Annotated in this window: 54 protein-coding genes, 1 tRNA gene and 2 pseudogenes (1 of these 57 running past the window's edge); 19 read left to right on the forward strand and 38 right to left on the reverse strand. The window is 69.9% G+C overall.

Annotated elements, in window-relative coordinates:
• The first annotated feature begins 78 nt into the window (after positions 1-78).
• Positions 79-2,043 (forward strand): acetate--CoA ligase, encoded by a 1,965-nt coding sequence (acs, locus tag KGS77_RS15430; protein WP_242581790.1) that lies wholly within the window; start codon positions 79-81, stop codon positions 2,041-2,043.
• Here the strand turns inward: acs and KGS77_RS15435 are convergent.
• A complete protein-coding gene (locus tag KGS77_RS15435; RefSeq protein ID WP_242581793.1) occupies positions 2,040-2,993 on the reverse strand; it encodes an IS481 family transposase in 954 nt (317 codons plus the stop codon). The two genes, acs and KGS77_RS15435, sit on opposite strands and share 4 nt — an antisense overlap.
• A gap of 469 nt (positions 2,994-3,462) precedes the next feature.
• Here KGS77_RS15435 and nhaA point away from each other — a divergent pair, with 469 nt between their 5' ends.
• The 4 genes and pseudogenes from nhaA to KGS77_RS15455 all read left to right on the forward strand — a co-directional run bounded on the left by nhaA (position 3,463) and on the right by KGS77_RS15455 (position 6,777).
• The gene (gene nhaA, locus KGS77_RS15440) at positions 3,463-4,815 is read left to right on the forward strand and encodes a Na+/H+ antiporter NhaA (protein WP_242587490.1); all 1,353 of its coding nucleotides are present in this window, start codon (positions 3,463-3,465) and stop codon (positions 4,813-4,815) included.
• 44 nt (positions 4,816-4,859) lie between these two features.
• Positions 4,860-5,317, forward strand: a pseudogene (locus KGS77_RS15445) (phage holin family protein).
• Entirely contained in the window at positions 5,314-6,240 is a 927-nt protein-coding gene (locus tag KGS77_RS15450) for an alpha/beta hydrolase (protein WP_242581799.1), read from the forward strand. The pseudogene KGS77_RS15445 and the gene KGS77_RS15450 overlap by 4 nt, the downstream one beginning before the upstream one ends.
• Positions 6,241-6,579: 339 nt before the next feature.
• The gene (locus KGS77_RS15455) at positions 6,580-6,777 is read left to right on the forward strand and encodes a hypothetical protein (protein WP_242581801.1); all 198 of its coding nucleotides are present in this window, start codon (positions 6,580-6,582) and stop codon (positions 6,775-6,777) included.
• 66 nt (positions 6,778-6,843) lie between these two features.
• Here the strand turns inward: KGS77_RS15455 and KGS77_RS15460 are convergent, their stop codons facing one another.
• The 3 genes from KGS77_RS15460 to nth form a co-directional block, all read right to left on the reverse strand.
• Positions 6,844-8,043: a MarP family serine protease gene (locus KGS77_RS15460; protein WP_242581803.1), complete on the reverse strand. Its 1,200-nt coding sequence runs from the start codon at positions 8,041-8,043 to the stop codon at positions 6,844-6,846.
• Between the two features lie 13 nt (positions 8,044-8,056).
• Positions 8,057-8,938, reverse strand: coding sequence for a CoA pyrophosphatase (locus KGS77_RS15465; protein ID WP_347404494.1), 882 nt, complete (start codon positions 8,936-8,938; stop codon positions 8,057-8,059).
• 301 nt (positions 8,939-9,239) lie between these two features.
• The gene (gene nth, locus KGS77_RS15470; RefSeq protein WP_242581805.1) at positions 9,240-10,271 is read right to left on the reverse strand and encodes an endonuclease III; all 1,032 of its coding nucleotides are present in this window, start codon (positions 10,269-10,271) and stop codon (positions 9,240-9,242) included.
• A gap of 437 nt (positions 10,272-10,708) precedes the next feature.
• On the opposite strand from nth, the gene KGS77_RS15475 reads away from it, so the two are divergent.
• Together KGS77_RS15475 and KGS77_RS15480 are read left to right on the forward strand one after the other, a co-directional pair.
• Entirely contained in the window at positions 10,709-11,383 is a 675-nt protein-coding gene (locus tag KGS77_RS15475) for a Crp/Fnr family transcriptional regulator (RefSeq protein WP_242581806.1), read from the forward strand.
• A 163-nt stretch (positions 11,384-11,546) separates the two neighbouring features.
• The gene (locus KGS77_RS15480) at positions 11,547-12,356 is read left to right on the forward strand and encodes a nucleotidyltransferase domain-containing protein (RefSeq protein ID WP_242581807.1); all 810 of its coding nucleotides are present in this window, start codon (positions 11,547-11,549) and stop codon (positions 12,354-12,356) included.
• Between the two features lie 80 nt (positions 12,357-12,436).
• Here the strand turns inward: KGS77_RS15480 and KGS77_RS15485 are convergent, their stop codons facing one another.
• Positions 12,437-12,979, reverse strand: a complete 543-nt coding sequence (locus tag KGS77_RS15485) for an agmatine deiminase family protein (RefSeq protein WP_242581808.1) — start codon at positions 12,977-12,979, stop codon at positions 12,437-12,439.
• A 164-nt stretch (positions 12,980-13,143) separates the two neighbouring features.
• On the opposite strand from KGS77_RS15485, the gene KGS77_RS15490 reads away from it, so the two are divergent.
• Complete coding sequence (locus KGS77_RS15490) at positions 13,144-13,683, forward strand: TetR family transcriptional regulator C-terminal domain-containing protein (RefSeq protein WP_242581811.1); 540 nt, start codon at positions 13,144-13,146, stop codon at positions 13,681-13,683.
• A gap of 111 nt (positions 13,684-13,794) precedes the next feature.
• Here the strand turns inward: KGS77_RS15490 and KGS77_RS15495 are convergent, their stop codons facing one another.
• The 5 genes from KGS77_RS15495 to KGS77_RS15515 all read right to left on the reverse strand — a co-directional run bounded on the left by KGS77_RS15495 (position 13,795) and on the right by KGS77_RS15515 (position 17,046).
• Complete coding sequence (locus KGS77_RS15495; RefSeq protein WP_242581821.1) at positions 13,795-14,151, reverse strand: hypothetical protein; 357 nt, start codon at positions 14,149-14,151, stop codon at positions 13,795-13,797.
• A 214-nt stretch (positions 14,152-14,365) separates the two neighbouring features.
• Positions 14,366-15,196 (reverse strand): MBL fold metallo-hydrolase, encoded by an 831-nt coding sequence (locus tag KGS77_RS15500; protein ID WP_242581824.1) that lies wholly within the window; start codon positions 15,194-15,196, stop codon positions 14,366-14,368.
• The gene (locus KGS77_RS15505) at positions 15,193-16,284 is read right to left on the reverse strand and encodes an NUDIX hydrolase (RefSeq protein WP_242581826.1); all 1,092 of its coding nucleotides are present in this window, start codon (positions 16,282-16,284) and stop codon (positions 15,193-15,195) included. The genes KGS77_RS15500 and KGS77_RS15505 overlap by 4 nt, the downstream gene beginning before the upstream one ends.
• Positions 16,285-16,423: 139 nt before the next feature.
• Positions 16,424-16,888: a RidA family protein gene (locus KGS77_RS15510; RefSeq protein WP_242581828.1), complete on the reverse strand. Its 465-nt coding sequence runs from the start codon at positions 16,886-16,888 to the stop codon at positions 16,424-16,426.
• The gene (locus KGS77_RS15515) at positions 16,885-17,046 is read right to left on the reverse strand and encodes a DUF4177 domain-containing protein (RefSeq protein ID WP_003981536.1); all 162 of its coding nucleotides are present in this window, start codon (positions 17,044-17,046) and stop codon (positions 16,885-16,887) included. The genes KGS77_RS15510 and KGS77_RS15515 overlap by 4 nt, the downstream gene beginning before the upstream one ends.
• A gap of 276 nt (positions 17,047-17,322) precedes the next feature.
• Here KGS77_RS15515 and KGS77_RS15520 point away from each other — a divergent pair, with 276 nt between their 5' ends.
• Both KGS77_RS15520 and KGS77_RS15525 read left to right on the forward strand, forming a co-directional pair.
• Positions 17,323-18,300, forward strand: coding sequence for an ArsA-related P-loop ATPase (locus KGS77_RS15520; protein WP_242581830.1), 978 nt, complete (start codon positions 17,323-17,325; stop codon positions 18,298-18,300).
• A complete protein-coding gene (locus tag KGS77_RS15525; protein WP_242581832.1) occupies positions 18,297-19,892 on the forward strand; it encodes an ArsA family ATPase in 1,596 nt (531 codons plus the stop codon). Before KGS77_RS15520 ends, KGS77_RS15525 begins: the two co-directional genes overlap by 4 nt.
• Positions 19,893-20,164: 272 nt before the next feature.
• Here KGS77_RS15525 and KGS77_RS15530 read toward each other — a convergent pair whose 3' ends face one another.
• Entirely contained in the window at positions 20,165-20,509 is a 345-nt protein-coding gene (locus tag KGS77_RS15530; protein ID WP_242581834.1) for a WhiB family transcriptional regulator, read from the reverse strand.
• A gap of 384 nt (positions 20,510-20,893) precedes the next feature.
• Between KGS77_RS15530 and KGS77_RS15535 the strand changes: the two genes are divergently transcribed.
• Positions 20,894-23,206, forward strand: coding sequence for a transglycosylase domain-containing protein (locus tag KGS77_RS15535; RefSeq protein WP_242581836.1), 2,313 nt, complete (start codon positions 20,894-20,896; stop codon positions 23,204-23,206).
• 119 nt (positions 23,207-23,325) lie between these two features.
• Here KGS77_RS15535 and KGS77_RS15540 read toward each other — a convergent pair whose 3' ends face one another.
• Complete coding sequence (locus tag KGS77_RS15540) at positions 23,326-23,790, reverse strand: GatB/YqeY domain-containing protein (protein ID WP_242581839.1); 465 nt, start codon at positions 23,788-23,790, stop codon at positions 23,326-23,328.
• A 90-nt stretch (positions 23,791-23,880) separates the two neighbouring features.
• Between KGS77_RS15540 and KGS77_RS15545 the strand changes: the two genes are divergently transcribed.
• From KGS77_RS15545 to KGS77_RS15555, 4 genes and pseudogenes are all read left to right on the forward strand, one after another.
• Positions 23,881-24,819, forward strand: coding sequence for a metallophosphoesterase (locus KGS77_RS15545; RefSeq protein ID WP_242581841.1), 939 nt, complete (start codon positions 23,881-23,883; stop codon positions 24,817-24,819).
• 72 nt (positions 24,820-24,891) lie between these two features.
• Complete coding sequence (locus tag KGS77_RS34630) at positions 24,892-25,023, forward strand: hypothetical protein (RefSeq protein ID WP_277994229.1); 132 nt, start codon at positions 24,892-24,894, stop codon at positions 25,021-25,023.
• A gap of 23 nt (positions 25,024-25,046) precedes the next feature.
• Positions 25,047-25,669 (forward strand): annotated as a pseudogene (locus KGS77_RS15550) (Pr6Pr family membrane protein).
• A gap of 12 nt (positions 25,670-25,681) precedes the next feature.
• Positions 25,682-25,755 (forward strand) — tRNA-Pro (locus tag KGS77_RS15555).
• A gap of 77 nt (positions 25,756-25,832) precedes the next feature.
• Here KGS77_RS15555 and KGS77_RS15560 read toward each other — a convergent pair.
• The 17 genes from KGS77_RS15560 to KGS77_RS15640 form a co-directional block, all read right to left on the reverse strand.
• The gene (locus KGS77_RS15560) at positions 25,833-26,999 is read right to left on the reverse strand and encodes a site-specific integrase (RefSeq protein ID WP_242581843.1); all 1,167 of its coding nucleotides are present in this window, start codon (positions 26,997-26,999) and stop codon (positions 25,833-25,835) included.
• Entirely contained in the window at positions 26,996-27,190 is a 195-nt protein-coding gene (locus KGS77_RS15565) for a helix-turn-helix domain-containing protein (protein ID WP_242581846.1), read from the reverse strand. The genes KGS77_RS15560 and KGS77_RS15565 overlap by 4 nt, the downstream gene beginning before the upstream one ends.
• A 23-nt stretch (positions 27,191-27,213) precedes the next feature.
• Positions 27,214-28,380, reverse strand: coding sequence for an AAA family ATPase (locus tag KGS77_RS15570; RefSeq protein ID WP_242581854.1), 1,167 nt, complete (start codon positions 28,378-28,380; stop codon positions 27,214-27,216).
• Positions 28,377-29,276, reverse strand: coding sequence for a bifunctional DNA primase/polymerase (locus KGS77_RS15575; RefSeq protein WP_242581857.1), 900 nt, complete (start codon positions 29,274-29,276; stop codon positions 28,377-28,379). Before KGS77_RS15575 ends, KGS77_RS15570 begins: the two co-directional genes overlap by 4 nt.
• 86 nt (positions 29,277-29,362) lie before the next feature.
• Entirely contained in the window at positions 29,363-29,842 is a 480-nt protein-coding gene (gene ssb / locus KGS77_RS15580) for a single-stranded DNA-binding protein (RefSeq protein WP_242581860.1), read from the reverse strand.
• A gap of 5 nt (positions 29,843-29,847) precedes the next feature.
• Positions 29,848-30,033, reverse strand: a complete 186-nt coding sequence (locus KGS77_RS15585) for a hypothetical protein (protein ID WP_242581863.1) — start codon at positions 30,031-30,033, stop codon at positions 29,848-29,850.
• A 3-nt stretch (positions 30,034-30,036) separates the two neighbouring features.
• Positions 30,037-30,645 (reverse strand): hypothetical protein, encoded by a 609-nt coding sequence (locus KGS77_RS15590; protein WP_242581867.1) that lies wholly within the window; start codon positions 30,643-30,645, stop codon positions 30,037-30,039.
• 11 nt (positions 30,646-30,656) lie between these two features.
• The gene (locus KGS77_RS15595) at positions 30,657-30,845 is read right to left on the reverse strand and encodes a hypothetical protein (protein ID WP_242581870.1); all 189 of its coding nucleotides are present in this window, start codon (positions 30,843-30,845) and stop codon (positions 30,657-30,659) included.
• A gap of 34 nt (positions 30,846-30,879) precedes the next feature.
• The gene (locus KGS77_RS15600) at positions 30,880-31,131 is read right to left on the reverse strand and encodes a hypothetical protein (RefSeq protein ID WP_242581874.1); all 252 of its coding nucleotides are present in this window, start codon (positions 31,129-31,131) and stop codon (positions 30,880-30,882) included.
• Positions 31,132-31,273: 142 nt separating this feature from the next.
• Entirely contained in the window at positions 31,274-33,481 is a 2,208-nt protein-coding gene (locus KGS77_RS15605) for a cell division protein FtsK (protein ID WP_242581878.1), read from the reverse strand.
• 72 nt (positions 33,482-33,553) lie between these two features.
• Complete coding sequence (locus tag KGS77_RS15610; RefSeq protein ID WP_242581888.1) at positions 33,554-33,889, reverse strand: hypothetical protein; 336 nt, start codon at positions 33,887-33,889, stop codon at positions 33,554-33,556.
• Positions 33,886-35,109 (reverse strand): DNA cytosine methyltransferase, encoded by a 1,224-nt coding sequence (locus tag KGS77_RS15615; protein ID WP_242581891.1) that lies wholly within the window; start codon positions 35,107-35,109, stop codon positions 33,886-33,888. Before KGS77_RS15615 ends, KGS77_RS15610 begins: the two co-directional genes overlap by 4 nt.
• A complete protein-coding gene (locus KGS77_RS15620) occupies positions 35,106-35,756 on the reverse strand; it encodes a GGDEF domain-containing protein (RefSeq protein WP_242581894.1) in 651 nt (216 codons plus the stop codon). The genes KGS77_RS15615 and KGS77_RS15620 overlap by 4 nt, the downstream gene beginning before the upstream one ends.
• Positions 35,753-36,757, reverse strand: a complete 1,005-nt coding sequence (locus KGS77_RS15625) for a DUF2637 domain-containing protein (RefSeq protein WP_242581897.1) — start codon at positions 36,755-36,757, stop codon at positions 35,753-35,755. The genes KGS77_RS15620 and KGS77_RS15625 overlap by 4 nt, the downstream gene beginning before the upstream one ends.
• Positions 36,738-37,076, reverse strand: a complete 339-nt coding sequence (locus KGS77_RS15630; protein WP_242581900.1) for a hypothetical protein — start codon at positions 37,074-37,076, stop codon at positions 36,738-36,740. Before KGS77_RS15630 ends, KGS77_RS15625 begins: the two co-directional genes overlap by 20 nt.
• On the reverse strand, positions 37,073-37,366 hold the full coding sequence (locus tag KGS77_RS15635; RefSeq protein WP_242581903.1) for a hypothetical protein: 294 nt from the start codon (positions 37,364-37,366) through the stop codon (positions 37,073-37,075). The genes KGS77_RS15630 and KGS77_RS15635 overlap by 4 nt, the downstream gene beginning before the upstream one ends.
• A 169-nt stretch (positions 37,367-37,535) precedes the next feature.
• Positions 37,536-37,961, reverse strand: a complete 426-nt coding sequence (locus KGS77_RS15640) for an NUDIX hydrolase (protein ID WP_242581906.1) — start codon at positions 37,959-37,961, stop codon at positions 37,536-37,538.
• 396 nt (positions 37,962-38,357) lie between these two features.
• On the opposite strand from KGS77_RS15640, the gene KGS77_RS15645 reads away from it, so the two are divergent.
• Positions 38,358-38,753, forward strand: a complete 396-nt coding sequence (locus KGS77_RS15645) for a winged helix-turn-helix domain-containing protein (protein ID WP_242581909.1) — start codon at positions 38,358-38,360, stop codon at positions 38,751-38,753.
• Positions 38,754-38,969: 216 nt separating this feature from the next.
• Here the strand turns inward: KGS77_RS15645 and KGS77_RS15650 are convergent, their stop codons facing one another.
• On the reverse strand, positions 38,970-39,533 hold the full coding sequence (locus KGS77_RS15650; protein WP_242581911.1) for a flavoprotein: 564 nt from the start codon (positions 39,531-39,533) through the stop codon (positions 38,970-38,972).
• Entirely contained in the window at positions 39,530-40,765 is a 1,236-nt protein-coding gene (locus KGS77_RS15655; protein ID WP_242581913.1) for a helix-turn-helix transcriptional regulator, read from the reverse strand. The genes KGS77_RS15650 and KGS77_RS15655 overlap by 4 nt, the downstream gene beginning before the upstream one ends.
• Before the next feature lie 1,521 nt (positions 40,766-42,286).
• Here KGS77_RS15655 and KGS77_RS15660 point away from each other — a divergent pair.
• Positions 42,287-43,999, forward strand: a complete 1,713-nt coding sequence (locus tag KGS77_RS15660) for a restriction endonuclease (RefSeq protein WP_242581915.1) — start codon at positions 42,287-42,289, stop codon at positions 43,997-43,999.
• 105 nt (positions 44,000-44,104) lie between these two features.
• Here KGS77_RS15660 and KGS77_RS15665 read toward each other — a convergent pair whose 3' ends face one another.
• A complete protein-coding gene (locus KGS77_RS15665; RefSeq protein WP_242581918.1) occupies positions 44,105-44,254 on the reverse strand; it encodes a hypothetical protein in 150 nt (49 codons plus the stop codon).
• Positions 44,255-44,462: 208 nt separating this feature from the next.
• Between KGS77_RS15665 and KGS77_RS15670 the strand changes: the two genes are divergently transcribed.
• Together KGS77_RS15670 and KGS77_RS15675 are read left to right on the forward strand one after the other, a co-directional pair.
• The gene (locus KGS77_RS15670) at positions 44,463-46,136 is read left to right on the forward strand and encodes an ATP-binding protein (RefSeq protein WP_242581920.1); all 1,674 of its coding nucleotides are present in this window, start codon (positions 44,463-44,465) and stop codon (positions 46,134-46,136) included.
• 898 nt (positions 46,137-47,034) lie between these two features.
• Positions 47,035-48,825 (forward strand): prolyl oligopeptidase family serine peptidase, encoded by a 1,791-nt coding sequence (locus KGS77_RS15675; RefSeq protein ID WP_242587492.1) that lies wholly within the window; start codon positions 47,035-47,037, stop codon positions 48,823-48,825.
• Positions 48,826-49,008: 183 nt separating this feature from the next.
• On the opposite strand, the gene KGS77_RS15680 is transcribed toward KGS77_RS15675, so the two are convergent.
• The 6 genes from KGS77_RS15680 to KGS77_RS15705 all read right to left on the reverse strand — a co-directional run.
• Positions 49,009-49,914 (reverse strand): SURF1 family protein, encoded by a 906-nt coding sequence (locus KGS77_RS15680; protein WP_242581921.1) that lies wholly within the window; start codon positions 49,912-49,914, stop codon positions 49,009-49,011.
• A 99-nt stretch (positions 49,915-50,013) separates the two neighbouring features.
• Positions 50,014-51,597 carry a hypothetical protein gene (locus tag KGS77_RS15685; protein ID WP_242581924.1) on the reverse strand — a complete coding sequence of 528 codons (1,584 nt, stop codon included), beginning with the start codon at positions 51,595-51,597 and terminating at the stop codon, positions 50,014-50,016.
• Positions 51,594-52,205 (reverse strand): SigE family RNA polymerase sigma factor, encoded by a 612-nt coding sequence (locus KGS77_RS15690; RefSeq protein WP_242587493.1) that lies wholly within the window; start codon positions 52,203-52,205, stop codon positions 51,594-51,596. Before KGS77_RS15690 ends, KGS77_RS15685 begins: the two co-directional genes overlap by 4 nt.
• A gap of 319 nt (positions 52,206-52,524) precedes the next feature.
• The gene (locus KGS77_RS15695; protein ID WP_242581927.1) at positions 52,525-53,634 is read right to left on the reverse strand and encodes an aspartate-semialdehyde dehydrogenase; all 1,110 of its coding nucleotides are present in this window, start codon (positions 53,632-53,634) and stop codon (positions 52,525-52,527) included.
• Positions 53,631-54,902 (reverse strand): aspartate kinase, encoded by a 1,272-nt coding sequence (locus KGS77_RS15700; RefSeq protein WP_242581930.1) that lies wholly within the window; start codon positions 54,900-54,902, stop codon positions 53,631-53,633. Before KGS77_RS15700 ends, KGS77_RS15695 begins: the two co-directional genes overlap by 4 nt.
• A gap of 423 nt (positions 54,903-55,325) precedes the next feature.
• Positions 55,326-55,752, reverse strand: the 3' portion of a protein-coding gene (locus KGS77_RS15705) for a DUF5063 domain-containing protein (protein ID WP_242581932.1). It continues 233 nt past the right edge of the window; only the last 427 of its 660 coding nucleotides appear in the window; the start codon falls outside the window, past its right edge; the stop codon is at positions 55,326-55,328.

Raw genomic sequence — 55,752 nt, forward strand, 5'->3', positions numbered from 1 at the left:
CAGCCCTTGTCAGAGCGGGTCACGGGCTGATGAGCTAGGGCACGGGACACATCGCACGCCCTGGGAATGGGAGATGTCGTGAGCAACGAAAGCCTGGCCAATCTGCTCAAAGAGGAGCGGCGATTCACGCCGCCCGCCGAACTGGCCGCCCACGCCAACGTCACGGCCGAGGCGTACGAAAGGGCCGCGGCGGACCGGCTGGGCTTCTGGGCCGAGCAGGCCGAGCGCCTGTCCTGGGAGACCTCGCCCACGCAGACACTCGACTGGTCCAACGCGCCGTTCGCCAAGTGGTTCGCCGACGGCAAGCTCAACGTGGCGTACAACTGCGTGGACCGCCATGTCGAGAACGGGCACGGCGACCGGGTCGCCATCCACTTCGAGGGCGAGCCCGGCGACACCCGCACCCTGACCTACGCCGAGTTGCAGCGCGACGTCTGCAAGGCCGCCAACGCCCTCACCGAGCTGGGCGTACGGGCCGGTGACCGGGTGGCCATCTACCTGCCGATGATCCCCGAAGCGGTCATCGCCATGCTCGCCTGCGCGCGCCTGGGCGCCCCGCACTCCGTCGTCTTCGGCGGCTTCTCCGCGGACGCGCTGGCCACCCGCGTCGTGGACGCCGACGCCCGGGTCGTCATCACCGCCGACGGCGGTTTCCGGCGCGGCAAGCCCTCCGCGCTCAAGCCCGCCGTCGACGAGGCCCTGACCCGGCCGGGCACGGAAAACGTCCGCCACGTCCTGGTCGTCCGCCGTACCGAGCAGGACGACGTCTCCTGGACCGAGGGCCGGGACGTGTGGTGGCACGACATCATCGCGCGGCAGAGCGACCGGCACACGCCCGAGGCGTTCGACGCCGAGCACCCGCTGTTCATCCTCTACACCTCCGGTACGACGGGTAAGCCCAAGGGCATCCTGCACACCACCGGCGGCTTCCTCACCCAGGTGTCCTACACCCACCACGCGGTCTTCGACCTCAAGCCCGAGACCGACGTCTACTGGTGCACCGCCGACATCGGCTGGGTGACCGGCCACTCGTACATCACCTACGGCCCCCTCTCCAACGGCGCCACGCAGGTGATGTACGAGGGCACGCCGGACACCCCGCACCAGGGCCGCTGGTGGGAGATCGTCCAGAAGTACGGCGTCACGATCCTCTACACCGCGCCCACCGCGATCCGCGCCTGCATGAAGTGGGGCGATGACATCCCCGCGAAGTACGACCTGTCCAGCCTGCGCGTGCTGGGGTCGGTGGGCGAGCCCATCAACCCCGAGGCGTGGATCTGGTACCGCAAGCACATCGGCGCGGACAAGACCCCTGTCGTGGACACGTGGTGGCAGACCGAGACCGGCGGCATCATGCTCAGCCCGCTGCCCGGTGTCACGACGGCCAAGCCCGGTTCCGCCCAGGTGCCGCTGCCCGGCGTCGCCGCGACCGTCGTGGACGACGACGGCAACGAGGTGCCCGACGGCGCCGGCGGCTACCTGGTGCTGACCGAGCCGTGGCCGGCCATGCTCCGTACGATCTGGGGCGACGACCAGCGCTACCTGGACACGTACTGGTCGCGGTTCCAGGGCAAGTACTTCGCGGGCGACGGCGCCAAGAAGGACGAGGACGGCGACATCTGGCTGCTCGGCCGGGTGGATGACGTGATGCTGGTCTCCGGGCACAACATCTCCACCACCGAGGTCGAATCGGCCCTGGTCTCCCACCCCAAGGTGGCCGAGGCGGCGGTGGTCGGCGCCAGCGACCCGCAGACGACCCAGGCCATCTGTGCCTTCGTCATCCTGCGCGGGGGCGCGGCGGAGGGCGCGGACCTGGTGGAGGAGCTGCGGGCGCATGTCGCCAAGCAGCTCGGCCCGATCGCCAAGCCCAAGCGGATCCTGGCGGTCGCGGAGCTGCCCAAGACCCGCTCCGGCAAGATCATGCGCCGGCTGCTGCGCGACGTGGCGGAGAACCGTGCCCTGGGTGATGTCACCACGCTCACGGACTCCTCCGTCATGCAGCTCATCCAGGAGAAGCTGCCGAGCGCGGCCACCGAGGACTAGCTGTATTGCCCTGTGAGGTTGGGGACGCGGCTGGCGGGGGGTTGGCCTGCGAGCGCGGTGTGTCCGCGGTGGTGATTGTAGGTGTGCAGCCAGCGGGGGAATGCTTCGCGTCGTTGGGTCTCTGAGCGGTAGGGCTGGGCGTAGGCCCACTCCTCCAGCAGGGTGCGGTTGAGGCGCTCGACCTTGCCGTTCGTCTGTGGCCGGTAGGGCCGGGTTCGCCTATGGGAGATCCCGGCTCCCGCCAGGGCGTCACGCCAGTCGCGTGAGCGGTAGCAGGCCCCGTTGTCGGTCAGGACCCGTTCGACGGTGATGCCGCTGGAGGCGAAGAATGCGTGGGCCCGCTTCCAGAAGGCGGTGGCGGTCTCCTTCTTCTCGTCGCCGAGGATCTCGCTGTAGGCCAGGCGGGAGTGGTCGTCGACGGCGGTGTGGATGTAGCTGTAGCCGGTGCCTGAGCGGTTCTTGCGGCCCGCCGGGCGGCCCAGGGCCTTGTGTCCGCCGCCGTCGGGGATGTTGCCGAGCTTCTTGATGTCCACGTGGACCAGTTCGCCGGGCTTGTCGCGTTCGTAGCGGCGGATGACGCGGCCTGTGGCCCGGTCCAGATGGGCGAGGCGGGCCAGGCCGTAGCGGGTCAGTACGCGGTGGACGGTCGAGGGCACCAGCCGGAGGAGGCCAGCGATGCGGGCCGGTCCCCAGCGGCGCAGGATGCGGACCTTGATGATGCGGCGTTCGGTACGGCTCGGAGTCTGGCGCGGGCTGGAGTGCGGGCGGCTGGAGCGGTCGGTCATGCCTGCCTCGCCGAGCCGGCGGTAGCGATCGGCCCACCGCTGGGCGGTGGTCGGCGAGACCTGGAAACGTTCCGCGGCCCGGCGCAGAGGCCAGCCGTCCTCGACCACGCAGCGGGCCAGACGCAGGCGGCCTGTCTCGGTCAGGGGTGCATTACGGTGGACCACGAGGGCCTTTCTGTTGCTGGTGCAGATGTCGCAATCCACACCAGGCCAGAAGGCCCTCACCCATTTCAAGATCGATCAGCCGTGAACCCTGTCACCGTCCACAACCTCCCCGGACAGAACAACTAGCCCGGCCGCCGAGGACACCTCGGCCACCGAGGACTGAGGACACGCTTGACCATTCCTGCGTCGACCGGCAGATGACGCAGGAGATCGAGGGGCACCCGGCGCACGCCGACCGGGTGCCCCTCGTCGCGCTACGGGCGGCCTTTCATGCCGTATATCCCTAAAGTGAAGTTCGCCGGAATGTCTCTTGCGTCCCCGGGTAGAGTAGGAATCGCGTCAACAAAGTGACAAAAAATCTGGGTGCGCCGGGAAGTCTGGTCGGCAACTGCAACAGCCGTACCGCCGAAGCAACCGGAGGCCCCGCGTGAGCGCGTCCCACCACCGCCGTTCCATATTCCTCGGGCGGATGTCCCTGCCCGAGCGGAACTTCGTCGCGGACGCCCTGCGCGCCGAAACCGTGGGTGGCGTCCTCCTCCTGGCCGCCGCCGTCGTGGCCCTGATCTGGTCCAACACCCTCAGCGGCAGTTACGAGGCGGTGCGCGGCTTCCACCTCGGTCCCGCATGGCTGGGCCTGGACCTGTCCGTACAGCACTGGGCCGCCAACGGCCTGCTCGCCGTCTTCTTCTTCGTCGCCGGCATCGAACTCAAACGTGAGCTGGTGGCGGGCGAGCTGCGCGACCCCAGGGCCGCCGCGCTGCCCGTCATCGCCGCGCTGTGCGGCATGGCCACCCCCGCCCTCGTCTATTGCCTGGTCAACACGGCCGGCAGCGGTTCGCTCGGCGGCTGGGCGGTGCCCACCGCCACCGACATCGCCTTCGCGCTCGCCGTCCTCGCCGTCATCGGCACCTCCCTGCCCTCCGCGCTGCGCGCCTTCCTGCTGACCCTGGCCGTCGTCGACGACCTGTTCGCCATCCTGATCATCGCGGTCTTCTTCACCTCGACGATCAATTTCCTGGCGCTGGGCTTCGCCTTCGCCGGCCTGGCCGTCTTCTACCTGCTGCTGCGCAAAGGGGTACGCGGCTGGTACGTCTACGTACCGCTCGCCGTGGTCATCTGGGCCCTGATGGAGAACAGCGGTGTGCACGCCACCATCGCGGGTGTCGCCATGGGCCTGATGCTGCGCTGTACCCGCCGCGACGGCGAGCCGCACTCCCCCGGCGAGCACATCGAACACCTCGTCCGCCCCCTGTCGGCGGGGCTGGCGGTACCGCTGTTCGCCCTGTTCTCGGCGGGCGTGTCCATCTCCGACGGCGCCCTGCGGGACGTCTTCACCCGGCCCGAGACGCTCGGCGTCGTCCTCGGCCTGGTCCTGGGCAAGGCGCTGGGCATCTTCGGCGGTACGTGGTTCACCGCGCGGTTCACCAAGGCGGAGCTCAACCCCGAGCTGAGGTGGCCGGACGTCTTCGCCGTCGCCTCGCTGGCCGGCATCGGCTTCACGGTCTCGCTGCTCATCGGCGAGCTGGCCTTCTCCGGCGACGCGGCCCTGGCCGATGAGATCAAGGCGTCCGTACTGACCGGCTCGCTGATCGCGGCGGTCCTCGCGGGAACGCTGCTCAAAATACGCAACAACAAGTACCGCAAGCTGTGCGAGGAGGAGGACCGGGACGAGGACCAGGACGGCATCCCGGACATCTACGAACTCGACCGGCCCGACTACCACCTGCGGATGGCCGCCATCTACGAGGCGAAGGCCGCCGAACACCGTCGCCTTGCCGAAGTGGCCTCCGGCGCGGACGCCGGAGACGATGGTCCGGCATGATCTGAGAGGCTTTGCATCCGGCAGATGAGAAGAGGGAGACGGCGATGAGCGCAGCCGACGACGGCGCGGACCGCAGCCTCGGGCAGTTGGTGGCCTCGGCCACCGCCGAGTTGTCCGCGCTGGTGCACGACGAGATCGCGCTGGCCAAGGCGGAACTGCGGCAGGACGCCAAGCGGGCGGGCATCGGGGGGCCGCGTTCATCGTGGCGGGGGTGCTGGGCGTCTTCGCGCTGCCGGTGCTCAGCTTCGCGGCGGCGTACGGCATCCACAACCTCGGGCTCGGGCTCGCCTGGTCCTTCCTGATCGTGGGCGGCGCCTTCCTGGTGCTGGCGGGGCTGCTGGTGATGCTGGCCATGGCCAAGCTGAAGAAGATCAAGAAGCCGGAGAAGTCCATCTCCTCGGCCAAGGAGACCGCCGCGGTACTGCAGAACGTCAAGCCGCATCCGCGGCCGGTGACCGAGAGCCACCCGGTCCTGGAGTCTGTGACACGCTCGTCCGTATGACGGCTCCCGACAGTTCCGACTCGGTCGTACGTCCCGAAGGCCCCTGGACCCACCGCGACGTCGCGGCCAACGGCGCCCGTTTCCACATCACCGAGATGGGGGATGGCCCGCTGGTCCTGCTGCTGCACGGCTTCCCGCAGTTCTGGTGGGCCTGGCGGCACCAACTGCCCGCGCTCGCCGAGGCGGGGTTCCGCGCGGTGGCGATGGACCTGCGGGGGGTGGGCGGCAGCGACCGTACGCCCCGGGGTTATGACCCCGCCAACCTCGCCCTGGACATCACCGGCGTCGTACGGTCCCTGGGCGAGCCGGACGCCGCCCTGGTCGGACACGACCTGGGCGGCTATCTGGCGTGGACGGCGGCGGTGATGCGGCCGAAGCTGGTGCGGCGGCTGGCGGTGTCCTCGATGCCGCATCCGCGGCGCTGGCGTTCGGCGATGCTCGCCGACTTCAAACAGAGCAGGCAGAGCTCGTACGTGTGGAGCTTCCAGCGGCCGTGGCTGCCCGAACGCAAGCTGGTGGCGGATGACGCGGCGCTGGTGGGGCGGCTGATCCGGGACTGGTCGGGGCCGCGGCTGCCGGAGGACGACGCGGTGGAGACCTACCGGCGGGCGATGAGCATCCCCTCCACGGCGCACTGCTCGATCGAGCCGTACCGCTGGATGGTGCGGTCGATGGCCCGGCCGGACGGTATCCAGTTCAACCGGCGGATGAAGTGGCCGGTGCGGGTGCCCACGTTGCATCTGCACGGTTCGCTGGACCCGGTGATGCGCACCCGCAGCGCGGCCGGGTCCGGGGAGTACGTGGAGGCGCCCTACCGCTGGCGGCTGTTCGACGGGCTCGGGCACTTCCCGCACGAGGAGGACCCGGTGGCCTTCTCCACCGAGCTGATCAACTGGCTCAAGGACCCGGAGCCGGACCGGTAGCGGACCTTCGGCGCCCGCGGGTGGTACGGCTCTGCGCGGTGCGGGCCTGCGGGCGGTGCGGCCCTGCGGGCGTTACGGCCGGTGGCGGCCTGCTGCCCGTGGGGCCTTACCGCTGTATGGGCCCTACGGCGGTACGGCCGCGGGGCCGGATGGCCGTACGCCGGCCGGACCGTAAGGCCGTACGGGTGAGGCCGAAGTCCCCCGGAGCCCGGCGGCAAGGAGGCAGGCACGGCAGGAATACGAACGTTCGTCTGACGAACAGCCAATTGCCTGGCGCATAGGCCAATTGAAGGGTCGCGGAGAGGTTACGCGGCCCCGGGCCCGGGCAGAGTCGAGGGTATGGGCTGGACGCACGACTACCGTGACGTGGCACGCAACCGCCGCAGCACCGCCGCTGCAGTGGGCACTCAGGACAGGGGCACCCCGGACCTGCGGTCCGGTGAGGCCCCCGGCCTCGCCCACCCCTTGGGCATTCCGCACATCCTGCGCCGCCGCGCGCGCTGGATGACCGCGCGGCTTCGCCATCCACGGACCTGAGAGCGCGCCGCACCCGCGGCGCGCCCCGTCACGCCCGCGCGCCTCACATCGCGCAGCCCTGGCTGATCACATCGCGCAGCCCTGGCTGTCGACCGGCTTGTCGGCCGTGCGCCCCTTGGCGACGTCCTCACGGACCTCGTCGGCGGTCAGCGCATAACCGGTGTTGTCATCGACCCGCGACTTGGCGAACACCACTCCGTAGACCTCACCGCTCGGCGTGAGCAGCGGGCCTCCGGAGTTGCCCGGCCGGACCGCGGCGTACAGGGAGTACACATCGCGGCGGACCGTGCCCCGGTGGTAGATGTCCGGGCCGTCGAGCTTGATGCGACCGCGGGTACGGGCGGAGCGGACGTCATAGCCGCCGTTCTCCGGGAAGCCGGCGACGATGGCGCTCTTCCCGCTGCCCGACTCCGCCTCGGCGAAGCGCAGCGCGGGCGCCGACAGTGCGGGCACGTCCAGCACCGCGATGTCCCGCCGCCAGTCGTACAGGACGACCTTGGCGCCGTACGCACGGCCCTCCCCGCCCACCTGGACGGTCGGCGCGCTCACACCCCCGACCACATGGGCGTTGGTCATCACGCGGTGGCGGGCGAAGACGAAGCCGGTGCCCTCCACGACCTTGCCGCAGCCGGGAGCCGTACCGACGACCTTGACGATGCTCTGCCGCGCCCGGGCGGCCACCGGGCCGCCGGCGAGCTTGGGGTCGGGTGCCGGGACCGAGTGGATCGGCTCGTTGGAGAAGGGCGTGAAGACCTGCGGGAAGCCGTTCTGCCCCAGGACGGCGGAGAAGTCCGCGAACCACGTGCCGGCCTCCTGCGGCATCACCCGGGAGACGCCGAGCAGCACCTTGGAGCTGCGGACCTCCTTGCCCAGCGTCGGCAGGGAGGTGCCGGCCAGGGCCGATCCGATCAGCCAGGCGACCAGCAGCATCGCCAGGACGTTGACCAGCGCGCCGCCGGTCGCGTCCAGGGCGCGCGCCGGTGACCAGGTGATGTACCGGCGCAGCTTGTTGCCCAGGTGTGTGGTGAACGCCTGGCCCACCGAGGCGCACACGATCACGACGGCGACCGCGGCGATGGCCGCGAAGGTCCCCGGCGTGGCGTCCTCCGTGATCTGGTTCCACACCACGGGCAGCAGGTAGACCGCGATCAGCCCACCGCCGAGGAAGCCGATCACGGACAGGACGCCGACGACGAAGCCTTGCCGGTAGCCGACGACCGCGAACCACACGGCCGCGAGCAACAGCACGATATCCAGGACGTTCACGCCCGCCACCGTCTCACGAGCGCCGGTCGAGCGGGACCTGCTTGGTGCGGTCCCAGGGAACCTCCCAGCCGGCGAAGTGCAGCATCCGGTCGATGAGACCGGCCGTGAAACCCCAGACCAGCGCGCCGCCCACGAGGAAGGCCGGGCCGCTGTGGCCACTGGGGTGCCACGCGGTCACCCGGTGCTCCGGGTTCGTGAGATCCGCCACGGGAACCGTGAAGACCCGCGCCGTCTCGGCCTGGTCGACCGCTCCGACGGCGCTGGGCGCGCGCCACCAGCCCAGGACGGGCGTGACGACGAAACGGCTGACGGGGATGTAGAGGCGTGGCAGCACGCCGAAGACCTGGACACCGGACGGGTCCAGGCCCGTCTCCTCCCACGCCTCGCGCAGCGCGGCACGTACCGGGCCGTCCCCTTCCGGGTCGCCGTCCTCGGGGTCCAGCGCGCCGCCGGGGAAGGAGGGCTGACCCGCGTGCGCGCGCAGGGTGCCGGCGCGCTCCATGAGGAGCAGCTCCGGGCCGCGGTCACCGTGGCCGAAGAGCATCAGCACCGCGGACTGCCGCCCGCCGCTCTTGGGCGGCAGGAACCGGCTGAGCTGCTCGGGCTCGATGGACCGGGCCGCCTCGGCGACCGGCAGCAGCCACTCGGGCAGGCCGTCGGTGGTGACGGACACATTGGTGATGCGGGGCGGTGGGGCGGGAGGCGCCGGCGGCGCGACGGAAGCCGTCGGTGGCGTGCCGGAGACCGCGGGCGGCGTGACGGAGACCGGGGGCGGCTCGGCGGCGACCGCCGGCTCCGTGCCGTCGGACATGTGGTGGGTGACGGGCGCGGGCCCGCCCTCGCGCACGTCCTGGTCGTAGGTCTCCCCGTACTGCTGCTCCCGTGCGCTCGTCATACGCGCCCCCTCAAGGCCGTCGCTTCGGTGATCGTCCGACCGCGGTCATCGGGAGGCGGCCGTGCTCATACGGTGTGCGGTTGCGGTGTGCGTTTGGCGATTGGCGATTGCTGTTGCGATGCCCGCGGTCCCGCGACTTCTTCTGTTTCTGCCGTTCCGCCGTTTCCGCCGTTACGGCCGTGTCTGCCGTTCCTACGTGTCTGCCGTTCCTACGTTTCCTACGGTTTCCGTGGCCCTACGGTTCCTGTGGCGCCGTACGGCCTGCCGGGGCGCGGCGGCGGCCCCGGGCGGACCGGCGCGGTCATCGGCCCGCCAACGGGGGCGCGGGCTGTCCCGGGTAGTCCGGCGGCGGGCTCAGCCGCTGGCCCGGCTGGCCTCCCTTCTCGTACTTCAGCAGCTTCTTCGCCTTCTCCGGGTCCGTCTCCCCCTCGCCGTACGAGGGACACAGCGGGGCGATGGGGCAGGCACCGCAGGCGGGCTTGCGGGAGTGGCAGATGCGGCGGCCGTGGAAGACGACGCGGTGCGAGAGCATCGTCCATTCGCTCGCGGGGAAGATCTCGGCGATCTCCGCCTCCACCTTCTCCGGGTCCATCTGCCCGGTCCACCCGAAGCGGCGGACCAGCCGGCCGAAGTGGGTGTCGACCGTGATGCCCGGCACGCCGAAGGCGTTGCCCAGCACCACATTGGCGGTCTTCCGGCCGACTCCGGGCAGCGAGACCAGGTCTTCCAGACGGCCGGGCACCTCGCCGCCGAAGCGGTCGCGCAGCGCCGTGGAGAGGCCGAGCAGCGACTTGGCCTTGGCGCGGAAGAACCCGGTGGGCCGGATCAGCTCCTCCAGCGCCTCCGGGGCGGCTGCCGCCATGTCCTCGGGCGTCGGGTAGGCGGCGAAGAGGGCCGGGGTGGTCTGGTTGACCCGCAGGTCGGTGGTCTGCGCGGACAGGACCGTCGCGACCAGCAGCTCGAAGGGGTTGGTGAAGTCCAGCTCGGGATGGGCGTACGGATACACCTCGGCCAGCTCACGGTTGATACGGCGGGCGCGGCGCACCATGGCGGTACGCGACTCCGGCTTGCCCCCGGGGGTCCGGCGCGCGACGGGCGCGGCGGGCCCGGCGGCATTCCCCGCCGCCGTCTTCTTGGCGGCGGTTTTCTTCGCCGGGGCCTTCTTCGCCGGGGCCTTCTTCACGGCGGCCTTTTTCGCGACCGCCTTCTTGGCGGCTGCTTTCTTGGCGACGGCCTTCTTGGCCGCCGCCTTCTCAGTGCCTGCCTTCTCAGTGCCTGCCTTCTCGGCGGGCGCCGCCCCGGGGACCGTCTTCTTGGCCGCGGCCTTCTTCACCGCACGCCCCGTGGCAGCCCTCGCCACCGTTCCCGACTTCGCGTCCGTAGCCTTTGCAGCCGTCGTCCCCGCCTCCGAAGACGCGGTCGCGGACGCGTCCGACGTGGCTCGACGGGCCGCTGCCGCCGAAGAGGTTTTCGCGGTTTTTGCCACCTTTGCGGTGTCGGCAGGGGCCTGTTCGCCCACAGCGGAATCGCGTTCCGTGCTCACTCGCCCGGCCCCCTTGTCCTGTGCTCTCACCGGCGTTTTGGACACCCGGCCAGACTAAGGCGTCCCACTGACATCCGGCCCGATCACCGGGAATCACGACCCCAATCGGCCCCCTGCCGTATGGCTCGGACAACGGGTCCGGCAAACTTGTGATTGATCGCACTGTTTTGCATTCCGGCATGATGGGGACCCAGGTCCTCCGGAGCATGTCGACAAGGAGAGAACTCGTGGACGACGTTCTGCGGCGCGCACCGCTCTTCGCGGCGCTCGATGACGAGCAGGCGGCGGAGCTGCGCGCCTCGATGGGAGAGGTCACGCTCGCCCGCGGCGACGCCCTGTTCCACGAAGGGGAGCCCGGCGACCGCCTGTACGTGGTCACCGAGGGCAAGGTGAAGCTGCACCGCACCTCCCCGGACGGCCGCGAGAACATGCTCGCCGTCCTCGGCCCGGGTGAGCTGATCGGTGAGCTGTCCCTGTTCGACCCGGGCCCGCGTACCGCCACCGCCACCGCGCTGACCGAGGTCAAGCTGCTCGGCCTGGGTCACGGCGACCTCCAGCCCTGGCTGAACGCCCGGCCCGAGGTGGCCACCGCGCTGCTGCGCGCCGTCGCCCGCCGGCTGCGCAAGACCAACGACCAGATGTCCGACCTGGTCTTCTCGGACGTCCCCGGCCGCGTGGCCCGCGCGCTGCTCGACCTCTCGCGCCGCTTCGGCGTGCAGTCGGAGGAGGGCATCCACGTCGTCCACGACCTGACGCAGGAGGAGCTGGCCCAGCTCGTCGGCGCGTCCCGGGAGACCGTCAACAAGGCCCTCGCGGACTTCGCGGGCCGCGGCTGGCTGCGCTTGGAGGCGCGCGCCGTGATCCTGCTGGACGTCGAACGCCTGGCCAAGCGCTCGCGCTGACGCCTCGGCCCGTCCCCATCCGGACGCGGCCACACGACCTGCGGAAGGGCCCCGTTTCGACGGGGCCTTTCGCATGAGCCCCATGAGCTCCCACGGCCGGACTCCCATAAGCTCCCAGGGCCGAAAGTGACGGGCGACGAGCAACGAGCGGTGGGGGTGGCTCATGGGGGCGGGGCTGGACGCGCAGGGCTTCTTCGTACGGGAAGGGTCCCTGGCCAAGGTGACGGCGGCCTTCCTGCCGGCCGTCCAGGAGATACGCGCCCGGATCGCCGACCACTTCGACGGCTCACGGCTGCACAGCACGTACCTGTACGGCAGCGTCCCGCGCGGTACGGCACTCCCCGGCGTCTCCGACCTCGACGTACTACTGGCGCTCCGGTCCGCCCCCACAGCGGCCGACCGGGCCGCCACCCGCCGCGTCGAGGCGGAGGTGGACGCCCGCTGCCCCGTGGTCGACGGCGTCGGCATCCTGCTGTACGCCGCGGACACGCTGCTCAGCGAGGCGGAGCGGTACGACCTGGGATGGTTCCTGGCCTGTCTGTGCACCCCGCTGTCCGGACCCGACCTCGCCGAGCACCTCCCGCGCTACCGCCCCACCTCACTGCTCGCCCGCGAGACCAACGGTGACCTCTTCCAGGTCCTGCCCGCGCTGCGCGAACAGGCCGCTGCCGTCGCCACGGAAGCCGAGCGCACCGCACTGACCCGGCGGGTGGCCCGTCGGCTCGTACGGACCGGATTCACGCTGGTGATGCCCCGGTGGGACGGCTGGACGAGCGACCTCGATGAGTCCGCCGAGGTGTTCGGCAGCTATTACCCGGCGCGGGCAGAGCAGATGCGCGCCGTAGCGCGCGCGGCGCGCACGCCCGCCGACGGTGTGCCACTGCTCACCGGGATGCTGGACGATCTCGGGCCCTGGCTGGCGGAGGAGTATCTCGCCGTACATGGGGCGAAGACTTCCCGCCCCGACGCTTGACCTCGGCCCCCGAGGCGCGGACGGCGAATCTCAATGGGCTCAAGGGCCTCACCTCTCCCTCCTCACCCCTCGTCCCTTGATCAGCGGCTGCTGCTGGGTCGCACAGTGGATGCCGCCACCCCCTCGGCGATGGCGTCGGTGGTCACCTGCCGGACCGCGCGCCCCGGATGCAGATCGCGGACGATCGAGGCCGCGCGGTCGTCGGCGCGCGGCATGAGACGACCCCGTTCGCCACGTAGCAGTTGAGGTAGGAAATGAGGAAGGCCGGCCCCCGGCCACCGATCCTGGCCGGGACGGGCCGGGCTCCGGCAGCTCGACGATCTCCAGCCGTCTGCCCCGCGCGTCCGTACGCCCGCGAGCCAGATGACCTCGGTCACGCCCAGGGCGCGGCACAGCGCCCGTTCGATGCCGACCCGCGTGACGCCGGGGTTGCGGTTGTCGTTGACCAGCGAGCTTTCGGTGGCCAGCAGCGTGCCCGCGCCGTCCACCTCCACCGCACCGCCCTCCCCCGTGATCCGCGCGTCGATACGGGGAACGCCCACGTGGCGCAGCAGCGTACGGGCGGCCCTGCCGTCGCGCGGGTGGTTCTGCTTGCCGCCCCAGCCGTTGATGCGGAAGTCCACGCCCGCGAGGCCGCCCGGCCCGGTGACGCCGCCCGCCCGGGTTCGCCGGCGCTGTCGCGACGGACAGACCGGTGCCGGCCGCAGCCAGCGCTCCCAGATCGCCCGCTCTGAGTACTCCGCGCCGTGACGGGTGGCGCCTGTCCGGGGTGTTCATACGCGTACCCATGCCGCCCCCTCGTCTCGCCGTATCGCCGTCTCGCTGTCTCGCTGACGCACCGACTCGCCATTTCGGCGGCCGTACGCTCGACTTCATCGGGGAACGCGCTGAGCACTACACCGCGCCGGACCCCACGCACGCCCTCGCCCTGCGCGCCCAGTTGGAGGACATGCGCATGCGCGAGCTGCAGGACGTTCCCGACGTCGTGGAGAACAGCACGGACTGGGGTGAGTTCCAGTCCAGCGCGGTCTTCGACGCCGCGCTGCGTGCCCAGCTCCGGGACGCGACCCGGCAGTGGGCGGACGACCTGGCCGCTCTCATCGAGCGGGCCCAGGAGGCCGGTACGGCCGATCCCGACGTCTCGGCGCCGGACGCCGCCGAGCGGCTCAGCGCGCTCGCCGAGGGGCTCAGTACGCGCTGGCTGAGCGGCTCGGCCTCCTTGGAACGAGTTCGTGAGCTGCTGCGCGGCGGCATCGAACGCGAGCTGGGGGCAGCCGGACCGGCCGGCCGGAACAGCCGAAGCAGCCGAAGCAGCCGGGAAGCGTGACGAGGAGAAGCGGCGGTGCCGCCACACCCTACGTGTGGGAGCCACCGCCGCCCATATGAGGCGTACGGCCGGCGCCGACCGCAGCCGTGACGCCGACCGCGCGCCGGCGCGTCACCGCAGATGGACGAAATTGACCGTCTTGTCGCTGTGCTTCATCTTCTCGGGGTGGTTGACGCTGTCGTAGATGAGGCTGCCCAGAGAGGGCCTGGCGGGCGTGACGACCACGGACGTCTTGTGGGGGGCATGGCCCATGGGGAGCTTGGCGTGCTCATGCATGGGGAGCTTGGCGTGGCCGTCCACGGGGAGCTTGGCGTGCTCGTCCGCGGAGGGCCCGGCGGGGCTGCCCACGGGGGGCTTGGCGGGGCCGGCGCCGGGGCCGCCGTCGTGGGCCTGCGCGGCGACGGAGCCGAGGCCGGCCAGGGCCAGGGTGGTGAAGGTGACGAGCAGAGGGCGGGCAAAAGCACGCATGGTTAGCAGCCTTTCCGATTCGGAGATGGATGTGCTGCCGTGAGCCCTTCCACCGGGCGCCGCGCGGAACGCGGTTGACCAGAGTGGTGGCCCCATTGGGAGCACCGGGAGAAGCCGCCTGGCGTAACGGCCCCGGCCCCGGCCCCCGGCTCCTTGCCCTCTCCTCCGCAGGCCGACGGTCGCCGGCCGTGGCCTCCCCCGCCCCCACCCGCCTTCAGATCAGCCCGTGCTCGTGCAGGTAGTCGAGCTGGGCCCGTACGGAGAGTTCGGCGGCCGGCCACAACGAGCGGTCCACGTCCGCGTACACGCTCGCGACGACCTCCGACGGCGTACGGTGCCCCGCCTCGTACGCCGTCTCCACCTGGGCCAGCCGGTTCGCCCGGTGCGCCAGATAGAACTCGACCACGCCCTGCGCGTCGTTCAGTACGGGGCCGTGCCCCGGCAGGACCGTGGACACGCCGTCGTCGACCGTCAGCGACCGCAGCCGGCGCAGCGAGTCGAGGTAGTCGCCGAGACGGCCGTCCGGGTGCGCCACGACCGTCGTACCGCGTCCCAGGACCGTGTCGCCCGTCAGAACAGCGGCGTCGGCCGGCAGGTGGAAGGAGAGCGAGTCGGCGGTGTGCCCGGGAGTGGGTACGACGCGCAGCTCCAGGCCACCGGTGGTGATCACATCACCCGCCGCCAGCCCCTCGTCGCCCAGGCGCAGGGCCGGGTCCAGGGCCCGTACGGCCGTGCCCGTCAGCTCGGCGAAGCGCCCGGCGCCCTCGGCGTGGTCCGGATGTCCGTGCGTCAGGAGGGTCAGCGCGACGCGCTTGCCGGCCTCTTCCGCCGCCTCGATGACAGCCTTGAGGTGCGACTCGTCCAACGGCCCCGGGTCGATGACGACGGCGAGGTCGGAGTCCGGCTCGGCGACGATCCAGGTGTTCGTGCCGTCCAGCGTCATGGCGGAGGGATTCGGGGCGAGGACGCACCGGGCGCGGGCGGTGGCGGGCCCGGCGATGTCCCCGCCGCGGGGCTGCCCGGGGAGCGCGGCTGCGTACGTCATAGGGCGGGCCCTTCTGCGGGACGGGCCGGACGGGCCGAACCAGATGGACCGGAGCTGTCCGCGCCCCCGCTCGCCGGGGCGATGTGCTTGGTGAATTCGTCGTGTCCCGGCCAGCTCAGCTCGATCTCGCCGTCCTTGAGCACCGCGCGCGCCAGTACGGGCGTCAGGTCGCGTTCACCGGACGCGGCCAGGGCCTGGGCCGCGGTGGCGTACGGCTGAAGGCCGCGCAGCGTGGAGATCGTCGGCGGCATCATCAGCAGTTCCCCGCGGTCGTACCCCGCGGCGGCTTCGCCCGGGCGCATCCACACCGTACGGTCCGCCTCCGTGGACGCGTTGCGGGTGCGCTGCCCTTCCGGCAGCACGGCGACGAAGAACCAGGTGTCGTAGCGCCGCGGCTCGAACTCCGGGGTGATCCAGCGCGCCCAGGCGCCCAGCAGGTCGGAGCGCAGGACGAGGCCGCGCCGGGCCAGGAAGTCCGCGAAGGACAGCTCCCGCGCGACCAGGGCCGCGCGGTCCGCCTCCCAGTCCTCGCCCGTGGTGTCCGCCACGACCGAGTCGGCCGACGGGCCGGCGAGCAGCACCCCGGCCTCCTCGAAGGTCTCCCGTACCGCCGCACAGACGATGGCCTGCGCCGCCGCCTCCTGGGAGGGCGTGGCGGACGAGGCCGCCGGTTCCGCTCCGGCAGCCGGTGCGGCCGGGGTGTCACCGTACGGACCGGTCGGTGCAGCGCCGTACGGACCGGCCGAGGCTTCAGCGTACGGACCGGCCGGGGCATCGCCGTACGACTCATAGGGCGTCACGCCGAGACGGGCGGCCCACTGGGACAGCGACGGCCCGGCCCAGGCCACCGGCCGCTCGTCGCGCGGGTCGACGGCGCCGCCCGGATACGCGTACGCGCCCCCGGCGAAAGCCATGGAGGCGCGTCTGCGCAGCATATGGACGGCTGGACCACCGGCGTCGGTGTCCCGGAGGAGCAGAACGGTCGCGGCCCGGCGCGGCGCGGCGGGAGTCAGCTCCCCCTTCGTGAGCGCACGGATGCGGTCCGGCCATTCAGGCGGATACCACTGGCCATTGGTCGTCGACGACATGGCCGGATGCTATGCGTTCACGCGTGGATGTTCGAGAGGGCCCCTGCGCCACGGACCCGCTGGTCCAGCACGCCGCTGTTCGACTGCTCGGCTGCCCGGTAGCTCCGCTGCTCGGTAGCTCCGTTGCTCGGCCGCTCGGCTACTCCGCGACCTCGACCTGGATCTCGACCTCGACGGGCGCGTCGATCGGAAGCACCGCCACACCCACCGCGGAGCGCGCGTGCACGCCCTTGTCGCCCAGGATCTCGCCCAGCAGCTCGCTCGCGCCGTTGACGACACCCGGCTGACCGGTGAACTCCGGTGCGGAGGCGACGAACCCGACGACCTTCACGACCCGCTGGATCTTGTCCAGATCGCCGATCACGGACTTCACGGCGGCCAGCGCGTTCAGCGCGCAGGTCGCGGCCAGTTCCTTGGCCTGCTCAGGGCTGACCTCGGCACCGACCTTGCCGGTGGCGGGCAGCGTGCCGTCCACCATCGGGAGCTGGCCGGAGGTGAAGACGTACGCGCCGGAGCGCACGGCGGGCTGGTACGTGGCGAGCGGGGGCACGACCTCGGGGAGCTTCAGCCCGAGCGAGGTGATCTTGTCCTCGACGGCGCTCATGCCTGCTTCTCCCGCTTCAGGTAGGCCACGAGCTGCTCGGGGTTGTTCGGGCCGGGCACGACCTGGACCAGCTCCCAGCCGTCCTCGCCCCAGGTGTCCAGAATCTGCTTCGTCGCATGCACGAGCAGCGGCACGGTCACGTATTCCCACTTGGTCATGGAGCCGAGCGTAATGCCTGTCCCCACGCCTCGCGGACGGGGCCGTGCCGATGGACGCCCCGGCTGCCGTACGGGGCCGTGCCGATGGACGCCCCGCCTCCCGTGCAGGGTCTATCCACGAGCGCCGCCCCGTGCGCACCTCGCCCCGCCGCTCACCCCGCACCACGGCGTACGCTCCGGCGCATGCTCCCGTCGCGCCCCGGCGCATACCCCGGCGCACAAGCTGGCGGCCGGTCTCGTGCGTAGCCCCGGCGCGGACTGGTTAGGCTCCTTGGCGTGAGCAGGCTCCATGTCGTCAGCGGCAAGGGTGGCACCGGTAAGACCACGGTCGCCGCTGCCCTCGCCCTAGCCCTGGCCACCGAGGGACGCCGCACCCTCCTGGTCGAGGTCGAGGGCCGACAGGGCATTGCCCAAGTGTTCGAGACAGAGGCGCTTCCGTATGAGGAGCGCAAGATCGCCGTGGCGCCCGATGGCGGAGCGGTGCACGCACTGGCCATCGACGCCGAGCGCGCCCTGCTGGACTACCTCCAGATGTTCTACAAGCTGGGCGGCGCCGGACGGGCGCTGAAGAAGATCGGCGCGATCGACTTCGCGACGACCATCGCCCCCGGCCTGCGGGACGTCCTGCTGACGGGCAAGGCGTGCGAGGCGGTCCGCCGCAAGGACAGGCGCGGGCGGTTCGTGTACGACGCGGTGGTCATGGACGCCCCGCCGACCGGCCGCATCACCCGGTTCCTGAACGTCAACGACGAGGTCGCCGGACTGGCCAAGATCGGCCCCATCCACAACCAGGCGCAGGCCGTGATGCGCGTCCTGAAGTCTCCCGAAACCGCTGTGCACTTGGTCACGCTCCTGGAGGAGATGCCCGTCCAGGAGACGGCGGACGGCGTCCGGGAGCTGCGGGCGGCGGGGCTCCCGGTGGGCGGTGTCGTCATCAACATGACCCGCCCCACCGTGCTGGACGCCGGCGAGGTCGACATCGCCGCCAACGGGGCGCGTACCGGCATCGCCCAGGCCCTCTCCCGGGCCGGACTGGGCGGGGCACGCCGCGGCGGCCTGGCCGACCGCCTCATCGACCCGCTGCTGGAGCAGGCCCGTGAGCACGCCGAGCGGGTCGCGCTGGAGCGTGCCCAGCACGCGGAACTGTCACGGCTGGACCTGCCCACCTATGAGTTGGAGCTGCTCCCCGAGGGAGTGGACCTCGCCGGTCTGTACCGGCTGGCGAGGGACCTGCGGAAACAGGGACCCATATGACCGCGGACGGTTTGACCCCACCCGGCACGGACCACGGCACCACCCCGTACGCCGAGGGCCCGCAATCCGACGGCCCGCACACCGATACCTCGTACGCCAAGAGCCCGGCCACCCCGCACACCCCGGCCACCCCGCACGCTCCGGCCGCGCTGCACACCTCGGCCGCGCTGCTGGACGTCGACCCCCTCCTCGACGACCCGCGCACCCGCATCGTGGTGTGCTGCGGCGCGGGCGGCGTCGGCAAGACCACGACCGCCGCGGCCCTGGGCGTACGGGCCGCCGAGCGCGGTCGCAGGACCGTGGTGCTCACCATCGACCCGGCCCGTCGGCTGGCCCAGTCGATGGGCATCTCCGAACTGGACAACGTGCCGCGCCGGGTCAAGGGCATCGACGAGTCCGCGGGCGGCGAACTGCACGCGATGATGCTGGACATGAAGCGGACCTTCGACGAGATCGTCGAGAGCCACGCGGACGCGGAGCGCGCGCGGGCGATCCTGGAGAACCCCTTCTACCAGTCACTCTCGGCCGGTTTCGCCGGTACGCAGGAGTACATGGCCATGGAGAAGCTCGGCCAGCTCCGCTCGCGCGACGCCTGGGACCTGATCGTCGTCGACACCCCGCCCAGCCGCTCCGCGCTGGATTTCCTGGACGCGCCCAAGCGCCTGGGCTCCTTCCTGGACGGGAAGTTCATCCGCGTCCTGATGGCACCGGCGAAGGTCGGCGGCCGGGCCGGGATGAAGTTCCTCAATGTCGGCATGTCGATGATGACCGGTACGCTCAGCAAGCTGATGGGCGGCCAACTGCTGCGGGACGTCCAGACGTTCGCCGCCGCCATGGACACCATGTTCGGCGGCTTCCGCACCCGCGCGGACGCGACGTACCGGCTGCTCCAGGCGCCCGGCACCGCCTTTCTCGTCGTGGCCGCGCCGGAGCGGGACGCGCTGCGCGAGGCGGCGTACTTCGTGGAGCGGCTGGCCGCCGAGCGGATGCCGCTGGCCGGACTCGTACTGAACCGGGTGCACGGCAGCGGGGCCGCGCAGTTGAGCGCGGAGCGGGCGCTGGCCGCCGCGGAGGCTCTGACGGACCTGGCCGCCCAGCAGGACACCCGGGAGGACTCCCAGGCTCCCCGGGATGCCTGTGCGCCCCGGGACACCCAGGGCTCCCAGGGATCCGAGGGCGGGCCGGAGGACGGGCCGACGGCCGGACCGGGGGGAGCCGGCCCGGCGGTCAGTCCGTACGAAAATCTTGACGGGAGCGGCATTGTGGATCTCGGCGGCGGGAATGCTGGGTCTCGTACCGCCGATGGTTCCTCCCCCGCCACCGCGGCAGTGCCACCGTCAGACGCTTCCGACCCGCGCCCTTCGGCCGAGCAACTCGCCGCTGGGCTGCTGAGGCTGCACGCCGAACGTATGCAGGTCCTGGCGCGCGAGCGGCGCACCCGCGACCGCTTCACCGCACTCCATCCGGAGGTCCCGGTGGCGCAGGTCGCCGCGCTGTCCGGTGACGTCCACGACCTGGCCGGGCTACGGGAGATCGGCGAACGCCTCGCGGACCAGTCGCCCGAGCAGCCCGGCCTCGACGCGGCGACCTGACCAGGCGTCAAGGGCCGCACGGCAAACGCCACAAAGGCTGAACGTCAAAGTCTGGACGTCAAGGCTGGACGTCAAGGCTGGACGTCAAAAGCGCCAAAAGCCGAAGCCGACGCACGCCAAAGAGTCCGTCCGCCCGACGCCGAGCCGGTACCGCCGACACCGAGGGCGCGCTTGCCCGACGTCTCGCACACCTCGCGCGACGTCTCGCCCACCCCGCCCGGCACCCGACCTCGTACGCACGCGCGTACGAGGCCCCGGACCCGGGCCCGCCGTCAGCCGGCCGCGGCGTAGTTCTCGTAGGTCTCCTCGTCCTCACAGTCCACCGGCAATATGCCCGTACTGCGCTCGTACTCCGTACGCGCGGTTTCCAGCAGCCGGCGCCACGAGGTGACGGTCGGGCGACGACGCAGGAGTGCCCTGCGCTCGCGCTCGGTCATCCCGCCCCACACGCCGAACTCCACCCGGTTGTCCAGGGCGTCGGCCAGGCACTCCGTACGCACCGGGCAGCCGGTGCACACCGCCTTGGCGCGGTTCTGGGCCGCCCCTTGAACGAACAGTTCATCCGGATCGGTAGTGCGGCAGGCTGCCTGTGCACTCCAGTCGGTTACCCAGCTCATGCTGGCGCCGTCCTCTCCCGAATCGAGGCTCCCCCACGGCGGCAAACGGCATATTCACCGTTGCCAGTTGAGGACGTTACGGAAGGCAAGCAGGGCGCAACACCCCCTTCGGGCCCAATCTTGGATGGCCCGAACGGACTATGCGTACGCGGCAGATCACCCAACGGAGTGAGCGCAGGGCATACGTCTCTTTCCTGGCAGGTAGGGACAGTTCACCATGGCCATGCCGGGTTGGGGACGACACAAGCGGGCATTCCGCACAGGAGGCCCGTCCGAGGGAGGGGTTGACGGTGCCGGGGCGGAAGCTATCCGCTGTGACAGACGGGAACAGGGTAAGCGAACAGATGGACCCCTGTCCGGCGATTGAGAACGTAAGGTGCCCTCATGGGTAAGAAGCGCGACGGCGGGGGTCTGACCAAGACCCAGCAGGCCGCTAAATTCCTGGGCGTCAGCGTATTGGCGGGAGCCGTGCTGGCGGGCCTGGCCCTCCCCGCCGCCGGCGCCCTCGGCCTCGCGGCCAAGGGGTCGGTCGAGGGCTTCGACGAGATCCCGGCCAACCTCAAGACACCGCCGCTCAGCCAGCGGACGACGATCCTGGACGCGCACGGCGGCGAGATCGCCAAGGTCTACTCCCGCGACCGCACGGTGGTCGGCCTGGACGACATGTCCCCGTACATCCGTAAGGCGATCGTCGCGATCGAGGACGCCCGCTTCTATGAGCACGGCGCGATCGACCTGAAGGGCATCCTCCGCGCCCTCAACAAGAACGCCCGTTCCGGCGGCGTCTCCGAGGGTGCCTCGACCCTGACGCAGCAGTACGTGAAGAACGTCTTCATCGAGGAGGCCGGTGATGACCCGACCAAGGTCGCGCAGGCCACCCAGCAGACCATCGGCCGCAAGGTCAGGGAACTGAAGTACGCCATCCAGGTCGAGCAGGAGCTGGGCAAGCGCAAGATCCTGCAGAACTACCTCAACATCACCTTCTTCGGGCAGCAGGCGTACGGCGTCGAGGCCGCCTCCCAGCGGTACTTCAGCAAGCACGCCAAGGACCTGACCCTGGAGGAGTCCGCGCTGCTGGCCGGCATCGTCCAGTCACCGAGCCGGTACGACCCGGTCAACGACCCCAAAGAGGCGATGCGGCGCCGCAACACCGTCCTGCGGCGGATGGCCGAGCTGAAGGCCGTCCCCCGCGCCCAGGCGGACGCGGCGGCGAAGAAGCCGATCACGCTGCACGTCAGCCGCCCCAAGAACGGCTGCATCACCGCCGGCTCGGGCGCCGGCTTCTTCTGCGACTACGTACGCGAGGTCTTCCTCAACGACCCGGCCTTCGGCAAGACCCGCAAGGCCCGCGCCAAGCGCTGGAACCAGGGCGGGCTGACGATCCGTACGACACTGGACCCCAAGGCGCAGCGGTCGGTCCAGGCGGCGCTGAGCGAGCGCGTGTACGGAACCGACCCGGTGGCGGGCGCGGCGACCATCGTCGAGCCGGGCAGCGGCAAGATCCTGGCCATGGGGCAGTCGCGGTCCTACGGCTTCGGGCCGAACCAGACCCAGATGAACCTGTCGGTGGACCAGCGGATGGGCGGCGGCGTCGGCTACCAGCCCGGGTCGACCTTCAAGCCGATCATCGCGGCGGCGGCCCTGGAGCAGGGCACGAGCCCGTACCAGAGCTATTCGTCCCCGTACAAGATGCCCTACCCGAGCCCGGTGGACACCTGCACCGGGGAGTGGCACCGGCGCCGCAACGACTACGTCCGGAACGAGAACACCTCGGAGGTCGGCCCGTACGGCATGAAGGAGGCGACCGCCAAGTCGGTCAACACCTACTTCGTGCAGCTCATCAGCGACATCGGCATCTGCCCGGTCAGCAAGATGGCCGCCGCGATGGGCGTGCAGCGGGCCAACGGCACGAAGCTGGAGCAGAGCCCCGCCATCGCGCTCGGCTCGGCCGAGATGTCCCCGCTGACCATGGCGAACGCGTACGCCACCTTCGCCAACGGCGGCATGTACTGCACCCCGGTCGCCATCGAGTCGATCACCACCGCCGCGGGCAAGTCCCTCCCGGTCCCCCGGTCCACCTGCCACCGTGCGATGTCCCAGAAGACGGCCCGGACGATCAACGCGCTGCTCAAGGGCGTGGTCGAGGACGGTACGGGCAAGGAGGCCGGGCTCAGCGGCCGGGACAGCGCCGGCAAGACCGGCACCAGCGACAGCCGCCTCGCCGCCTGGTTCGTGGGCTACACCCCGAACATGGCGGGCGCGGTCTGGGTCGGTGACCCGGCACACCGGCGCAAGATGTTCGACATCAGCATCGGGGGCCGCTACCACGCCAAGGTGTACGGGGCCGACACCCCGGGCCCGATCTGGCGCGAGGCGATGACGGGCGCGCTGGCCGACAAGCCCGCGCCGTCGCTGCCCGTCGTGCCGGTCGGCGCTCCTGATGACGGCAGGAACGGCGACAAGGGGAAGGGGCACGGCCACGGGAACGGCGGGGGCGGCAACGGCGGCGGCAACGGCAACGGAGGCGCCGGGAACGGGGGCGGCGGCAACGGCGGCGGTGGCGGGAACGGCGGGTGGCACTGGCCCGGCGGCGGTCACGGTGACGACAAGCCGGGCAACGGCAACGGTGGAGGCAATGGCGGCTGGGACTTCCCGGACTTTCCCGACATCCTCGGAGGCGCCTACGGAGGCTGGTGACGGATCCCGGTAACGGGTGACGAGCACAGCCTCGGCCCCACAAACACCCGAAAACCACAAAAGGGGCGCCCCGCACTCGGGAGCGCCCCTTTCCTTACCTTCCCGCCTTCCCGGCGGCGTCAGCCCGCGAGCAGCTTCTTCACCATCGCGGACACCCGTCCGCCGTCGGCCCGGCCCGCCACCTTCGGGTTCACGATCTTCATGACCGCACCCATGGCGCGCGGCCCCTCGGCGCCGCCCTCCTTGGCCTGTGCCACGGCCTCGGCCACCAGGCCCTCCAGCTCCTCGTCCGTGAGCGGCTTGGGCAGGTAGTCGGCGAGCACCTCGCCCTCCGCACGCTCGCGCTCGGCCTGATCGGCCCGGCCGCCCTTCTCGAACGCCTCGGCGGCCTCGCGGCGCTTCTTGGCCTCCCGCGCGATGATCTTCTGGACCTCGCCGTCCGACAGCTCGCGCGCCTCGGTGCCCGCGACCTCTTCCTTCTGGATGGCGGTCAGGGTGAGGCGGAGGGTGGAGGAGCGCAGCTCGTCGCGCGACTTGATCGCGGTGGTGAGGTCGTCCTTGAGCTTGGCCTTGAGCGTGGTCATGAGATCGAGTATGCCCCTACCCACCGACAATCGCCGCGCGATTTCCTGCCGGTGAACAGCGCCGGTGACCTCTCTGCCACGATGGGAACCATGCGCGCGCGATACGGAGTCCCCCTGTCCATCACCGCGGTCGGCGCGGCCGGCCTCGCCTACGCCGCCGGCTTCGAGCCCCGGTTCTTCAGACTGCGACGGGTCACCGTGCCCGTACTGCCGCCCGGCATGCGGCCGTTGCGCGTGCTGCAGGTCTCCGACATCCACATGGTCAGCGGCCAGCACAAGAAGCGCCGCTGGCTCCAGTCCCTGGCCGGCCTGCGCCCGGACTTCGTCATCAACACGGGCGACAACCTCTCGGACCCCGAGGGAGTCCCGGAAGTCCTGGACGCGCTGGGTCCGCTGATGGAGTTCCCCGGCGCGTACGTCTTCGGCTCCAACGACTACTACGGACCGAGGCTGCGCAATCCCGCCCGCTACCTGATCGAAAAGGTCCAGGGCCGCCACGGCCTGAACGGAAACCCGCCCGTCGTCGGCGCCATCCACAACCCGTGGGAAGACCTGCGCGACGCCTTCGACACGGCCGGCTGGATCGGCCTGTCGAACACCCGCGGCCGGCTGAAGCTGGACGGCTCCGCGGGCGGCGTGGAGATCGCCCTGACCGGCCTGGACGACCCGCACATCAAGCGCGACCGCTACGCCCAGGTCGCCGGCGGCCCGGAATCCGGCGCCGACCTCTCCCTGGCCGTCGTCCACGCGCCCTACCTGCGGACCCTGGACGCCTTCACCACCGACGGCTACCCGCTGATACTGGCCGGCCACACCCATGGCGGCCAGTTGTGCATCCCCTTCTACGGGGCCCTGGTCACCAACTGCGACATCGACACCGACCGGGTCAAGGGCCTGTCCACCCATACCGCGGGCGGCCGTACCTCCTTCCTCCACGTCTCCGCCGGCTGCGGCGCCAACCGCTACACCCCCGTCCGCTTCGCCTGTCCCCCCGAAGCCACCCTCCTAACCCTCACCCCCACCCCCTAACTCCCCCTTCCCCCTCCCCACCCTTCTCCCCTCCCTCCCTTCCCCCTCCCCCCACACCATTAGCGTGGGGGGATGTTCGATCCCACCCGCTCCTCGCAGTCCACCCACTACGCCACCGGCCCGGCCGACGCCTCCGCCCACACCCCGGCAGCCGCGGTCGTCCCCCGGTGCGCCGCCCCCTGGCCGCCCTCATACGCCTGCTGATATCCGCGGCGGCCGTCGCGGGCGTGGCACTGGACATCGCCCAGTCCGACGACCTGCCCCGCCTCTTCAGCTACTTCACCGTCCAGTCGAACATCGCCGTAGCGATCTGCTTCGCCTGGTCCGCCGTCCGCGCCTGGACCGCCCGCCCGCCGGTCTCCCCCCGGATCACCGGCGCCGTCGTCCTGTTCATCGCCATCACCGGCCTCGTCTACCACTTCGTCCTGGCCAACAAGTCCAGCGGCTTCACCATGACCGGCGCCGACGAGCAGACCGGCCTGCGCGCGGTCTCCAACCACCTCCTGCACACCGTCACCCCATCGGCGCCGCCCTGGACTGGCTCCTGCTCACCACCCCCCGCGGTTTCCGCTGGTCCTACGCCTGGCAGTGGCTGGCCTACCCCCTGCTCTACCTCCCCTTCGCCCTGGTCCGCGGCGCCCTGATCACCCCCGGCACCGAAGGCCGCTACCCCTACCCCTTCCTGGACGTCGACCTCCACGGCTACGCAGGCGTCCTGGCCAACGCCGTGATCTTCGGCCTCGCCTTCTACGCCCTGGCCCTGGCAGCCGTCACGATCGACCAGCTCAGGCCCCACCTCCGCCGCCCCGATAACCGGATTTCGCCTACGGGGATCGGTCCGCTAAAGTAGAGCTCGTTGCTTCGGGGTGTGGCGCAGCTTGGCAGCGCGCTTCGTTCGGGACGAAGAGGTCGTGGGTTCAAATCCCGCCACCCCGACTGAGAAGTAGCAGGTCAGGCCCGGTGCTGAGAGATCAGCGCCGGGCCTGATTCGTTGTGAGTGACTAACTGCGTGACTACCGCTTCGGAAGGGCGCCGAAGATGCCGTCCATGGCGGTCGCTCCGGTCTGGATCACAGGGCGGATCTGCTTCCGGTAGACCTCTTCGGTGACGGCCGTACTGGAGTGGCCGACCAACCGGGAGATCTCCTCAAGCGGGATCCCCCTGTCCGACAGGATCGAGACGAAGCTCTGCCGGAGTTCCCGCGGCGTCCACTCCTCTGGGACGATCCCGTCGACACCCTTGATGGCTCGACGGAACTCGCGACGCACGTTCGCTGAGTCCAGCTCCGTGCCCACGGCCGAGGTGAAGACCAGACCGTTCTCCTGCCACTTGTCGCCTGCCGCGAGCCGCATCCACCCCTGCCGCTCCCACTGGATCCTGAGCGCGTCGATGGCTCGGCCGGGCAGCGCGAGCGTCCGCCGAGACTTCCGCGTCTTCGTGTCGTCGGACGCTCGGATCGAGCGCCATACCGCGATGTGCGGCGGGATTTCAGGGCGCGCGTCCGGATCGCCGTCGAGGTCGACATGATCCCACCGCAAGGGGCGGATCTCCTCTGTACGGCCACCCGTGAGCAGCGACACGACGATGTACGCGTACAGCGGGGAGTCTGCGGCAGCGGTCAGCACGCCTTCCGCCTGTGTCACGGTCAGGGACTTCGAGGGACGTCCAGGCTGGCCGGTGGGGACCGAGCACAGTTCGACGACGTTGCGCTTCACCTTGTCCCGCGCCATGGCCCGCTTCACCGCGCGGTTCAGGCACGAGCGGATCCCTTCCAGGGTGCGGGTGCTCAGCGTCTGCGCCTTGTCGGCGAGCCACTTGTCCACGTCGTCGGCGCTGAGATCGCGGAGCTTCCTCGCCCCCAGGGCAGGGATGACGTGGTTGTTGCACAGGATCGTGTTGGTCGTGACCGTCTGAGGGTCCCGGCCGGCGAGCCCGTACGCGAGCCAGTCCGTCACCGCGTCCTTGACCGTGTAGCCGGTGGGCGCGATGGCGAGACCGTCCTCATAGTCCCGCAGCACCTCTTTCAGCTTGTCCTTGGCTGCCGTCTTGGTCTTGCCACTGGCCCGCTTCACGATCCGCTTGCCGCTCGGGTCGAAGCCGAGACTGGCCGTAGCGATCCAGCGTTGACGCTTGTCGTCCCAGTGAAGGCCGCCGTCTCCCCTACTGCGGCGCTTGGTCACTTCTGCTCTCCTGCCTCGCGCTCCAACAGCGCGATGTACTCGTTGATGGCGGATGCGGGGATGCGCCGGGCGCGTCCCTCGTTGACCGTGCGGAGACGGCCCGTACGGATCAGGTCGTAGATCACGGTTCGGCTCATGCTCAGGACGCGCATCGCGTCGGAGATTCGATAGAGCAGAGGCTCTGTCGGCATGGCCCGTTCCGGTGCGGCGAGGGTCACGGCTTCCTCCTGAGCTGTTGAGCTGAGCTACGGGAGTCGGACAGGTGGGACAGTTCCGCTCCGGGCTGTCCCACCTCTTCTCGCAGGTCATCGGGTGTACTGGGACAGTCGGACACCTGGGACACCCCCGGTGTGCCCTCGGTCCGGGTCTCGGTGTCCGGGTAGTAGCGGCCGGTGCCGTCCTTGGTGAGCTGTCCGTCCGCGGCCATGCGCGAGCAGGTGCGGCGGACGTTTTCGGCATCGAGCTGCGGCAGCGCGGCGGCGATGTCCTTGGGCCGGGCGCCAGGGTGGGCCCGGACGCGGCGCAGGATCGCGGCGCGGGTGTCGCCGATGGTGTGGTCGGTTACCGGGCCATCGAGCATCTGCCAGGCACCGGATGCAGCTTGGAACCGAAGCGCGTACTCGGCTTCGTCGACGTCGCGTCCGGTGACGTGCAGGATGCCGTCTGCCTGCCCGCGCGCCCGCTTGAGCACGAGCGTGGCGTCTGCGGCTCCGGCGATGCCGTTGGTACCGGACACCTCCGTCAGGAAGTCGTCCGAGCCTGCCTTGCGGACGTGGTGGACGAGCACCACGGCGATGCCGTAGTGGTCGGCGATCCGCTTGGCGTAGCCGACAGCCACGTAATCCGCGTCGTAGGCGGACACGCCCTGCGGGGCGGCGCCGCGCATCTTGGCGAACACGTCGATGACGACCATGCGGGCGTCCGGGTTGCGGTCCAGCCATCCGGCGATGGCGTCGCTGCCGCCCTGGGGAAAGGGCGGGCATTCGGTGACCAGGGTCAGCCCGGCCGGGGCCGCCTGCCCTCCCAGCATCTTGCCCATGCGGGTCTGGAGACGGCGCGGGGTGTCCTCCAAAGCGAGGTAGAGCACCGGGCCGCCGTCGACAGGCAGCGAGTCGAACGCATGGCCCCCGGAAGCGACCGCGAGCGCCAGACCGAGGGAAAGCCACGACTTGCCCACCTTGGGCGGTCCGGCGAGCAGGTTCACACCCTCGGCGAGGATGCCGGGAATGGCCCACTTCGGCTCCGGGAAGTCCGCAGCCATGAGCTGATCCGCGGTCCATGCGGTGCGCGGGCGCTCCCGCTTCGGCAACTCTCGCGGAGTTGCCTCGGGGTCGCTGGGCACGGAGTACAGGTGCAGCGGGGGAATCGGGTTGGTGCTCATGCTGCGACCTGCCGGGGGCGGTTGGCTCCGGCGCGCAGGCCAGAGGCGATGGTGCGGCGCGCTTCGCGCTCGCCCTGGCCGACGCTGAGCGCTGCCTCGGTGAGCTTCTCGGTCACCTCGTACGCGTCCAGCTCTCCCCCGGCGACCAACTGACCGAGGGCGACGGAGGCGATGTAGAGCGCGTTGTTGTGCTGGTGGGCAGCCGAGCCGGTGACGCGCGCCAACTCGCCGTTGACCGCGGCGTTCAGGAACCTGCCGCGCCGGTCGCGGGCCGTGAGTGGGACCGTGACCGGCCTCTGCGGGGGCAGAGGCGCCGGGCGCAGCAGCTCAGCGAGCCAGCCGGGCAACGGGGCCACGGGGGCGTTGTGAGCCACCGTGTACGCCTCTCCGGCGAAGGTGCTGCCCGCACCGACCACGAGCCCGCCGACAGCGCGGGTGTCGACCTTCCAGCCCAGCCCGCGCGCGCTGTCCCCGGCGGTGTTGCGCAGCGGCTCGCCCTCGGGTGCGGCGAAGTACAGGTGCGTGCCGCCGCTCCAGGTGCGGACCGTGTACGTGTCGGCGGGGAAGGGCTGGCGGTGGCGCTCGCAGAGCAGGGCGAGCACGTCGACGCCGTCGGTGACGCCGGGGGCGGCCCATTCGGCCGGCGGGGTGTCGTCCGGGCCTTTGGGGGTGTCGAGGTCGACGACGATGAGCCCGGAGGGGCCGGTGGCGATGCCGACGTTGTAGGGGGCGTGCGTCCAGCACCGGGTGATGCGCTCTTGGTCGGTGGTGGCGCGGGTCTCCCAGTCGCGGATGGCGGGGCGCTTGGCGCCGGGGATGAGGGGGAAGACGTGCCAGCCGCGCGACGCGGCGTCCAGCGCCGCGGTGAGCTGGGCAGGGCCGTCCAGGTGAGGCATGCTGGAGGTTCTCCTGTTCTGTCGAAGGGACAAGGGAGCCGGGGCGGGCGCGGTCTTGTGGTGAGAGGCGCCCGCTCCGGGCGTGTCTAGAACGGGGGTTCGTCGCTGAACCCCGAACCGGAGCCCTTAGCGGCTCCGGCCGTGGTGGGGGCGGCGGTGCTCCACGCGTCGGTGGCCGGACCGGATGCGGCGCCATTGCGCTGGACGCGTTCGACCTTGGCCGTGGCGAAGCGCAGCGAGGGGCCGATGTCGTCGACTTCCAGCGCGAGCATGGAACGGTTCTCGCCCTGCTCGTTCTGCCAGTTGTGCTGACGCAGGCGGCCGGTGACGACCACGCGCATGACCTTGGTCAGGCTCTCGGCGACGTGGTTGGCCAGGTCGCGCCAGGCGGTGCAGCGCAGGAACATCGCGGTGCCGTCGCGCCACTGGCCGGTGGCCTTGTCGTAGGTGCGCGGGGTGGAGGCGACGGAGAACCGGGCGATGGCGTCGCCCCCGGTGGTGAAGCGCAGTTCGGGGTCAGCGGCGAGGTTGCCGACGATGGTGATGGGGGTCTCTCCCACGGACATATGGATCACTCGCTTTCGGTGTGGGTGGGGTTGGTGCCGATGCTGCGGTGGTCGGCCGTGAAGTACAGCCGGATGCGCTTGCCGTCGCGGGTCGGGTACTGGCGTGCCGGGCTGGTGGCGAACGCGGCGGCCAGAGCGGTGCCGACGCGGTCGGCGTCGTCCGGCGTGCAGATGACGCGGATCTCGAACACGGCTCAGTGCTCCTTGCTCGTGTCGAGGGCGGGCAGTTCGGGCAGTCCCGCGCGCTCCAAGGCAGCCGGGTCGAAGCCGGGCAGCGCGGCGCGGGTGACGAGCGCCTGCGCGAGCTGTTCGGCGTAGGCGGCGCCGGTGCGGGCCACCTCGATCTGTGTCGTGCCGCGGATGGTCTCGACGCGCTCGATGTGGGCGTGTTCCTCGCGCCGGTCGCTCACGTGCCGCTCGTAGGCGACGCGCTCGCGCCGGTCGGTGCGCCAGTAGCGCGCGGCGAGCCCGTAGGCGACGGCGGTGGCCAGCGCCCACAGCAGCAGCGGCAGCGGCCACCCGTCGGCGTATCCGGCGACCCCCGCGAGGGCGAGCCCGCCGGAGGCGGCGAACGCGGTCCCGGCAAGCACGGGGCCGCCGCTGCGGCCAACGCTCGCGCACGCGCCGGCCGCAGCGGCGGCCAGAGACAGTGCGGTCATGAGCACGGCGTTGCCGACGGAGTGTTCGGCGCCGTTGGCGTTCCAGATCCGGGCCAGCGCGAGCACGGTCGTGGTGGCGAGCGCGGGCGCGGCCTTCGGTGCAGCGACGGCGAGCCAGTGCCGGGCGACGATGGGTTCGTTCACGGCCCTACTCCTCACAGGCCCGGGAGCGCGTTGACGACGGCGCTCATGAGCTGGTTGACGGTGTCGGCGGCGCCGGTGGAGGCGAGGTAGAAGCCGAACATCACGGCCACGAATGCGCTGCCGGGGCCGAGGGTCTTGGAGCGCAGCAGCATGAAGAGCACGAAGCCGAAGAACAGGGCGAGGGAGATGGTCACGGCCATGCCGCAACCTCCTTTCGGCGAGGCGGGGTTGGGATCAGCGGGTGCCTGCGCGGTAGGTGCGGGCGGCGCGGTTGTAGAGCCAGCGGCCGACGCGTATCCGCTTGCCGTGGCCCTTGCAGCGGCGGCACGTCTTGCCGCGCTTGGGCCGTCCCTTGCGGTCGGTGGTCATGGCGAAGCCGAAGCCGTTGCACTTGCGGCAGTTGCCGAACGGGCTCGCCGCACACACCGAGGCGTAACCGAACGTGACGAACAGCAGGAGTGCGATAGCGAGCAGGGTCGGGGTCACGAGAGCCCTCCCAGGGCCGGTTTCAGGGGGTTCCGCAGGTGGGGGGCCTATCGCCTAGTGTGCTGATCAGGCCCCGTATGGGGCGCTAGCGGGACCTCTAGCGCTAGAGGGTTGAACCCCTAGCGCTAGAGGCTCATCGGCGTCAGCCCGCGTCCCGGTTTCGGTCACGCTCCGCAATCGCCGTGACGATGTGGGCGCGCTCGAAGCCGGTCCGGTTGACGGTCTTGCCGTTGATCCGCCGAGCCACCTGCCCCGTGGTCACGCCGTACGGCTTGAGCGCGGTGGTGAGCTGCCGCGCCTTGTCCGCCGGGGCCATCTCGCCCCACGGCCCGTACTTCTCCGGCCGCAGCTCGGCGAGCCGGTCGACGGTGACGTCGTTCCACGGCTTGGCCTCATCCGCCGGGACGACGGCGAGGATGTCCTCAAGCAGCGGATCCGTGGCTTCACGCCGCTCCGGCGTCTCGCCTGCGGCGATGCCGCGCAACGTGCCCGCGTCGATACGCGCCTTGCGGGCGCGCGCGCAGATGGCGTCCGCGGCCGGGTTGTCGAGGTAGTAGCCGCGCACGATCTGCGGATCGTCGGCGGCACCGACGAGGTAGCCGATGCCCTTGTCGGACTTGGTGAACGAGGTGGCGCGGATGCCGTTGCGGTACATCGACGTGCCAAGGATCATGTCGTTCTCGATCTGGCCCATGACCCGCAGGCAGAACCGGGTGCCCACGTTCGCGCTGATCGCGGGCGGGAGCGAGTCCTTGTCCGGGCGCTGCGTGGCCAGCAACAGGATCACCCCCAGCGCCCGGCCGCGCTTGATGATGGCCGTGCACAGGGAGCCCGCTTCCTTGCCGTACTTGTCGTGGCTGAACAGCTCCTGGCACTCGTCAATGGCGAGCACGAGCGGGTGCAGACCCAGGGAGCGGTTCGCGGCCAGGGACGGGATGACCTTGTTCTCCGGGCACTTGTCCTTGGGCAGGGAGCTGATCACCTTCGCCCGCCGCTCCAGGTCCCTGTAGACGTAGCGGATTGAATCCAGCGTGGCCGCGCACGTGTCGTCGTCCGGGCCGGAGCCGTAGTCGGCCGCCACCTTCTTCAGCGGGTCCAGGTCGCCGGTGCCCTTCAGCTCCCAGATCAGCAGCTCAGCCGTCACGTCCAGCGCCGCGGCGAGCAGCGGCGTGCGCAGGCTGAACGTCTTGCCCATGCCGGGCATGGCGCCGATCAGGACGTTGTCGTACATCAGCGTCAGGTCGACGTTCCGGCCGCGCTGGTCGGTGCCGAACGGTAGCGGCTTGAATAGCGACGCAGCGCCCGACTTCGCGAGCGGCCACGGCGGGGCGGGCACCTTGTTCAGCGCACGGTCGCCGACCCACAGCATCATGCGGCCGGCGTGCTCATCGGCGACCGGCTCGGGCCACACGCAGCCCAGCGGGCGGCGCAGGCCGGAGGCGAGCTTTTCGCGCCGGTCGAGGATGTCCGGCACGGTCACGCCGTAGGGCAGGTCGACATCCGCGCGCCAGCCGGGGCCGTCTCGGGTGATCGGGGCAGGGAACTTGATGCCCTCCCCGCCCTTGCCGAGCGCCTTGTTGATCTCGGCAATACCGAGCGCACCCAGGGCACGTTCCACGATGCCGCTCGTCAACCGCTCGACTTCGGTCGTGACGACCGCGCGGGAGATGACGGGCTTGTCGGACGGCGCACCCAGGAAGCCGAACCCGGCCGTCAGCAGCGCCAGCGCCATGACCTCCAGCCAGGCCGGGGCCAGCACGAACAGCACGATGGCCAACACCGGACCGAGGATCAGACCGAGCAGCATCACGATGCCGCGCAGCTTGACCCGGTTGTCACGCTGCCGCGACAGCTTCAGGTACTCCTCGACGTTCTCGCGCCGCGCGGCGACCTGCCGCAGCGGCTCGCCCTCGGTGTCGGCGACCCAGCGCATCGCGCCGCCGACGAACTTCGCGACCCCGGCCGGGGCCTGGAAGGCGAGCCGGAGCGAGTACCAGGGCAGCCGCACCGCATGGAAGGCGGTGGTGTGCCAGACATAGCCCCCGAGCCAGCCGAGCGCGGTGACGAACTCCGGCTTGGACTTCGCCCAGACCGGGAACACCTCCCGCCGCTGACCCGACCGGAGCCGGTCCATCAGGCCCGGACCGGCCGGGACCGGACCGTCGACCAGCACGGTCGACCGGTCGTTGGTGTCGTCATCGATCGAGTCGGCCGACCGGTCGACCCTCGGGTCGGCCGACTCACCGCGCGCCGATCGAGCCTTGTTGAGGTCGACTACCTCGGCGCCGGAGTCGGCCGCCATCTCCGCTTCGAGTCGGTTGAAGAGTTCGTTGTCGTCGGGGTGGTTCACTGAGATTCCTTCCACAGGGAGGGATGACGGGGCCCGGCCGCTGTCTTGGCGGGCAAGGCCGGGCCCCGTCGGCTACAGGTCAAACAGGCCGCACTGTTCCTCGGGCGCCGCGGGCAGCCGCTTGCGGGCGAGCCGGGCGGCGACGCCGTGGCAGTCGGAGCACCAGGCGCGCAGCGCGCTCGCCGGGAGTCGTGCGGCTTCGACGTCGGTGGCGAGCGGGTCGGCGTGTGCGGCCATCAGCCGGATTCGGCGCCCGTACTTGCTGGTGTAGTGGTCATGCTCGTGCGGGCACCGGCCGTCACCCTTGGTGTGGGGGTTGCCGCACTCGCCGCTGCACTGGCAGCGGTAGCCGGCCGCCTCCATCACGGCGGTGAAGACGGCGGCGCCGACGATGGGCTGAGACTTCATGCCGCGGCCCTCCCCCACGCGTCCGGCTCGTATCGGCTGAGCAGGATGCGCAGGGCGGCGACGGCCTGCGGCCAGACCACCCCGTTGCCGAGCGCCTTGAGCTGAGCGGTGCGCGACAGGCCGGGCACGGCGGTCACGTGGCCGTCGTCAAGGGCCATCAGCCATTCGACGAACGGCGGGTTCAATCGTCCCAGAGCGTCAGTTGGCCCGGGAGCGGGTCGGCCGATGACCGTTTCCCACCTGCGGATCGCGGGCTCATACTCACCCCAATCCGGTGCGCTGTCGACGGCAGCGTCAGGTCCCCTTTGCTGCCGCGCTGGTTCGGTCCGCCCTTGGTCCCGTCCGTCGCCCTGTGCGTCGGCAGGAGCATCGTTGCGTCCGTCAGTGTCCTGCCGTGCCCGCTGGCGTACGGCGACCCGTCCGCCCGATGGTTCCGGGTCCCGTTCGAGTCGGCCACGGTCGGCGTCGGCAGCAGCGATCCCACCTCGGCGGCCAGGCTCTTGCCGTGTGTCCCGGCTTCCTGCGAGGGACTGCGTTTGGTCTGCCGGTTCTCGCTCGCCGACGCGCGCGGAGTGGGCAGCAGGGCGACCCTTGCCCTCAGCGTGTCGTTGCGGTTTCCGTCCGGCCTGCCCGCTCCGGTCGCCTCCGAGGTTGACGGCGTGGGCAGCAGGGAGACCGTGGCCGGAAGTCCGTCCGGGTAGCCCTTGCCCTTGGCGTCCCTCGCCCTCGGGGTCGGCAAGGCGGGCGAGGACGAACAACCGCTTGCGCTGGTGTGCGCCTCCGACGTCCGACGCGCGAACAGTGCACCACTCCGCATCGAACCCGAGGCCGGCAAGGTCGGCGAGCACGGCGTCGAATCCGAGAGAAAGGTGCCCTGCGACGTTCTCAAAGAACGCGTAGCGGGGTCGTAGAACGCCAAGGGCGCGGGCGATGTACGGCCAGATGTGCCGGGCATCCTTGGTTCCCTTCCGCTTGCCCGCAGTGCTGAACGGCTGGCATGGATAGCCGCCGGTGAGGATGTCGACCGGCTCAACGTCGTACCAGTCGAAGGCGGTGATGTCCCCGAGGTTGGGCGCCGCGGGGCAGTGGTGGGCGAGGATGCGCGCGGCGCCAGGATCGTTGTCCGCCACCCACGCCAACTCGCCTCCCAACACGGCCTGTACAGCAATGTCCAAGCCGCCGTATCCGGTGCACACCGAGCCGATCCGCGGGGCGTTCATGCCGCCACCCCCACCACGGGCGCATCGGTGCGGGCGCCGGTCCGGCCGGCGCGGCGTCCGGTGACGGTGGCGAACAGCCAGCCAAGCCCGGCGCGGCGGGTTCCGGCGCGAGCCTGTTTGGCCGCGTACATCGCCTCATCCGCCCTGCGCAGCAGACCGGACAGGTCGTCGGCGGGGAAGTCGGCAGCGCGCACCCAGCCGAGTGAGACCGTGGTGTGTACGGCCGGGTTCTGGCCGTCGACCGGCCGGGCGAGCACGCCGTGCAGGACGGCGAGCAGGTCCCCGGCGGTGCCGTGGTCGTCGATGAGGACGGCGGCGAACTCATCGCCCCCGAGTCGTCCGGCGACCCCGGTACGGCCGACGTGGTGGGCGAGCCGGTCGGCGGTCGCCTTCAACAGCGCATCCCCGGCCGCATGCCCATAGGTGTCGTTGACGTGCTTGAACCTGTCGACGTCGGCCAGCACCACAACCGAACGCGGGTCCTTCAGCAGGGCCGTGGCGCGGCGGGTGAAGCCGTCGCGGGTGCGTAACCCGGTAAGCGGGTCGCGCCGGGCGGTGTTCAGGCAGCCTCGCAGCCACCACACATGGACGGCCCACCCCGCAGCGAGGGGCAGCGCGGACAGCAGGACACTGGCCAGGCTGTTCACGCGGCCACCCCCTCGGCGCCGTCGCCGGACGCGTCGTCGTCGGGAGCATCCACGGGGCGCAGGGCGCGTCCGTCGGCCCGTTCGGCGAGCAGGGCGTCACGCACCTGCCGGGCGGGGCCGGAACCGCAGTGCAGTTCCTTGCGCAGCGCCTCGGCGTTGATCTGGCTGTCCTTCCAGTCGGCCGTGATCGTGCGCGCCTCGGCGAGCAGTTCGGCCGTCGTGCGCTGCGCCGCCTTGGCCTTGCCCTTGACGGGCCGCTTGCGCGGCGGCTTGGTCGCCTCGTGCTTCGGCTCCTCCGGGGCCTGCGGCGGCTCCGGGGCAGCGGGTACGTCGGCGCCGGCGGGGGCGAGTTCGCCCATGCGCAGCATCACGCGCTCACGCCGCGGGGTCCTCCAGCGCCAGGCGATGACGCCGTACCGCTCGTGCAGGTCCGCGCGGACCAACAGGCGCTCACGCTCGCAGGCGAGGGCGTCGGTGTAGGAGGTGACCTCCCACAGCGTCATGCGCCGCCACAGCGCGAACGTGGACAGCGGAGCCAGCAGCCAGCGCGACCACCGGATCTTGTCCATGCGGCGGCCGGTGACGGCACCGATCCGGACGGCGTAGATGTGCGCGCCGATCTCGGAGAACACCACCCACAGCAGCGGCATCGTGCCGTGCGCCACCTTCGCGGACAGGACGTGCCCGGCCGCCACGTTCAGCCAGCACGTGACCAGGGTCAGCACCCAGGGCACGAACCGCACCCACGCCAACGCCATGTCCAGCCGGATCAACAGCAGGTTACCCAGGGTGAACACCGGGATGGCGATGTCGATCGCGATGGGCAGGATGTGCGGGTTGCTGAAGCCCCACCGGGCCGCGGCCAGTGAGACGGCGTCGAATGACGAGTACAACCCCAGGGCACCGACCGCAGCGGCGGCGAGCGCGCCGACTCCGGCCAGGCCCATTTCCGGCTTGGTCAGCGGCGGCACGGCCGGACGCTCAATGGTCTGCGTCGTCATCCCGCACCCCCTGCGTCGCAGGCACGTCGGTGTAGCCGTGCAGGTGCACCTTCGCGCCCGCGTAGTCGGCCGTCACCTTCAGCACGCGCGTGATGCCGTCGCCCTGCACTCCGTGCGTCACCTTCTCCGGCGGCACGGCCAGGGCCTCCCGCCATGCCTCGAACGCGTCCAGACCCTCGTGGAACCGCAGGGTCAGCCAGTCGGGGTAGATACGGGTCAGGTCGACGTCCGGGGCGGGCAAGTACCCAAAGTCGGCAGCCAGCAGCCGCAGTACCCGCAGCGGCGTGGACAGGCCGTCCAGCGTGAGCAGCTCGCTCATGCCGCCGCTCCCTTCCGGGAGGGCCGACGGCGCCGGGCCGGGCGGGTCAGCGGGACCACGTTGAACAGTTCCGGGGCGTGCGCCTCGATCACCTCGGCGGCGATGCGGGCCACGTCGTCCGGGAGCTCCGGGTTGTCGGCGAGGATGTCGCGCGCCGCGTCCTTGCGGGCGGCACGCTCTTCCTCGGTCTCCCCCTCCTCCCCGAGCCACAGCCCAACCGGAGTACCGAGAGCCAGTTCGATGAAGTCGTCGATGGAGACGGCCTGATGACCGCCGATATAGGCACGCATGCAGCGCTCCTGATGTCGAAGGGGTAAGGCGTGCCGGGCGGTCGTGGCCTGGTGGTGAGAGGCGACCGTCCGGGTTGTGCAACCCCCTGCCACTGTTACGGCGAGGGTGGTGCCCCGGCCGGGAGTCGAACCCGGCCTTGCGACCATCGGGGCGGTTAGGTGCGGCGTCTCAGGAGGTTGGCTCCACAGCCGCGTCGATGATGTCGGCGTGGTCGAACGCGAGCGGCGGCAGGTCACTGAGGGGCCACCACTGGGCGTTGGTCGCGTCATCGCCAGCGTCGATGATCGTTCCGGGGATGACGGCCAGGTGGTAGGCAACGGTGACGTACCTGCCGCGCGGGTCGCGGTCGGGCTGGTCGAACGTGCCGATCTGGTGCAGCTCTTCCGGTGCTGCGTGCACGCCGGCCTCTTCGGCGAGTTCGCGGGCGGCGGCGGCGCGGCTCGTCTCGCCGGGGTCGACGTGCCCGCCGGGCAGCGCCCACTGGCCCTTGAACGGGTCCCAGCCACGTTCGATCAGCAGAACGTACCCGTCGGCCGTGGTGACGACGACGTCGGCGGCGTAGCGGATGGTCTCGAAGGTCTCGGTGTAAGTCATACCTGCTCCTGATCAGTTGTGAGGAAGCGGGTCGTCCTTGGATCGCGCTTTATGTGAAGGGACAGGGCGGCCGTGGTCATGAAGTGGCGAGAGACGGCCGCCCTCAGCGCCCCGGCCAGGAGTCAAACCCGGCCTGTGACCACCAGGGCGATTGCGCTGTTCAGCACACGGATCAGAGCCCGCGTGCGCCGCCTACTTGGCCGAGGAGAGGCGGCATGATCCCCATTGAATTGTCAAAGGTCAGACACTCCCGACGGGCGCGGCAACCCCCGGAGGGGCTCCCGTTTTCACGGGACCCGTCGGCGCGTGACTACAGATTGACCTAGGTCAATCTCACTGTCAAGGGGGTTCGGGCGAAGAGCAGAGATTGACCTAGGTCCGGCTACTCTCGAACTCATGGAGCAGAGCCCAGAAGCGCCCAAGCAGACGCCCACAGCCAAGGAGATCGCTGCGGAGTTCCGCAAGAAGATCACGGGCCCCAACCGCGAGTACGGCCCGGGAGACCGGCTCCCTGCGGCTCGTAAGCTCGCCAAAGACCTTGGCGTGCAGCTCATGACCGTGCAGAGCGCATACGGCCAGCTCCGCGACGAGGGATTGGTTCTCACCCAACAAGGCCGCGGGACGTTCGTCCGTGACCCCTCGATGCCGCTCGGCACCGAGCCGGGCAGTAGCCCTGCCTTCGCCGCACTGGCCGCAGAACTCAGCTCGATTCATGACGCTCTTCGTCTGCTCGGTGAGCGACTGGACCGCCTTGAGCAGCTTGTCGGCGACGGGACTCCACCCTCGCCGTGAGTTCGTCCGCACGGCGCAGCAGTCGTTCAACCGTGGCGCGCGCCTCGCTCAAACTCGCTTCGATCAAGGCAAGTTCCGTGGGAGTCAGACCTCCCAAATCGCCGCTTCGCTCATTGATCCCTGACATGGCAATGAGCATGCGGCCGGGAATGGAAGAGGACCCGGACAGACTGTCCGGGTCCTATTTCCTTGTAGGTCAGGCAGGTTGACATATCGTCATTGCGTGGCTTCCTCCACGGCATCGAGCACTGCGGCCCACGGAAGTTCCCGCCCCGCCGGCGCTTCCCTCGGCTCGTACAGCGGCCAGACGTCGGGGCCGTAGACGACGCGCACTCCCCCAGCCCGAAGAGCGTCGATGTGACCTTTCCACGCGGGGTGGCGAGCATGCGCCGCGTTCACCCGCGGGAAGACGACGACCGGCAGACCGAAGGTGCCGATAGCCTCGCCAACCTGGGTCAGCGCCTGGTTGTCCATCAGGCCAGTCGCGAGCTTGGCGACCATGTTGGCGGAGGCGGGAGCGACCACGTAGCAATCAACCGGCGGATGCGGCCGGGCCTCACCAGGCAGGCGCGGTTCGTCGCGTACGGGTAGGCCGGTGAGCCGCTCCAGCCGCTCAACCTCCCCGCTCATCCGCAGCCACTGACCTGCGGTCGGCGTTAGCGTGACGGCCACCTGCCATCCGCGGTCCATCGCGGGTTCGACCAGACCGGTACGCAGTGCCTCTACACCCCCGGCCGCCGACCCGACGACCCCGAGCACGCCGCGCTTACCTGAACTCACTGCACCGCCCTGCACCGTTGCGCCATCACGAACACCTCGGACGAACGCGATCCGCCGGTCACGGGAGACTGCTTGATCAGGCCCCGCAACGTCTCGCGCACCCTCGGATTGTTGCGTACAAGCTGCGGCGACGTGCGCTCAGCAGTACGCAGCTCCGCAAACGCCTCGTCTCCCTGGCCAGCGAGCGACAGAGCCCGCGCGTAGTCGATGCGGTGGGAAACGCTGCGCTCCTGCGGCATGTGGTCGACGTTGATCCGGCCGTGTTCCACCACGTACGAGACGTTGTCCAGGTCCAGCTCAACGGACAGGCGATGGAGCAGGACGTTCGTCGGCCCGAATCCGGTCTGCCAGTAGTTCTCATCCGACCCAAGGTCGTCCGCGAGTTCTTCGGCACGGTCCAACAGCCCCGTTGCGGTGGGCCGGTCCTGATGCCTCGCTGCCGCGACTGCGGCACGCAGGTGGATCATCCCGAGCAAGCTGAGCGCGGCCGGGTCGTTCTCTGTCACCCGGGATGACAGCCACCTTGCCGCAGCGTTGCCCAGCTCGAGAGCATCGTCGTAGCGCCCATTGGCAAGCAGAGCATGCGTGCCGGACCGGGCCGCGGATGCCAGCACGAGCGGATCGTCCGACTCATCAGCGGCTCGCATCGCGCGCTCGGCAGCGAGCCATGAGATGTCAGACTCACCGATCTTCGCGAGCGTCGTAGCGGCGAGATGGTGCGTACGGGCCGACACTGCCCAACAATCGCTACGGTCGTCGCCGCGCCGCGCCGCGCGATCTTCCAACTCCTGTGCGGTCTGAAGCAGTGCGGGAAGAGCGGCGATGACACTGCCGAGCCGTCCGCCCTGGTAGTCGTTCCATGCCTGCTCCACCCGTACGGCCACGGGGGCGGGTGTCGGTAGCTGAGTCTCAGCCTGGGGGCCGAAGAGCAGACGCGAGAGGCGGCGTGGGGTCATGAGAGCGTCTCGTACGGCGGGGACGTCGTCCTGTTGGCGCTCGTCTTCCATGAGGACGGTCTGTCCGAGCAGGTCCCCGAGGGGCACGCGCAGGATGCGTGATAGCTCCGCGAGCATGTCGATGCGGGGCGGCTTCCGGCGCCCGGTCTCGATCTTCGCGAGCCAGTCAGTGCTACGACCGACCAGACCGGCCAGCACCTCTTGCGTGTAGCCGCGGCGCTTCCGGTAGAACGCGATGCGCTCGCCGATGCTTAGGTGATCTCCAAGACCACGCATTGCGTGATGCCTCCTGGTTGTAGGGGCCCGCTTCACGGTACCGAGCCGGTCGTCGCGCTGGACAGATGGTCTTTCCCGTCCGCCCAGCCGAGCGTCAAGCACCCAACAGCAGAGGGCCCGGACGAAGTGTCCGGGACCCGGTTCGTATGATCGTGATCCGAGATGGTGGACAAGAGGTGTCCCACCTGTCCGACTGTCCCAGTAGTCGGTTTGAGCTGCGAAAACAGGTGGGACAGGGAGAAACCGAGCTGTCCCACCTGTCCGGCGAGCGGGGCTGTAACACCCAGGGGGGCGCTAGCCTCCGGCCGTGAGCCCATCGACACTTCAGCTTCTGCTCGCGGCTCTCGGCGTGGGCGGAACCCTGGCAGCAGCGATCTTGACGCAAGTCCTTCAGAAGAGGGCTGAGCGCGAGAGGAGAGCTGCCGAAGACCTCCGCAGGTGGCACGCGGAACGCTTCCGCGCCGCCAAAGAGCTGCTCTACAAGATCAAGGAGACCGAACGCATCCTCTGGAGTGCGTGTGCCTCCCTGCCCAACGAAGAGGAGTATGCGCGGCTCCGGCGGGCCGGATACATGACGCTACTCACCGTCCGCGAAACCGATGTGCCTCAGCCCACCGACGATGTGATGGTCTTCGATACGGTGCACCTGGAGATCATCCAGGACGCACTACAGCAAGTGCACGGGCTCCTTGAAGAGGCGGAGCATCTGACTGCCGAGATCTCCATCCTGTCCGAGGGAACTACGCCAGATGCCGCGGCGGCTATGTTCGAGGCCGCATGGGACGCAGCCGGCGCCTTGGAGACAACGCGCGGCACACGTGACGAAGCGTCCCACGCAGTCTTGGCCATGCAAGATCCGATAGCCGCCTTCCAGGCGTCCGTGCGGGCAGAACTCGGCGTGGCGGCACCCCCATCCCCCGGGGTGTTACAGCCATCGGAGGGCGACTCCGGAGGGCCGACCAGAGGAATCCGCCGTAAGGGCTGCGTGTCTAACTGCGTGACAACGGAGGCGAACACTCACGTACGCCCACGGACGCTCAGGGACTGTTCGCGCAGCTCAGCGCCACCCGGGTGCCTGCCCCATCAGGCACCAAGATTGCTTCGGGACGAAGAGGTCGTGGGTTCAAATCCCGCCACCCCGACTGAAGGAACACCAGGTCAGGGGCCTGATCCGCGAAAGCGGGTCGGGCCCCTGACCTGTTATCGCTGCCTCTTGGGAGCCGGTCTCGGAATCCGCCTCCCAGAAGGCTCCTATCCCACGTCACACCCTCCGAGAATGCGCTTCAGCAATCCGCGGGTGACGCCCAGTGATCCACGCCACGTCACCACTGGGACCAAGGGGCGCCTCTTTCTGTCACTTGGGTCACAACGCCTCATCGCTCCGGCTGACTCGAGCAGACCTGCGGTACACGGAAGGCGCCAGACGGAGCGCCCGGCCGTCCTCGGCACAGCGCCGAGGACGGCCATCTGTTGACAGTGGTGCCGCCTACGCTGGGTATCACTGAACGCGACGGGCTGAGCATGGCCGAATTCAAGATCAACACGCGTGCCGTCGAGCGGGTACAACGGGACCAGACGCGGTCGATTCCGTTCGGAATACTGCGGAAGGTGCGACTGGGCGATCACGCGCGGACCTGGAGGGGGGCCAAGGTGGCGGGCAGGAGCGGGGCGGGCAGCAGCGACCCGTACGCACGGGAACTGGCACGACTGGCCAAGGAGGAAGAGCGGGCCCGGAAGGCGGCTGAGGCCGAGGCCAAGCGGCGGGCGCGCGAAGAGAAGCTGGCGTATGAGGCTGCCCGCGCCCAGCAAGCCATCGACCGAACGAGCGTGATCGAGCACGACGTCGAGCAGCTTTCGACGCTGCTGCGCGCGGCGGTGCTGGACCACCGCCCCCTGTCATTCGACGCGCTCCGGCAGGAATTCACGCCATCGGCATTCGCCCCCAAGACGGGCATGTCGACACATAGGCCCTTGCCGTGCTGGGAAGAGTACGAGCCCGAGCCTCCACAAAGATGGCTTGGGGCACTCGGCTTTGGCCGTAAACGGTATGACGCGGAGATGGAGGCGGCCCGTCAACGGTTCGACAGGGCTCTGCAAGACCACTCACGTGACGAACAGAAGCGTCTGGAGAAGCTCCGAGAGGCGCGCGCCCGGCACGAAGAGCGCATGCGGCAGAAGACGGCCCGGGTCGAGGAATGGAACGCCGCTGTCGAGGAGCGCCGCAACGCCTACCGGGACAGGGATGTCGATGCTGTCGAGTGGTTCATCGACCAGGTGTTGGCTGCTTCCGCATACCCGCACGACTTCCCGAGAGCCCATCAGGTGCGGTACCAGGCCGACACCGGTGACCTGCTCGTCCAGATCGATCTGCCGCTGGAGGATGTGGTTCCCACAGCTCGTGCATACCGGTACGTGAAGACGCGCGACGAGTTCACGCCGGTCCCGCGTCCGGAAAAGGAACGTAAGGAGCTGTACGCGTCGGTCCTGGCACAGACCGCCCTGCGAACCGTGTACGAGCTCTTCTCCGCCGACACCGAGGGGGTGGTGCGGTCCATTGCGTTGAACGGTCATGTGGCCACCATCGACCGAGCCACCGGGCGCGAAGTACATCCATGCCTGGTCACGCTTCAAGCGGATCGGGAAGAGTTCAACCAGCTAGTGCTGACACAGGTGGACCCTCGGGCCTGTCTCAAACGGCTCCGCTCCATTATCTCGCCGAACCCATACGAGTTGGAACCGGTGCGCCCACTGGTCACATTCGACCTGTCCAAGTTCCGGCTCATGGACAGCATGGACGTCGTCGCGGGCCTGGACAGCCGGCCTGTACTGACCGACCTGACGCCCACGGAATTCGAGCACCTCGTCCGGCAGTTGTTCGAAGCCATCGGGCTGGACAGCGTCAACACGCAGCCGTCACAGGACGAGGGGGTCGACGCGGTCGCCATGAACACCGACCCCGTCATGAAAGGGCTATGCATCATCCAGGCAAAACGCACTGCCAAAGTGGTGCCGTTCGAGACGGTGTCCGCACTCGCCGGCGTGGTGGAACACAAGCGGGCAGCCAAAGGCATACTCGTGACGACCTCTTGGTTCGGCCGTGCCAGCGAGGCATTCGCCAGCGAACACGGGCGCCTAGAACTCCTCGACGGAGCGAACCTGGTGCACCTTTTCAAGGAACACATGGGCCTGGACGTCATCCCCGGCCCGGTACCACCGAAGCGCCGTCCCCGCTAAGCATCTGCATCGGACTAGGGCACAACGTCCCTACCCACTACCGACGAGCGGCCATTCGTACCAGAACACATCTCCAGCCGACATCGAGCGCTGCCCGACGAGAAGTCACTCGCGAGCCATGAGCTGGGCGAGTACGGCCACCACCGTGGTGGCTGCCACTACGGCCGCCCCGGCTTCGGGAGCGTGCAGGGTCAGGACGCCGACGAGAGCACCAATCAACAGGAGAAGGACGAGGCGCACGCTGATCTGTTCCATGAGGACCTGCTTTCAGTGCGAAACGGGTTGTGCAACCAGCGTGACCGCCTCATCTGCGGCCTTGACGCCCCCAAGACAACCGTTGACAACATCGACCAGGAACAGCCAACGTCTGACCAAGCGCGACGGATTCCGGCGCTCATGTGTACAGATGTTGGCGCGTCTGGCTTACAAGAGATGACACAGAACCATCGGAGGGGGGAAGATCATGGCCGCCCAGCCGTGGAAGAGGCCCGAGCTGGCTGATCAGCCCGATCTGAAGAAGCTGAACGATGAGCTTCACGCCCTGAGACTGGACGCAGGACTCCCATCGGCGCGGACCATTCGCGACCGCATCGGGAAGGACGCGCAGGACTACTGGATAGTGAACCACCAAGCAGTGCTGGACACCTTCCAAAAACCTGACCTCCCTCCACGGGGCCGCCTCGACGTCATCGTCGCCGCCTTGGCCGAAGACGCTGGACGCCATGATGTGAACAGCGAGGTAGACCGCTTCAGGGGCCTGTGGAAGCAGGTTTTCAGAGAAACGGTTACACAAGCATCAGTACACTCTCCGGGAGTTACCACTGCATCTGCCGGTGACGATGCCGTAGGTGACATTGCTGCCCCCTTCGAAGCCTTGCGGGAGTGGGCGCAGGGCATCAAGGACACAAGCAGGCCGACAGGGGAAGAGCCTTCGGCCAGCCCCGAGGCTCCTGACAATAAGGACCAGGCCACTGCGCGGTTCAATTACGCGGAGGAGTCCTTGAAGGGCCTGATCATCAATGCATCACAGGCCCTGTGGCACGACAAGGACGCACTGAGGATCTTCCTCGGTGTAGTCCGCCGCAGTGAGGGCTTTGTGAAGATGGCTGACGCGGTGGAGGAGCGACGGCCGGCGAACGCAACGTTCTACGGCGTGGAGAGCAGAGAGTTCGAAGTGGACTACTCTCCGGCTCGATCAGAGTTGCGCACGCTGCACCGCGTTCTGGACCAGCACAGACTTAAGCGGCAGTGGTCATTCACCGCCATGGAGGAGCAGACAGGCGTCTCTGCTGATGCATGGATCCGCTGGTACACGCATGACGAATTGCCCGATCGCGAGGCGCTCGTCGCGTTCTCTCACATGGCGCATCTGGTACCAGAAGATCACGTCCTGCTGCTCGGCCTCTGGGATGCAGCCCGCGATGCGTTGGATGCACAGAAACACTCTGCCGCGCTGCCGTCCAGTATCAGCTTCGATGAGGCATGGACGATGCGTGCACCGGCGGCATCAGCGTTGTGGGCGCTCGCCGGGGTCGGAGGCGACGACCTGACCGCGTACGGCCCCGATCTGTCCTGCGGCACAGCTCCGGCGTTCGTTGTGGCCGGACCGGCCAGGTCGGGGCGCTCCACGACACTGGTAACCATCGCACGCTCTCTTCTCGCAGCCGGTACCCGGCTCGTGCTGGTCACGCCCAGGCCGTCACCCTTGAGGGAGTTGGCCAACCGAGATGAAGTGGTGGCTCACCTCATAGGGGACGACATCGGTTACGACGAACTCGACGAGGTTTTGTCGGTGGCCTCTACTGACGACCCGACCGTTATCGTGATGGACGATGCGGAGATCTTGGATAGGTGTGATGCCTGGCGCCTGCTGAAAAACCTAATCCGGCACGGATTCGATGACGGTTTGGCACTGGCCCTGGGCGGCGATGAAAGCAAACTCCAGCACAGCCACTACTGGCTGCGGGAGGCCCAGAAAGCCCACCGCGGCCTCCTGCTGTCCCCGCAGGATCGGAATTCCGGCGACTTGATCGGCATCAAGATTGGAAACTCCGTCATTGCCAGCCCTGCTACTCCTGGCCGGGGCTGGCTCCATCTCGGGGACGGCAGACTATTGGCGGTAACCGTGCCACGGTGAAAGTCGTCACCACTCGCATCCCCTGGCTGTGGCCTCACCAGTGAGCGACAGCAACACGGCGTGTCGCGTTCGTGAATCGGCATCACCGTACAGCAGTAGACGACTACGGACGCCGACGTGCCACCACAGCAGGTGAGAGGGACACCGTCCCAGATCAGGACCAGGCCCCCATCCAAGCCACTTCTAGGTGCATCGGATTCTGACAGCACCCGTCGGCTTCCCCGTACACACTGCCGTTAGCGCACAACACGCACTTGGATTTGTACGTCACTGGCGGCGGTGCGCGCCGAGGAACAGGCGACGATGCCAGGAATGAGCGGCGCCGGTGTTCCCCGCACCCGACGTCGCGATCAACTCACTCGGCGATGCTTCGGCTTCAGGGGCGGGGGCCTTTCTGGGAATGCCTGAGGGGAATGCGGAGTGGTCGGCGGGCCGGCGGAGCCGGTTTGAGTTCTTCGGTGATCGGGTGGGCCGCCGGGGGCACGAGTGAGGCGGCGGTTTCGGTCCAGGGGGTGCATGGAAGCCGACGCAGCGATCCGATGCCCGTATGCCCGATGTGGCACTGGAGGTGCATCAGGGTCTTGCCGATGATGTTCGCGACTTCCCGCAGGCTCGGAGTCGGGGGTCACGTCGCGACAGCGCGGGAAGCCCTTCCGGTCGACGTACTCACTGGCGGCATGGATCGGGAGGCGCTCGTCCCACATGCGCGGCTGGCCCTGCGCCGGTCCGCAGAACCGCTGTTCAGCGGCGTGTGGAGGAAGTTATCCACAGGTCGACGGCCGCGCCGACGGATTTTCGGCGGCCGGAGCAGAATGGGCCCATGACTGACGAGACGACGGGCATGGCAGGCATGGCGCGTACGACGGGCGCCACCGACACGACCGGCACGAGCGAATCCATGCCGGACTGGGAGAAGCGGTTCCGGGCGCCGCGGGTCGGGCTGCCCGACTGGGCCCGGGACGCGCCGGACCGTTCGCTGTTCGTCTCGAACGCGACGGGAACCTTCGAGCTGTACGCGTGGGACCGGGCGAGCGGCGAGCAGCGGCAGGCGACGGACCGGCCGAACGGTACGACGGACGGGACGCTGACGCCGGACGGCGAGTGGATCTGGTGGTTCTCCGACACCGACGGGGACGAGTTCGGGGTGTGGATGCGCCAGCCCTTCGGTGGCGGTGCGGACGAGCCGGCGGCTCCCGGGCTGGAGCCCTCCTACCCTGCCGGGCTGGCGCTCGGGCGGGACGGGACGGCGGTCGTCGGCCGATCGACGGACGAAGAGGGCTCGACCATTCATGTCGTACGGCCGGGGCAGCAGCCGGTGGAGATCTACCGGCACCGCGAGTCGGCGGGGGTCGGCGATCTCTCGCACGACGGCTCGCTGATCGCGATAGAGCACACCGAGCACGGTGATGCGATGCACTCGGCGATCCGCGTCGTACGGCCGGACGGCACCACGGTCGCCGAGCTGGACGACACCAGGGGCGGCACCGAGGAGCTGGGCCTGTCGGTGATGGGCTTTGCGCCGGTGGACGGGGATGCGCGGCTGCTCGTGGGGCATCAGCGCCGTGGCCGCTGGGAGCCGATGATCTGGAATCCGCTGACGGGTGAGGAGAGCGCCCTGGCCATCGATCTGCCGGGTGATGTCAGCGCGGACTGGTATCCGGACGGGTCGGCGCTGCTGGTGGAGCACGAGTACCAGGCGCGCGGTGAGCTGTGGCGCTACGAAACGGCGACGGGTGCGCTGTCCCGGGTGGAGACGCCGACGGGCACGGTCTCGGGGGCCGGCGCCCGGCCGGACGGTTCGGTGGAATTCCTGTGGTCCTCGGCCGCTCAGCCACCGGCGGTCCGCTCCACCAGCGGGCAGGTCGTGCTCGACCCGCCCGGGATGAAGGCGCCGGGTTCGGTGCCGGTGACGGACGCATGGGTCGAGGGGCCGGGCGGCCGGGTCCACGCGCTCGTACAGAAGCCGGCCGGTGAGGGCCCGTTCCCGACCGTCTTCGACATCCATGGCGGCCCGACGTGGCACGACAGCGATGCCTTCGCCTCCGCGCCCGCCGCGTGGGTGGATCACGGCTTCGCGGTCGTACGGGTCAATTACCGCGGTTCGACCGGGTACGGCCGGGAGTGGACGGACGCGCTCAAGCACCGGGTGGGGCTGATCGAGCTGGAGGACATCGCGGCGGTGCGGGAATGGGCCGTCTCTTCCGGGCTCGCGGACCCGGAGCGGCTGGTGCTGGCGGGCGGCTCGTGGGGCGGTTACCTGACGCTGCTCGGTCTCGGTACGCAGCCGGACTCCTGGTCGCTGGGCCTGGCGGCAGTACCGGTCGCGGACTACGTCACGGCCTACAACGACGAGATGGAGGCCCTCAAGGCGATGGACCGCACCTTGCTGGGCGGGACTCCCGAGGAGGTGCCGGAGCGCTTCGAGGCGTCTTCGCCGCTGACGTACGTCGACGCGGTACGGGCGCCGGTCTACATCTCGGCGGGGGTCAACGACCCGCGCTGCCCGATCCGCCAGGTGGAGAACTACGTCCGGCGCCTGGAGGAGCGCGGCCATCCGCACGAGGTCTATCGTTACGACGCGGGTCACGGCTCGCTGGTCGTGGAAGAACGCATCAAGCAGATCCGTCTGGAACTGGACTTCGCCCGCCGTCACCTTGGTATGAGCGGCGGTCCGGAGGCCACGGCGTAGGCGGGGAGGGGGAGGAGGAAGGAGGACGGGCGACGGGGACGGGGCTTCGTAGGAGCAGTGACGGCAGGCGCGGGCTCGGGGCGAAGCCGGACAGGGCGGGGCGGGGCGGGGCGAGCGGAACGGGGGTGGTGCGCGGTGGGAGCCGTGAGCTTGTGGGCGAGGGAAGTCCTGGGCCGGGGCGGGTCAGGACTGCGGGACGGGCTTGTTCTCGTCCTTGGGCTTGTTCTCGGCGTTGGCCTCGGCCTTGCCTTCAGCCTTGGCTTTGTCCTCGGCCTTGGGCGTTGCCGTTCCGCCGCTGGACGGAGCAGGCGTCTCGGGGAGGATGCCGAGGGCGGCGTCCTTGGCGGCCTCCACCTCGCGGCGGAAGAGCCGGAACCACATGAACAGGGCAAAGCCCACGAAGACGAACCACTCACCGGTGTAGCCGAGGTTCTGGAACGCCTTGAGATCCAGCCCGCTGCCCTCTGCGGCGACGGGCGGGACGGCCCGCAGCGGGGCCGGGGCATCGGCGACGGTCACCCACGCGTCATAGACCCCGTACGGAACGATGTTGACCAGCGACGCCGCGCTGATCATGCCGAGCTGGCCCTTGGGCAGGCCGCCTTCGGCCCGCACCCCCTTGGTGCCCTGGTTCTCGGACGCCTGAAGGGCGCCGGTGACCGTCACCCGGCCGCGCGGCGGGGCGGGTACCTTCGCCGTGTCGGCCCGCGCGTCCGCGTCTCCGGGCAGCCAGCCCCGTACGACCGGGAGGGCCTTGCCGCTCTCCGTACGCAGCAGCGTCAGGACGTAGAAACCACGCTTGTCGTCCAGGTCGCGGTCCGGTACGAGCATCTGGTGCCCGGCGTCATAGCGACCGGTCGCGCGGACCTGGCGGCCGGAGGTGACCTTGTCGACGGGCAGCAGCTCGTCCAGGGGGCGGGCCGGCGCGGTATGGGCGGCGGAGGTGCGGTTCTCCTGCTGCTGATGGGTATCGACACGGTCCTCGAAACGGCCGAGCTGCCAGGTCCCCATGAAGATGCAGAAGGGGATCGCCAGCACGACGAAGACGTTGATTCCCCACCACCGCGGGGTCAGCAGGAATCGATACACGCCTTCAACGGTACGGGGCGCGGCGCGGAGCCCGGACGGCGGGGCCGCACCGTCCCCTCCACGGCGCGGCCCCGGCCGTCGGGACCTGGGCTGCCCGCGTCAGTGGGCCGGCAGCGCCTGGGTGCGGTACACCGTGCCGGCGCACGCATCCGGGATCCTGGTGTCCGCCGCCGCGGGCTCGCCGGCCTCGGGCGTGTGGCTGAGCACCACGCCCGCGGGGAGCTGCCCGCCGGAGGGTACGCCGTCGTTGCCCCCCGCCTGGCTGCCGGTTCCGCTGTCGGGCGCGCTGCCGGCTCCGTTGCCGGCCCCGCCACCGCCACCACCACTGGCGTCGGCCGAGTTCGGGCTGCCCGGGGTCCCGCCGCCCGTGCTCGGCGAGGGAACCGGGGTGGGCGAGGTGCCGGGAGTGGCGCACCCGGACGTACCGCCGCCGGCCGCCGGGATCCACGCGAACTTGATCTCGTACGCCGCGCCGGGCTCCAGAACGAGCTTGTCGGGGGTGGTGACCGGATTGGGCAGGCCGGGGGCGTCGTCGCCCGCGGTGTGGTCGACGACATGGATACGGGACATCTCGGCGGCGCCCTGCACGGTCACCCCCACAGCTCCGCCCCCCTCGACCGAGCAGGTGCTCTTGGAGGTGTTGACCACCCGGAAGGTTCCGTAGATCCGGCCGGCCGAGTCCGCCGGACCGACCGTGCCGGAGCCCCGGCCGAGCTGCGCCCGCGTGCAGACCGGCGAGGTGGCGTCCATGGTCTCGGACGGGTCGGGGGTGCCGGCTCCGGGACCGGACACCGTGCCGTTCTTCGGCTTGCCCGCGTCCTTGCCGCCCGGCTTGCCCGGCCCCTCCTTCTTGCTGCCAGGGCCTACGGGCGGCTGGTTACGGTGCTCCGTGCCCTCGCCGTGCGAGCCGCCGGGGATTCCCGGGGTGCGCTGGCTGCTGGCGGCGTTGGCGGGACGGTCCTCGGGACCGTCGTCGAAGCTGGCGACGCGCACCATCGCGGGGATCGAGGTGCCACCGAGGAGCAACGCGGCGGCCATGCCCACGACGGCGTGCCGACGGCGTCGGCGGCGTGCGGGGACCGCGCGGCGCAGGTGCTCCAGCGAGTCCGGTGCGGGCTGAAGGTCGCCGACGACGGCGTGCAGCAGCCGCCTGAGCTGCTGCTCATCGACCCCGTCCGCGTCTCCGCCGGCCCCGTCACCGCCACCGCTGCCACCGCCCCTGCGGCCGTCACCGCCGTCCCCGGTGCCACCGTCTCCGCCGCTCCCCTCGGAGCCCGTACGACCCACAGCACCCGTACGGCCCACAGCACCCGTACGGTCCTCGACTCTCGTACGGTCCTCGGAATCCCTGCGGTCCTCGGCGCGGTCCTCTGCTCGGCCCTCCCACGCAGGATCGCTGCGCTCCTGCTTCTCGGGACGGCTGGGGCACGCGGGATCACGGTGCCGTTCAGGGGTGTTCCGGCGCTCGGAAGTGCCGTACATTCCCGTGCTGTGCGGACGCTTCGCGCCATCGGGACGTCCATCGCCGGATGTCGCACGGCCGGAACCCGGCGCACGGCTGGAGCCGGACGTCTGTCCGGAGCCGAAAGGGTGCCCGGTGCCGTTCGGGTGCGGGGAGCCGTGCGGCTTTTCGGGATGGTGCGAGTCGTACGGGTCGTACGGGCCGAACTGCTTGCCAGTCATGCCGGAGCCTCCATGGCGACGCGCAGCGCCGCGATACCCCGGGAGCCGTACGCCTTCACCGAGCCGAGCGATATACCCAGCGTTTCGGCGACCTGTGCCTCGGTCATATCGGCGAAGTACCGCAGCACGAGCACCTCGCGCTGCCGCCGTTGCAGCCCACGCATCGCCTTGATCAATTGGTCGCGCTCCAGCAGGTCGTACGCGCCCTCCTCCGCACTGGCCATGTCGGGCATCGGCTTGGAGAGCAGCTTCAGGCCGAGAATGCGTCGGCGCAGGGCGGAACGGGAGAGGTTGACGACCGTCTGCCGCAGATAGGCGAGGGTCTTCTCGGGGTCGCGCACCCGCCCGCGCGCGGAGTGCACCCGTATGAACGCCTCCTGGACGACGTCCTCGCACGAGGCGGTGTCGTCCAGGAGCAGCGCGGCGAGACCCAGCAGCGAGCGGTAGTGCGCGCGATAGGTCTCGGTGAGATGGTCGACTGTCGTGCCCACTGCCATCGCGTCGTCAGCGTCCCCACGCTGGGACGGCATCTGCGCGGGCTGCGCGGCAGGCCACGGGGCGATCACCGGCATGCCTCCGGGCGTACGGGCATGCCCCGGCCGCACCATCGTGCTGCCGGTGCCCCCCGGGGCGATCGCGATACCGAGTACCTCTGCCACGCTTGTTGGACACGCTTCCCCCCATCAGGGTTGTACGCGCAAGGCACCGTCTTTGACGGCGGGTCACCTGCCCTCATGCGTACCAGCTCTTCCCCAATGCCCCAGTTTTCGTCAGCGCCCTTGTGGGGCGGCGACAAAGACGCTCCCCGCCCAACTGCCGGTTGCAGTAAGGCGGGGAGCGAATAGTCGAACACCCCGGCGGCCCAGTTCAAGTGATTCGGACCAACGATTCGCTCACGGGTCCTTCACAGGTCCCTCAAAGTATGTCCTAACCGTTCAGCTCCGCCGCCACCGCCTCGGCGATCTGCACGGTGTTCAGTGCCGCGCCCTTGCGCAGGTTGTCCCCGCACACGAACAGCTCCAGCGCTTTCGGGTCGTCCAGCGACCTGCGTACGCGGCCGACCCAGGTCGGATCGGTGCCCACGACGTCCGCGGGCGTGGGGAACTCACCCTGCGCCGGGTCGTCACTGAGGACGACACCGGGCGCCGTCGCCAGGATCTGGTGCGCCCCGGCGACCGTGACCTCGTTCTCGAACCGCGCGTGCACGCTCAGCGAGTGGGCGGTGATCACCGGCACCCGTACGCAGGTGGCGGTGACCTTCAGGTTCGGCAGCCCCAGGACCTTGCGGGACTCCTCGCGGATCTTGAGCTCCTCGGAGGACCAGCCGTCCTCACGCAAGGACCCGGCCCACGGTACGACGTTCAGCGCGATCGGCGCCGGGAACGGCCCGAGGGTGTCACCCACCGCCCGCCGTACGTCACCGGGCGCCGTCCCCAACTCCATGCCGCAGACCGCCGAGAGCTGCGCCCGCAAGGTGTCGACACCCTCGTTGCCCGCCCCGGGGACGGCCGAGACGGCTTGGTAGGTGGAGACGATCAGCTCGCTGAGTCCGTACTCCGCGTGCAGCGCACCCAGCGCCACGATCATCGACAGCGTGGTGCAGTGGGGGTTGGCGATGATGCCGCGCGGACGGACCCGCGCCGCGGAGGCGTTGACCTCGGGGACGACCAGCGGCACATCCGGATCCATCCGGAAAGCGCCTGAATTGTCCACTACCACCGCGCCCTTGGAGACGGCGATCGGCGCCCACCGCGCGGCGACTTCGTCCGGGACGTCGAACATCGCGATGTCGATCCCGTCGAAGACGTCCTCGTCCAGCGCGCGGACCTCGACCTCCTCGCCCCGTACGGCCAGCTTGCGGCCGGCTGCCGGAGCGGAGGAGGAAACCAGCCGGATCTCGCCCCAGACGTCGGCCCGCTCGGAGAGGATGCCGAGCATCACGGAGCCGACCGCGCCGGTGGCCCCGACGACGGCGAGATGCGGCTTACGGGCCGTACGGTCCTGGTGTCCCGTACGGCCCGCGAAGGCCGAGGTCATCGGCCGGTGCCGCCATACACCACGGCCTCGTCGTTCTCGCTGTCCAGGCCGAAGGCGGTGTGCACGGCCCGCACGGCTTCCTTGACGTCATCGGCGCGGGTGACGACCGAGATGCGGATCTCGGATGTCGAGATGAGCTCGATGTTCACACCGGCGTTGGACAGCGCCTCGAAGAACGTCGCCGTCACCCCGGGGTTGGTCTTCATCCCCGCGCCGACCAGCGAGATCTTGGCGATCTGGTCGTCGTAACGCAGCGAGTCGAAGCCGACCGTGGCCCGGGTCTTCTCCAGGGCGGCGACGGCCTTGCGGCCCTCGTCCTTGGGGAGGGTGAAGGAGATGTCGGTCAGACCCGTGGACGCGGCCGACACGTTCTGGACGACCATGTCGATGTTGACCTCGGAGTCCGCGATGGCGCGGAAGATCGTCGCGGCCTCGCCCGGCTTGTCCGGAACTCCGACGACCGTGACCTTCGCCTCGGAGGTGTCGTGCGCGACGCCCGAGATGATTGCCTGCTCCATCGGCTGGTCCCCTTGCGGTTCGTTGCTGACCCAGGTGCCGCGCAGCCCCGAGAAGGACGAGCGGACGTGAATCGGGATGTTGTAACGGCGTGCGTACTCCACACAGCGGTGCAGCAGCACCTTGGAGCCGGAACTCGCCAGCTCCAGCATGTCCTCGAAGGAGATCCAGTCGATCTTCCGGGCCTTCTTCACGACCCGCGGGTCGGCGGTGAAGACACCGTCCACATCGGTGTAGATCTCACAGACATCGGCGTCCAGGGCCGCCGCGAGCGCGACGGCGGTCGTGTCCGACCCGCCCCGCCCCAGCGTCGTGATGTCCTTCTTGTCCTGGGAGACACCCTGGAAGCCGGCGACGATGGCGATGTTGCCCTCGTCGACGGAGGTCTTGATCCGGCCCGGCGTGACATCGATGATCCGCGCCTTGTTGTGCACGGAGTCGGTGATCACACCGGCCTGGCTCCCGGTGAAGGACTGCGCCTCGTGACCGAGGTTTTTGATCGCCATCGCCAGCAGCGCCATGGAGATCCGCTCTCCGGCGGTCAGCAGCATGTCGAACTCGCGCCCCGACGGCATCGGGGACACTTCCTGAGCGAGATCGATCAGCTCGTCCGTCGTGTCGCCCATCGCCGAAACCACGACGACCACCTGATGGCCGTTCTTCTTGGCTTCGACGACTCGCTTGGCAACGCGCTTGATGCCCTCGGCATCCGCAACGGATGAGCCGCCGTACTTCTGCACGACAAGGCCCACGTGCGCTCCTCGCAACTGTCTCTTCGGGAGTTTCCCCCCGGACCCCCGGAGATGGGGGTACTGCGGTCGGCTCAGTTTAGCGAGCAGGCGGAATCCGCCTCGCCAATACCACATGGTGAGACATTGCGCTCACTCCATGATCACGGCAGCTCCGTGATCACAGCGGTCGCCCGTATGTCGTACACCGTACGTCTCGCACGGTACGCCGCACGTTTCGTTGCGCGTACGCCGTACGCCGTACGTCTCGCACAGCACGCCGTACGCGTGCACCGCCGTGGACCGGCGTGGCGCACCGTTGCGCCCGCTCGGCCACTCCCTGCCCGCTCGCGGACGGAGCACACGGAAACGTAAGTCAGGTCACACGCGGAACACGCGGCATCACGCGGAACACACGGCATCATGCGGCACGGCAGCCCGCGGGCGTCACACTTGCCGCAGCCCCAGCGGCCCCGCGATCTCCGCCGCCATGACCTTCCCGGCCTCCTCGGCGAGCGCCTCCTCGCCGTCGGTATTGCTGTCGGTGTCCAGCCCGTCCAGCTCGTCCAGCGGCTGGTCCAGGCGTACGTGGGCGACCAGCGACTGCAGCGCGCGCAGCGCGGCGGAGGCGGTCGGCCCCCAGTTGGAGAGGTAGGAGAACTGCCACCACCACAGGGCCTCACTGACCCGGCCCGCCCGATAGTGCGCCAGGCCGTGCCGCAGGTCCGTGATGATGTCGGCGAGGTCGTCGGAGATCCGGCAGGCCACGGGCGCGCTGCGCGGGACGTACGGGTCGAAGACCTCGGAGTAGACGTCCACCGGGTCCAGCATGGCCGCGAAGCGCTCGCGCAGGTCGTCCACGTCCGGTTCGGGG

This window comes from Streptomyces sp. MST-110588 (genome assembly GCF_022695595.1).
In the GTDB taxonomy this organism is placed as follows: Bacteria; Actinomycetota; Actinomycetes; order Streptomycetales; family Streptomycetaceae; genus Streptomyces.

Bases quoted from the DNA above. Each gene is read 5' to 3' on its own strand.
- nhaA (WP_242587490.1), top strand. From the start codon at position 3,463: ATGTCCCTGCCCGAGCGGAACTTCGTCGCGGACGCCCTGCGCGCCGAA.
- KGS77_RS15450 (WP_242581799.1), top strand. From the start codon at position 5,314: ATGACGGCTCCCGACAGTTCCGACTCGGTCGTACGTCCCGAAGGCCCC.
- KGS77_RS15455 (WP_242581801.1), top strand. From the start codon at position 6,580: ATGGGCTGGACGCACGACTACCGTGACGTGGCACGCAACCGCCGCAGC.
- KGS77_RS15465 (WP_347404494.1), bottom strand. From the start codon at position 8,938: ATGACGAGCGCACGGGAGCAGCAGTACGGGGAGACCTACGACCAGGAC.
- KGS77_RS15480 (WP_242581807.1), top strand. From the start codon at position 11,547: ATGGGGGCGGGGCTGGACGCGCAGGGCTTCTTCGTACGGGAAGGGTCC.
- KGS77_RS15490 (WP_242581811.1), top strand. From the start codon at position 13,144: ATGCCGCCCCCTCGTCTCGCCGTATCGCCGTCTCGCTGTCTCGCTGAC.
- KGS77_RS15495 (WP_242581821.1), bottom strand. From the start codon at position 14,151: ATGCGTGCTTTTGCCCGCCCTCTGCTCGTCACCTTCACCACCCTGGCC.
- KGS77_RS15500 (WP_242581824.1), bottom strand. From the start codon at position 15,196: ATGACGTACGCAGCCGCGCTCCCCGGGCAGCCCCGCGGCGGGGACATC.
- KGS77_RS15505 (WP_242581826.1), bottom strand. From the start codon at position 16,284: ATGTCGTCGACGACCAATGGCCAGTGGTATCCGCCTGAATGGCCGGAC.
- KGS77_RS15510 (WP_242581828.1), bottom strand. From the start codon at position 16,888: ATGAGCGCCGTCGAGGACAAGATCACCTCGCTCGGGCTGAAGCTCCCC.
- KGS77_RS15515 (WP_003981536.1), bottom strand. From the start codon at position 17,046: ATGACCAAGTGGGAATACGTGACCGTGCCGCTGCTCGTGCATGCGACG.
- KGS77_RS15525 (WP_242581832.1), top strand. From the start codon at position 18,297: ATGACCGCGGACGGTTTGACCCCACCCGGCACGGACCACGGCACCACC.
- KGS77_RS15530 (WP_242581834.1), bottom strand. From the start codon at position 20,509: ATGAGCTGGGTAACCGACTGGAGTGCACAGGCAGCCTGCCGCACTACC.
- KGS77_RS15535 (WP_242581836.1), top strand. From the start codon at position 20,894: ATGGGTAAGAAGCGCGACGGCGGGGGTCTGACCAAGACCCAGCAGGCC.
- KGS77_RS15540 (WP_242581839.1), bottom strand. From the start codon at position 23,790: ATGACCACGCTCAAGGCCAAGCTCAAGGACGACCTCACCACCGCGATC.
- KGS77_RS15545 (WP_242581841.1), top strand. From the start codon at position 23,881: ATGCGCGCGCGATACGGAGTCCCCCTGTCCATCACCGCGGTCGGCGCG.
- KGS77_RS34630 (WP_277994229.1), top strand. From the start codon at position 24,892: ATGTTCGATCCCACCCGCTCCTCGCAGTCCACCCACTACGCCACCGGC.
- KGS77_RS15565 (WP_242581846.1), bottom strand. From the start codon at position 27,190: ATGCCGACAGAGCCTCTGCTCTATCGAATCTCCGACGCGATGCGCGTC.
- KGS77_RS15570 (WP_242581854.1), bottom strand. From the start codon at position 28,380: ATGAGCACCAACCCGATTCCCCCGCTGCACCTGTACTCCGTGCCCAGC.
- KGS77_RS15575 (WP_242581857.1), bottom strand. From the start codon at position 29,276: ATGCCTCACCTGGACGGCCCTGCCCAGCTCACCGCGGCGCTGGACGCC.
- ssb (WP_242581860.1), bottom strand. From the start codon at position 29,842: ATGTCCGTGGGAGAGACCCCCATCACCATCGTCGGCAACCTCGCCGCT.
- KGS77_RS15595 (WP_242581870.1), bottom strand. From the start codon at position 30,845: ATGGCCGTGACCATCTCCCTCGCCCTGTTCTTCGGCTTCGTGCTCTTC.
- KGS77_RS15610 (WP_242581888.1), bottom strand. From the start codon at position 33,889: ATGAAGTCTCAGCCCATCGTCGGCGCCGCCGTCTTCACCGCCGTGATG.
- KGS77_RS15615 (WP_242581891.1), bottom strand. From the start codon at position 35,109: ATGAACGCCCCGCGGATCGGCTCGGTGTGCACCGGATACGGCGGCTTG.
- KGS77_RS15625 (WP_242581897.1), bottom strand. From the start codon at position 36,757: ATGACGACGCAGACCATTGAGCGTCCGGCCGTGCCGCCGCTGACCAAG.
- KGS77_RS15630 (WP_242581900.1), bottom strand. From the start codon at position 37,076: ATGAGCGAGCTGCTCACGCTGGACGGCCTGTCCACGCCGCTGCGGGTA.
- KGS77_RS15635 (WP_242581903.1), bottom strand. From the start codon at position 37,366: ATGCGTGCCTATATCGGCGGTCATCAGGCCGTCTCCATCGACGACTTC.
- KGS77_RS15640 (WP_242581906.1), bottom strand. From the start codon at position 37,961: ATGACTTACACCGAGACCTTCGAGACCATCCGCTACGCCGCCGACGTC.
- KGS77_RS15645 (WP_242581909.1), top strand. From the start codon at position 38,358: ATGGAGCAGAGCCCAGAAGCGCCCAAGCAGACGCCCACAGCCAAGGAG.
- KGS77_RS15655 (WP_242581913.1), bottom strand. From the start codon at position 40,765: ATGCGTGGTCTTGGAGATCACCTAAGCATCGGCGAGCGCATCGCGTTC.
- KGS77_RS15660 (WP_242581915.1), top strand. From the start codon at position 42,287: ATGGCCGAATTCAAGATCAACACGCGTGCCGTCGAGCGGGTACAACGG.
- KGS77_RS15665 (WP_242581918.1), bottom strand. From the start codon at position 44,254: ATGGAACAGATCAGCGTGCGCCTCGTCCTTCTCCTGTTGATTGGTGCT.
- KGS77_RS15670 (WP_242581920.1), top strand. From the start codon at position 44,463: ATGGCCGCCCAGCCGTGGAAGAGGCCCGAGCTGGCTGATCAGCCCGAT.
- KGS77_RS15675 (WP_242587492.1), top strand. From the start codon at position 47,035: ATGCCGGACTGGGAGAAGCGGTTCCGGGCGCCGCGGGTCGGGCTGCCC.
- KGS77_RS15685 (WP_242581924.1), bottom strand. From the start codon at position 51,597: ATGACTGGCAAGCAGTTCGGCCCGTACGACCCGTACGACTCGCACCAT.
- KGS77_RS15690 (WP_242587493.1), bottom strand. From the start codon at position 52,205: ATGGTGCGGCCGGGGCATGCCCGTACGCCCGGAGGCATGCCGGTGATC.
- KGS77_RS15695 (WP_242581927.1), bottom strand. From the start codon at position 53,634: ATGACCTCGGCCTTCGCGGGCCGTACGGGACACCAGGACCGTACGGCC.